Source organism: Nocardia carnea, from assembly GCF_029868325.1.
GTDB classification, from domain to species: Bacteria; Actinomycetota; Actinomycetes; order Mycobacteriales; family Mycobacteriaceae; genus Nocardia; species Nocardia carnea_C.
In genome coordinates this window covers 1-57,010 of the sequence record NZ_JARWNW010000307.1, presented here as the reverse complement: position 1 = coordinate 57,010, position 57,010 = coordinate 1, and the positions used below count along the sequence as shown (strand labels likewise).

The window sequence follows — 57,010 nt, the reverse complement described above, 5'->3', positions numbered from 1 at the left end:
GGAAGCCGGGGCGAAGGTCAAGGTCACCATCATGTTCCGGGGACGCGAACAGTCCCGGCCCGAACTCGGTTTCCGGCTGCTGCAGCGGCTGGCCTCCGATGTGGCGGAATTGGGTTTCGTCGAGACCTCGGCCAAGCAGGACGGCCGCAACATGACGATGGTCCTCGCCCCGCACAAGGGCGCGAAGACGCGGGCCAAGGCCGCGCAGGATTCGGCCCGGCCGCAGCCCGGCGGCGCGGCGCCGAATGCCGGTCGGCCGGTCGCGCAATAACAACGGCGGAGCCGTGAACACTGCGGCGCACCGCCGCACCCGCGGCGTACGCCGCAGCGATATTGCGTCGAGCCCGCAATAACGCTGATCAGCACACCTGGTCCGCCCCTGCGCGGGCACGACACAGATTGAGGTTGCCATGCCGAAGATGAAGAGCCACAGCGGCGCTTCGAAGCGTTTCAAGGTGACCGGTAAGGGCAAGCTGCGCCGTCAGCAGGCCAACCGCCGGCACCTGTTCGAGTACAAGTCCTCCCGCCGGACCCGTCGCCTGGAAGGTACGGAGGCCGTCGCTCCCGCCGACGTCCGCCGGGTGAAGAAGCTGCTGGGTATCTGATTCCCCTCTCCGGGGCAGATACCGTCCGGTACCGCCTACGCGACCGGACGCCGATGAACCGACCCACTCGGGTGCGCCCAACCAGCACCCCCAAGATCGATTAGGACTGACCAGTGGCACGCGTCAAAAGGGCCGTCAACGCTCAGAAGAAGCGCCGTTCGATCCTCGAGGCCTCCAAGGGCTACCGCGGGCAGCGCTCGCGCCTGTACCGCAAGGCCAAGGAACAGCAGCTGCATTCGCTCACCTACGCCTACCGGGACCGCCGGGCGCGTAAGGGCGATTTCCGCAAGCTGTGGATCGCGCGTATCAACGCCGCGGCCCGCGCCAACGACATCACCTACAACCGCTTCGTGCAGGGCCTGAAGGCCGCCGGTGTGGAGGTCGACCGCAAGAACCTCGCCGAGCTGGCCGTCTCCGACGCCGAAGCGTTCGCCGGCCTGGTCGCCGTCGCCAAGGCCGCGCTGCCGGCCGATGTCAACGCCCCGGCCGCCTGAGTGGTGAGTCCGTAGCCGTACCCCGCTCCGGCTCCGCTGTGGTGAAGGCCCCCTTCTCTGTGTGAACGCACGGAGAAGGGGGCCTTCGTCGTTGCCGGGGAAGTCGGGCTGCCTGCGGCCCGGGGCTGTGAACTACTTGCGGTATGCGATGCCATCGGCTAATACTTAGCCATATGGCTAAGTATTCGGAGTCGCTGGACAGTGTGTTCGCCGCGCTGTCGGATCCCTCCCGGCGGGTGGTGGTCCAGCGACTCGGGTCCGGGCCCGTCAGTGTCGGCGAACTGGCCCGGGACCTGCCCATCACCCTGCCGTCGTTCATGAAACACATTCGTGTCCTGGAAGGCAGCGGGCTGATCCGGACGGTCAAGGTCGGGCGGGTGCGACAGTGCACGCTCGATCGCGAACGGTTCGCGCTGATCGACGGCTGGCTGGCCGAACAGCGGCGTATCTGGGAAGACCGCACGGACCGGCTCGAACAATTCCTCCTCGAAACCCCGGAGCCCACCGATGAATCCTGATCTCGACCTCACCCTGCACCGCGTGATCCGCGCACCGCGTACCCGTGTGTGGAACGCCTGGACCGACCCGGACAGCCTGGCCCGCTGGTGGCTGCCCGCCCCGTCCCGATGCCGCGTCGAGCGGCTGGAAGTCCGCCCGGCCGGCGCCTTCGTGACCAGAATGAGCGAGGACGGTATCGAATTCGTCCCGCACCTCGATGCCTGCTTCCTGGTGGCGGATCGGAACGAGCGCCTGGTTTTCACCACCGCGCTCGACAGCGCACTGCGCCCGGCCGCCGGGGATATCCTCATGACCGCTGAGATCACCCTGCGCGACCATCCCGAGGGCACGGATTACCGGGTTCTGGTCCGGCACGGTGATCCGGCGGCCCGGGCCCGGCACCAGGAACTCGGCTTCGAATACGGGTGGGGGACGGTCACCGGTCAGCTCGCGACGCTCGTCGAGAACGAGGTCCGGGTATGAAACTGGTGCTCACCGAGTTCCTCACCCTCGACGGCGTCGCCCAGGGGCCCGGTTCACCCGAGGAGGACACCAGCGACGGCTTCGGTCGCGGCGGCTGGATGGTGCCCTATCTGGACGAGGTCTTCGTCCGGCGGACGTCGGAATGGCTCGCCGCCGCCGACGGACTACTGTTCGGCCGCCGGACCTACACAGCGTTCGCGCGCGACTGGCCGGCAGTGACCGACCCCCGCGATCCGTTCGCCGCACGGATGAACGCGCTCCCGAAATATGTGGTGTCGGGGACCTTGACCGAGGGGCAGTGGGCGCCGGTAACGATGCTGCCGGGCGATCCGGTGGCGGCGGTCGCCGAACTCTTGCGGCGCCCGGGCCGGGAACTGCAGATCCACGGCAGCGCCCGGCTCGCCGACACGCTGCTCGCCGCCGGTCTGGTCGACACTGTCCGCCTCGCCGTAGCGCCCACCGTGCTGCGGGCGGGGCGGCGGCTACTCACCGGGACCGGGCCCGCGACCGGCCTCCGGCTGACCCGCCACGAGGCCACCGATCATGGGCTGCTCCTGCTCGAATACGACGTGCTCGGCGCCGCGCCGCTGGCCGAGTACGACGGTGTCACCCAGTTCGTCTGACCGGTCGGAGCAGGGTGTGTTCGCCGTTACCGGTGTGCCGCCCGTGGTCTCGCGGGAGCTCGCCCCGCTGGATCGAACGCCGGGATATGCCCCGCCCGTGGCCGTGGTCGCGGAAAATTCATTCGCTTCCCGGCCGCGGCAACTGGCAGCCTTGCGGGATGCGTGAACAGTGGCTTTCGGTGCCGAGCGGGCCGCGGGTCTGCTACACGGATTTCGGCGGATCAGGGCTCCCGGTGCTGGCTCTGCACGGAACGTTCGGCCGGGGAAGCATTTTCGCCGGATTGGCGCGTGAGCTCGCCGGCGTGGCACGCATCATCGCACCGGATCAGCGTGGGCACGGCCGCACCGATCGGCGGGAAAGCTACACCTGCGCCGATTTCGTCGCGGATACCGCCGCGGTGCTGGAGCAACTCGAGCTCGCACCGGTTGTGGTTCTCGGCCATTCCCGCGGTGGAATCACCGCCTATCAGCTCGCCGCGCGGTACCCGGAACTCGTGGCGGGGCTGATCATCGAGGATGTCGGTCCGGTCATGCGACAGCCCGAGATCGAGCATCCGGTGCTGCCGGTACGGGGCTGGCCTGCGGCGGCGCCGACCGAGGCGGATCTGGCGGACGCGCTACAGGCGCGGGGAATCCCGGATGTGAGCTATTTTCTGCAGAGCGCTGTCACGACACCGGACGGGCGGAGCCGGTTCCTCTTCGATTGGGAGGACATGATGGCGGTGCAGCTCAGCGGCGTCGGTGACTGGTGGGCGGATTGGCTCGGCTCGGCGTGCCCGGCGCTGGTCGTACGCGGGGAACACAGCAGCATGCTGCCCGCCCGGCTGGCGACGCAGATGGCCGCGCGCCGGCCGGCTACTCGTCTCGTCGATATCGCGGGCGCCGGACACTGGGTCCACGACGATGCCCCGGCCGCCATGGCGGCAGCCATCCGCTATTTCGTGGCCGACCCGGCGACCGGTCTCGGTGCGGGACGGGCTCTACGATCTCCTGGTGGGTGACCGACAAGAACCGATAGATCTCCGGAACTCGCGGGTGGTCGCGGCGGCGAAGCTGCACCGCGGTGCGGCGCGTAGACGGGCGGGGAGGTTCCTCGCCGAAGGCGCCAACTCGGTCGGGGCGGCGCTCGATACGGGGCGGGTCCGGGAACTCTTCTACTCGGCCGACGGCGCCACTCGTGAACATGCGCTGATCGCCGGTGCCGCGGCGGCCGGTGTGCGGACGACGCTCGTCACCGATCGCGCCGCACAGGCACTGGGGGAGACGGTCACGCCGCCCGGTCTGGTGGCCGTCTGCGATCTGGTGGATGTACCTCTCGACCGTGTTCTGCCGGCGGCGCCCGGTGCGGATACGCCCCGGATACTGGCGGTGCCGGTCGGTATCGCGGATCCGGGTAATGCGGGGACGCTCATCCGGGTGGTCGACGCGGTGGGTGCGGACGCGGTGGTGCTGGCCGGGGACAGTGTCGACCCGCACAACGGGAAATGTGTCCGATCGTGCGCGGGCAGCCTGTTCCATGTGCCGGTCGTGCGTGAGCGTGAGACGTATTCGGTGCTGGATCGGATCGAAGCGGCCGGGATCGCCACCGTGGCCACCGCGGCCGACGGCGAGCTCGACCTCGAGGAGGCCGGCGAACTGTTCACCGGTCCGGTGGCCTGGCTGTTCGGCAACGAAGCGCACGGTCTCGATCCGGAGGTGGCGCGCCGGGCACGGCACCGGGTCCGGATCCCGATCCGCGGGCGAGCCGAAAGCCTCAATATCGCCGCGGCCGCCGCGATCTGCCTCTACGCGAATTCCCGGATTCGGCACGGGACGGGCGCGGCGACGTAGTGCACAGGATGATTCCGGCTTCCCGGACCCGTTCACATGCCGTTCTGGTACAGGTCGGTCAGGATATCCTCGGCCCAGTCGGCGGCTATCGCTTCCGGTCCCGCCACCCGTAGCGCCGCCATCACCGTGAGCAGCATGCCGGTCGAGAGGAAGCGCCGGGTATCGGCGATCGAGGCGCCGCTGAGTTCGCGGATCAATCGGAAGATGCGGCCGTACCGTTCCCGGACCACCGGGCCGATTTCGGGGTCGCCCGCTGCCGCGAAAGCGTGCATGAGCACCAGGAGAAGGCTGTGGTCGGCCAGGACCCGGTCGTAGGCCGCCGACAGTGCATCGAAGGGGGCATCCGGACGGCCGCCCGCAGCGGCTTCGGTGAAGACTTCTTCGATGCGGTCGCACACCTGGCCGACCGCGGCAAGGAAAAGCCGTTGTTTAGAGCCGAACAGACGGATGACATACGGCTGGGAGACACCCGCGCGGCGGGCGATCTCGTCGGTGCGCGTGGCCGTATAGCCGGTTTCGGCGAACGCGGCGACCGCGGCTTCCAGTACCTGAGTGGCACGTTCCCCTGCGGTCATCCTGGTCCTGGTCGGTCCCGGCATGGCGCTCCTTGTATCCGTCGGCCTGTCCGCATGTTATCAGTCGATGCGTACTATTGGCCGAGGGCCGTCGATCAGCCTTTCTGGACAGCGACCAGGGTCTCACCGGTATCGGCCGGACGGGACGCGGGCACATGGCGCGACTGTCGCCCGGCGGTCGCGTACAGCACGACCAGCAGCACACTGAACCAGACGTAGCCGTTGCCGATCACCTGTTCCCATACCGACCAATCCAGCTCCCGGCCGTCGTTGCCGGGGAGGTCGCTGTGCTCGGCGAGGACGAACACCACGGCGGTGGTCACTACCGCGGCATACCAGCCCGCGGCCCGCGGCCACGGCAGCGTGGTCGCGAAACCGGCCATCGCCAGCAGGGCCGGCGCCACCCACACCCAGTGGTGCGACCAGGAGATCGGTGAGACGAGCAGCGCGACCACCGCGTTCACGGCGAGTGCGATCATCGGCGGTGTCCCGGCCCGCCGGATGGCGACCACGGCCAGCGCGACCATCGCGGCGGCGGCCAGCAGCCACAGCGCCGTGGCCGGTGTGCCGGTGATCCCGAAACGGGCCAGCACGGCCTGGATGGACTGATTGGTCTGATACTCCGACCCGCTCAGTCCGCCGACATTGCCGAACCCGCCGAACCAGTACCGCACCGATTCGTCGGGCATCACCGCGAAACCGATGATGGTGGCGATCGCACCGCTCGCCGCGGCCGTCGCCGCGGCCTTGTAGTCCTTGCGGATCAGGAAGAACAACACGAATGCGGCCGGAGTGAGTTTGATCGCGGCGGCCAGGCCCAGCAGCATGCCGCGTGGCCAGCGCGGGTTACGGGTCAGGCAATCGGCGGCCACCAGGCCCATCAGGATCAGATTGACCTGGCCGAAGTCCAGCGTCGACCAGATGGGCTCCAGCAGCAGCGCCAGCGGGGTGGCCGTCGCGCACACCAGCAGGGCGAGCTTGCGCTGATCCTGGGCGGGCCACAGCTGCCGGGCCACCAGGTAGAGCGTGATCGCCAGCGCACCCACCGACACCGCGAGATAGGCGATCACCGCGGCCGCCCACGGCAGCAGGGCATAGATGCCGAGTGCCAGCGCGGCGAACGGCGGATAGATGAACGGCAGGCTGATATCGGCGGCCGTCTCCGGTAGCTGCCCGTAGAGATCGCCGCCGGAACGCCACTCCTCGACCCCCAGCCGGTACACCTCGAGATCGATGTACTCGCCGCTGATCCCGCGGAACGGGTCGATCGATCGTGACATCAGTACCCATGTCACGATCATCGCCAGTAGCGGTAGCAGCCAGATCGCCTGCTGGCGGGCACGTCCGGCGAGCGTCTCGGTGCGGGTCGGGGCGTTCGTCATCGTGAGGGACTTTACCGGTTCGAGGTGTCGTCGCATTCCGGCAGTGATCGCCGGGGGATATCGGCGTGAACCGGTCACCGGCCATCGAATACGATTCCACCAGCAGCAATACGGGCGCCGGCGCCTACCGGGGTCCGCTCACAGAAGCCTAGGGGAGAGACGAGTAGACCGTGGCCGACGACACCGACGCAGGCACAGCGACCGGCGGGCAGCAATCCGCGCTCACCGAGGAAGCCCTGGCCGCAGCGGCCGCGGCCGCCGAAAAAGCCTTCGCGGCCGCCGCCGACCTGGACGCCCTCGCCACCGCGAAAACCGAGCATATGGGTGGTAAATCGCCGATCTCGCTGGCGCAGCGCTCACTGGGCAGTTTGCCGAAGTCCGAGAAGGCCGACGCCGGTAAGCGGGTCAACGTCGCGCGCGGCCGGGTCTCGCGGGTGTTCGAGGAACGCCGGGAGGCCCTGGTGGCCGAACGCGATGCGGCGGTGCTGGTGGCCGAGGCGATCGATGTCACCCTGCCGGCGAATCGGGGGCCGGTCGGCGCCCGGCATCCGATCACGGTCATCTCCGAACAGGTCGCCGATGTTTTCGTCGGGATGGGCTGGGAGATCGCCGAAGGCCCCGAGGTGGAAACCGAGCATTTCAACTTCGATGCGCTGAACTTCCTCCCGGACCATCCGGCGCGCACCATGCAGGACACCTTCCATATCGCGCCCGCCGGGTCGCGGCAGGTGCTGCGCACCCATACCTCGCCGGTGCAGGTGCGTTCGATGCTCGAACGCGATCTGCCGATCTACGTGGTGTGCCCGGGCCGGACCTTCCGCACCGACGAACTGGACGCCACTCACACCCCGGTGTTCTCCCAGATCGAAGGCCTGGCCATCGACAAGGGCCTGACCATGGCGCATCTACGCGGCACCCTCGACGCGTTCGCGCGGGCGCTGTTCGGTCCCGACACCACCACCCGGATCCGGCCCAACTACTTCCCGTTCACCGAGCCCTCCGCCGAGGTGGACGTCTGGTTCCCGGACAAGAAGGGCGGCGCGGGCTGGGTCGAATGGGGCGGCTGCGGCATGGTCAACCCCAAGGTGCTGATCGCCAGCGGTATCGACCCCGACGAATACAGCGGTTTCGCCTTCGGGATGGGCCTGGAGCGCACACTGCAGTTCCGCAACGGCATCCCCGATATGCGCGACATCGTCGAGGGTGATGTGCGGTTCACCCTGCCCTTCGGTATCCGGTCCTGATCCCCGAGCGAGAGAGCGAACACCCACAGTGCGAGTAGCGCAGTCCTGGCTGACCGAAACGATCCGCCGCACCGTCCCCGACTGGGAGGTCACGCCGGAGGAACTCGACGCCGGTTTCGTCCGGGTCGGGCTCGAGGTCGAAGAGGTCGACCGGCTCGAACCGGTGGGCGGCGAGATCGAGCATCCGCTGGTGGTCGGCCGGGTGGCCGAGATCACCGAACTCACCGAGTTCAAGAAGCCCATCCGTTTCTGCAAGGTCGATATCGGGGCGCCGGAGCTCCAGGAGATCGTCTGCGGAGCGACCAACTTCGCGGTCGGTGATCTGGTGGTCGTGGTGTTGCCGGGTGGTGTGCTGCCCGGCGGGTTCGCCATCTCCTCGCGCAAAACCTACGGGCATACCTCCAACGGCATGATCTGCTCGGTCGCCGAACTCGGCATCGGTAAGGACCACTCCGGGATCCTCGTCCTGGAACCCGGTACCGCCGAGCCCGGTACCGACGCCAACGAACTGCTCGGCCTCGGAGATACCGTTATCGAGCTGAACATCACCCCCGACCGCGGCTACTGCTTCTCGGTACGCGGCCTGGCCCGGGAACTGGCCTGCGGATTCGATCTCGAATACGCCGATCCCGCCGTCCGCACCCTGCCCGAGGGGCCGGAGGCGTGGCCGGTGCAGGTGGAAACGGAATCGCGCTGCACCCGGTTCGGGGTCCGCCGGGTGACCGGGGTCGACCCGGAGGCGGTGAGCCCGTGGTGGTTGCAGCGGCGGCTGCTGCTGTCCGGTGTGCGGCCGATCTCGCCCGCGGTCGATGTGACCAATTACGTGATGCTCGAACTGGGTCAGCCGCTGCATGCGTTCGATGCGGCGAAACTCAGTGGCGGCCTGGTGGTCCGGCGCGCCCGGACCGGCGAAACCCTGCGCACCCTCGACGACGTCGAACGTGAGCTCGACGCCGAGGACGTGGTGATCGCCGACAGCACCGGAGTGGTATCGCTGGCCGGTGTGATGGGCGGGGCGTCCACCGAGGTGAATGCCGAAACCACCGATGTGGTGCTGGAGGCCGCCACCTGGGATCCGCTGCTCATCTACCGCACCGCGCGCCGGCACAAACTGGTGTCGGAGGCGAGTAAACGCTACGAGCGGGTGGTGGATTCGGAACTCAATCTGGCCGCGCTGGACCGTGCCGCGACCCTGCTCGCCGAAATCGCCGGCGGCACGGTCGAAGCCACGCTCACCGATATCCGCACCCAGCTCGATCCGGTGGCGCCGATCCGGATCGATATCGATCTGCCCGATCGGGTGGCCGGTGTCCATTACCCTCCGGGGACGTCCGCGCGCCGGCTCACCCAGATCGGCTGCCATGTGGAGGTCGCCGTGGACGAGAGCAGCGGCCACGGCCAGCTGGTGGTGACCCCGCCGTCCTGGCGGCCGGATCTGGCCCAGCCCGCCGATCTGGTGGAAGAGGTACTGCGGCTGGAGGGTCTCGAGCAGATTCCGCTGGTGCTGCCGCAGGCGCCTGCCGGCCGCGGCTTGACCCCGGTGCAGCGCCGCCGCCGCGCGGTGAGCCGTGCGCTGGCCTTCGCCGGCTGCGTCGAGGTGCCGCCGCCGGTGTTCCTGCCCGCGGGTGTTTTCGACACCTGGGGTCTGGCGGCCGACGATCCGCGCCGCACGACCACCCGGGTGCTGAACCCGCTCGATGTCGAACGCGCCGAGCTGGCCACCACCCTGTTGCCGGGAATGCTCGAGATCGCCGCCCGCAATATCTCGCGCGGCTCCCGCGATCTCTCGCTCTACGGCATCGCCCAGGTGGTGTTGCCGGGACCGGAGACCAAACCGGTGGATCCGCTGCCGGTGGACCGCCGTCCCTCCGATGCAGAGATCACCGAATTGCTGGATTCGCTGCCCGCGCAGCCGCAGCATGTGGCGCTGGTCCTGACCGGCCGCCGGGAACCGCGCGGCCCGTGGGGTCCGGGCCGGGCGGCCGAGGCCGCCGACGCCTTCGCGCTGGCCGATGTGATCGCCGAGGCGGCCGGTGTCCGGATCGAGCGGCGGCCCGGGAAGTACCTGCCCTGGCATCCGGGTCGCTGCGCCGAACTCGTGGTGGGCGATACGGTCGTCGGGTATGCGGGTGAACTACACCCCGGTGTGCTGGAACGGTCGGGTCTGCCGCCGCGTACCTGCGCCGTGGAACTCGACCTGGATGCTCTGCCGTTGACCGAATCCCGGCCGGCACCGGCGATTTCCCCGTTCCCGGCTGTGCTGCAGGACGTATCGGTGAGTGTGCCGGCGGAGGTTCCGGCGGCAGCGGTCGAAACGGCGTTGCGGTCCGGCGGCGGAGAACTGCTCGAAGATATCGCGCTGTTCGACGTCTACGAGGGCGCGCAGGCCGGTGCAGGACGTAAATCGTTCACCTACGCGCTGCGGTTCCGCGCCGCCGACCGCACCCTCACCGAGGACGAAGCCAGTGCCGCCCGCGACGGCGCGGTGGCTGCCGCCGCGGACGCGGTGGGCGCCGTGATCCGTTCCTGAGTCTCGGCCTTCCGGTCCGTCCGAATGGGCGGGCCGGAAGTCGTAGGCTGGTCGGCATGAGTGAACCGAACGCAGGCGATCCGGGCGCGCTCGCCGCGCGGTTGGCGGCCCTACCCGACGAACAGTTGCTGGCCGTACTGGTCGTCGCCACGGCGGGCCGGGAGGAACTGGCTCCCCTGTACGAGGTCGCGACCCGGCTGCTGTCGGAAACCGGCCGCGCCACACCGGCCGTGATCGCCGGAAACGCCCCGGCCGGGATTCCCACCGGCGGCGAGATGGGGGCGGCAACTCCGATCGGCGGTATCGGAACCGGCGCCGCCGATTACACCGGCGGTGGTATGCCGACCTTCGATTCTGTCCGTGACAAGTTCCAGCGGCGGATCGGCACGGCGTTCGGCCACCGGGAGCTCGATCGGCAGTCCGCGACCGGTCGCGGTGTCGAAGAACAGTGGGAGGCCCGGGAACAGGCGGCGCGTGAACGTCTCGAACAGATCAGGACCTCCCTGCACGAGGGCGACCGCCGGTAGTACAAGTGGGGTGTGATTCTGCGCACCCGAGCGTCGGCGGGCTATCGCCGGACTGATCGGCCTGGCGGTTTCCGCAGGTCAACGCGTGGGGTTCGGGATTCTTCCGGGGAGGCCGGGGCGGCACTCCGCGCGCGACGGAATCCGTCTCAGACAAGCATGCCGGTGGTGCCGGACCCGGTATAGGGTCGTCTCGCTACAGCGCCCCCACGGCCGGTTCCGGCTCGTGGCGGGCCGGTACGACCGTCGAAAAGGGATGATTCGATGACCGAAACCGCCGACCCGACCGCTCGCGCGCTCGCCGACCGGCTCCTCGACGCGCAGGTGCGGTGGCTGCTCGACGAGGTGAGCGGCGACCGGTTCGCCGAGGTCGTCGCCCGCGATGTGGCGGCCGTCCTGGACGTGGCGGCCACCGTGCCCGCCGGTGACGTGGTCGGGGCCGAGCAGCTCGAAACCACGGTCGCCACCGTCGTGGACAAGGTCGGTGGGAGTGCCGTGCTCGCCGATACGGTCGGGGTGTTCGCCGATGCGATCTACGACAGTATCGCCGCGAACGAAGACCACACGCTGGGCGAACTCGTCGAACGCGAACCGGTCGAAGCGCTGCTGCAGAAGATCGTCGATATGCACCAGACCCAGGAGCGGGTACTGGAACGCCTCACCGACAGTCCGCTCGTGGCCACCGTCGCCTCCAAATTCGTGGACAAACTGGTCGGCGATTTCGTGGAGGCCAACCGGCAGCGCGCCGAGAAGATCCCCGGCATGGGCACATTGATGTCGCTCGGCCAATCCGCTGCCGACCGCGCCCGGAAAGCGGCCGAGAGCAACACCATCCTGGGTGATATGGCCGGTAAAGGCGCCATGTACGCGCTCAAACGCACCAACAACGCGATCCGCGAAATGCTGCGCGACGCCCCCGTCCACGACGCCACGATGGAGTTCTGGGACCTGCACGCCGACGAACCGATCAGCGGCCTGCGCGAATACCTCACCAAACAGGATCTGAACGAGCTGGTCCAGCTGTGCTACCGGATCGCGGTCACCACCCGGGAAAAGGAGTACTTCGGCCTGCTCGTCGACGAATGCGTGCAGGTGTTCCACGAGAAATACCGCGACCACACGCTCGCCGCCGTGCTCGGGGAGCTGGGGTTGACGGGCGAGGACATCATCACCGAGATCCTGCGCTACGGCCCGGCAGTGGTGGAGGCCGCGAAACGCGACGGTGTGCTGGCACAGCTCCTCCGGGAACGGCTGGAGCCGTTCTATTACTCGGACGAGGTCCTGAAGATCCTGACTCCCGCGGGGTGAACCCGGCGCGGGGCCACGGTTACTGCACCCGCGCGGACTCCTTCTCCGAGCCGTTGCCACCGGAGCCGTGTTGCGGCACGGTGGCACCGGCGGCCAGCAGATCGCGGATCTCGATCAGCAGTTCGGTATCGGTGGGTACCGGTTTCTCCGTATCGGCGCCCTTACGTGCCAGGTACCGCTTCTGCACGGTTTTCATCGGCAGGATCAACGCGAAGTACAGCACCGCCGCGACCATGACGAAATTGATGGCGGCGCTGATGATCGGCCCGAGCGCGATGAAGGTCGCGGGTTTACCGGCGACCAGGGTGATACCGAAACCGAGCTGGCTGCTGCCGCCCAAAACGGCCAGCAGGGGTTCCAGCACACCTTTGGTCACCGAGGTGACGATGGCGGTGAACGCGGTACCCATCACCACCGCGACGGCGAGGTCGATGACATTGCCGCGCATCAGAAAGTCCTTGAAACCCTTGAGCATCCACCCAACTCCGTATCGAAACGCTGCTGTACACCGCCCGGGCGGGACTCCCGGCGGCAGATCGATCGTGGTGACCGTCCGAGGCCGGGCACCACACGGCAGGTGATAGTGGCAGCCCAGCAGACGGCGCGCAAACCGGCCGCGGGAGCGCGGTGACAGTCCGGCCACGCCCCCCGCGGGTGGCCGGCACCTCGGCGCCGGACCACTTCGCTGCGGAACCGGCGCCCCCGCCTGTCGTCCACGACCGGCGGAGACTCCGGGCAGCCGCTAGGGTCGGAATCATCCGGGCATATCGCTATCTACCAGGAGGATTCCGTGACATCGACACCTATGGGCCGTGCGGTTCGAGGGTTCAACAGCGGAATGGTGGCCCTGCTGCGCGCCCCGATTCTGGGACCGCTGCTCGGCAAGGTGTTCGCCGAGGTCGAATACGTGGGCCGGCGATCGGGCCGGGTTTTCCGTACCCCGGTCAACTTCGTGAAGAAGGGGGACGAATACGTCATCGGCGTCGCCATGCCCGACAAGAAAACGTGGTGGCGCAACTTCCTCGGCGAGGGCAGCCCGATCCTGCTGCATTTCCGGGAGGAGCAGGTGCGCGGGCACGCGACGGCGCGGCGCGACGAGAAAGGCCGGGTCACGGTGCGGGTCCGGCCGGATACCACCGCCTGAGCGGTACCCAACGCCGGAAAAGGTGATGCGCCGCGAGTGGGGTAGTGGGTAATCTGCCGGGCATGTCGAGTCCAGAAGCATCCAGGGCAGGGCTGCCGGTCACCCCCGTCAGCCCCTGATCCCTCGTTTCGCAGCGGTGCCGTCCGTTCGGCGGTACCGCCCACAGTCGACCTCCGGGTAGCTGACCGGGGTGGCGAGACGTGAACTCCTGTCTCTCCCACCTCGGAGCTTTCGATGCCCTTTGCTCTCTATCTGCTCGCCATGGCGGTTTTCGCCATGGGCACCTCGGAATTCATGCTCGCCGGGCTCGTCCCGGATATCGCCACCGACCTCGGCGTCGAACTGGCCAGTACCGGCCTGCTGACCTCGGCGTTCGCCATCGGAATGGCCGTCGGCGCACCGGTCATGGCGGTGCTCGCCCGGAATCGGCCGGCGCGGTCGAGCCTGCTGGTCTTCGTTGCCGTATTCCTGGCGGCGCATATCGCCGGGGCGGTCACCACCGAGTTCATCGTGCTGGTGGCGACCCGCGTGATCGCCGCCCTCGCCAATGCCGGTTTCCTCGCCGTCGCCCTGACCGCCGCCACCGGACTGGTTCCGGCGGATCGGCGCGGTCGGGCGCTGGCGGTCCTGCTCTCGGGAACCACCGTGGCCACCATCGCGGGTGTGCCCGGCGGCGCGCTGCTGGGCGCGGTATTCGGCTGGCGTATCACCTTCTGGGCGGTCGCGCTGCTCTGCGTGCCCGCCGCTATCGGCGTGCTCACCGGTATTCCCGCGCGGCTGCGGGACGCGGAGAACGGTGGGCCGGGTCTGGCTGCCGAACTCGCGGTACTGGCCCGGCCCCGGCTGATGGTGGTCATGCTGCTCGGTGCCCTGGTGAATGCCGCCACCTTCGGTGCGTTCACCTTCCTCGCTCCACTGGTGACGGAACGGTCCGGACTGGGCGACCTGTGGGTGCCGGCGGCGCTGGTGCTCTTCGGGATCGGGTCCTTCGCCGGAGTCACCGTCGCGGGCCGGTTTTCCGACACTCGGCCGGGGGCTGTGGTCGCGGTCGCGGGGCCGCTGCTGTGCGCCGGCTGGTTCACCACCGCCGTCTCCGCGGAGCGGCCCGCGGTATTGCTGGTCCTCGTCCTCGTTCAAGGCGCGCTGTCCTTCGCGCTCGGCAGCACCCTGATCACCCGCGTCCTGTACGAGGCCGCGGCGGCGCCGGCCCTGGGCGGGTCCTATGCGACCGCCGCGCTCAATATCGGGGCTGCCGTCGGGCCAGTTGTGGCGGCGTGTGCCCTGGGAACGCGGCTGGGGTCGCTCGGGCCGGTCGTGAGCGGCGGTGTACTCGTGGCGATCGCGCTGCTGGTGGCCTCGTGCGGTCGCTCCATCCTGCGCGGGCGCCCATCCGAGCCGGCTGTGCGCGTCGTCGCGACGACCTGCGACGGATAACCCGAGGCGCGGCGGCCGCTGCCGTGGTGACCGCGCTCGAAGGCGGCGTCTGCTGCTTGCCGGTGAGTGAACACACTCGACGGCGGACCGTCCCGGCCGGCAGCGGCCCCGAAGTAAGGTGGGCCGCGGTCGGCGATCAGGCGGCCGGAAAGGTAGCTGTGGCCGCTTCGATGCTTTTCGCGGTACTCGCCGCCGGGCAACTGGCGCTGGTCGGCTGGTGCGGTCTGCGCTACCGCCGTACCGGAGACCGGATGCTCATCGTGCCCGCCGTGGTGTGCGCGGCCCTCGGGTACGACAACGCGATCGTGGCTGCGGGCCGCTGGATCGGGGTGGGCGGCACGCTGGAGACGTTATCGGTATTCCGGTTCGTGGCCCATCTCTTGCTGACTCCGCTGCTGATGCCGTGGGCGTGCGCCGCGGCCGGTCTGGCGGGTGTGCTGTGGCTGCGTCTGCTGTGGGTACGGGTGGTCGTCGGCGCCGCAACGTTGTCGGTGATCGCGCTGGGTGTGTTCGGCGAACTGACGCGGCTGACCCTGCGCCCGGCCGAATGGGCCGGAACGCTCCGCTATACGACCGAACACTCGTCCCTGGCGGGGATCCTGCCGCCGGTGGTCACGGTCGTGGTGGTGCTGGTCGCGGCCGTGGCGGTGTGGCGGGTGCGCGGATACCGGCTGTGGACGGTGACGACCGTGACGATGACGGTCGTTTCCGCCGCGATGCCGCCGATGCTGCTGACCAACGCCGCCGAACTCGCCTTCATGGGAGGCGTCGCCGCGACCGCGGTGTGGTTGTCGGGCCCCGGGCGGATGCCGGGGCCGCCGGTGCAGGATCGGCAGTCCGCCGGGCGATGAATTCCGAGTTCTGGCGCGACGCCATCGGTCTCGGAGTGCAGACCGGCATACCGCTGGGCCCGGCGCGCTGGGTGAGGGGCGGACCTGCAGCGCAGGCCGGCTCGGCGCGGCGGCGCGACGAGGATCTCGTGAACCGGACGCGCACCCGCGCGGCTGCGTATCGACTACGGTTTTCGGCGCGGCCGTGTGCGTCGTCACAGACCGGGACGGGTCGGGCGACCATACTGTCCGACCATGGGTGATGCGCAGACCGGTAGTGGAAACGACGCGACCCGGCCGCTCCGCGAGGACATCCGGTTCCTCGGTGGCGTCCTCGGGGACACCATTCGCGATCACGAGGGGCCGGAGGTATTCGACCTGGTCGAGAAGGTCCGGGTGGAGGCCTTCCGGGTGCGCCGGGAGGAGGTGCGGCGCAGTGCGGTCGCCGAAATGCTGGCCGGCGTGGATATCGCGGTGGCGCTCCCGTTGATCCGGGCGTTCAGCTATTTCGTGCTGCTGGCGAATCTGGCCGAGGATATCCAGCGCGACCGCCGCCGCGCCGTGCACGAGGCGGCGGGGGAGCCGCCGCAGGATTCCTCGCTGGCCGCGACCTACCGAAAGCTGGATGCGGCGGGGATTTCCGGGGAGCGGGTGGCCGAATTACTCGCCGATGCCCTGGTGTCGCCGGTGATCACCGCCCATCCCACCGAGACCCGCCGCCGCACCGTATTCGATACCCAGACCCGGATCACCGAGCTCATGCGGCAGCGGTTGCGCGCCGCGGCGGCCGAACAGCCCGCCCTCGACCGGGAGATCCGCCGCCAGGTGCTCACCTTGTGGCGGACGGCGCTGATCCGGTTGTCCCGGTTGCGTATCCAGGACGAAATCGCGGTCGGCCTGCGGTATTACGAGCTGACGCTGCTCGATGTGATCCCCGCGATCAACGCCGATGTGCGGGCGGCGCTGTGGGCGCGCTGGCCCGAGCAGCGGCTGCTTCCGAAACCGATCCTGCGCACGGGATCGTGGATCGGCGGCGACCGGGACGGCAACCCGTTCGTCACCGCCGAGGTGGTGCGGACCGCCGCGGCGCACGCGGCGGGTGTCGCCTTCGGGCGGTACCTGCGGGATCTGGCGCAGCTGGAGAAAACTCTTGCGTTGTCGGCGCGGCTGGTTCCGGTGACCCCCGCGCTGCGGGCGTTGTCGGATGCGGGGTACCCGGACCCGGATATCCATGCCGACGAACCGTATCGCCGGGCGCTCTACGGTATCCGGGCCCGGCTCACGGTGACCGCACGCGACGCGCTGCGGGCCGTGGGAGCCGGCGATACCGATGCCGCGGCGACCCTGCCGGATTCGGTCGCCGCGAGCGACAGCCCGCTGCGGGATTTCACCGGCCGGGGTGCGGTGGTATCCGGTATCCGCGCCTACTCGTCGCCGCAGGAACTGCTGGACGATCTGGATGCCGTCGATACCTCCCTGCGCGCCAGTGGTGACGGTTTGCTCGCCGACGATCAGCTGGCGGACCTGCGGCATACCGTGGAAACCTTCGGGTTCCATCTGCAGGGCCTGGATATGCGGCAGAACTCCGAAACCCACGAACAGGTCGTGGCCGAACTGCTGGCGTGGGCCGGGGTGCATCCGGACTACGCGAGCCTGCCCGAAACCGAGCGGGTGGACCTGCTCACCCGTGAATTGCGCACCCGCCGGCCGTTGCTGAGCCCGCACGCCCGGCTGAGCGAGCTGGCCACCAAAGAACTGGGCATCATCCGGGCCGCGGCCGACGTGGTGGCCGCGCTCGGGCCCGAAGCGGTCCCCAACTACATCATCTCCATGTGCACTTCGGTCAGCGATCTGCTCGAGGCGGCGCTGCTGCTGAAAGAAGGGGGTCTGCTCGATCCCGGCGAGGCCGGTGGCGCCCCGTTCTGCCCGGCCGGGATCGTACCGCTGTTCGAGACCATCGAGGATCTCGCGGCCGGTGCCGCCACTCTCGGTGCGGCACTGCGTGTTCCGGAGTACCGGGATCTGCTGGTCGCGCGCGGTATGCGGCAGGAGGTGATGCTGGGGTATTCCGATTCGAACAAAGACGGCGGATATCTGGCCGCCAATTGGGCGCTGTACCGCGCCGAGCTGGATCTGGTGGAGCTGGCCCGGGAACAGGGGCTGCGGCTGCGGCTCTTCCACGGTCGCGGTGGCACCGTGGGCCGCGGCGGCGGGCGTAGCTACGACGCGATCCTGGCCCAGCCCGCCGGGGCGGTACGCGGCGCGCTGCGACTCACCGAACAGGGCGAGGTCATCGCGGCGAAATACGCCGAACCCGGTTCGGCGTACCGCAACCTGGAATCTCTGATCGCCGGCACGCTCGAATCGACGCTGCTCGATGTCGAGGGTCTGGGCCCCGACGCCGAATCCGCCTACGCCCTCATGGACGATCTCGCCGCCCGCGCCCGCGCCGCCTACGCCCGGCTCGTGCACGACACCCCCGGTTTCGTCGACTACTTCCGGCAATCGACACCTGTCGCCGAGGTGGGCGATCTCAATATCGGCAGCCGGCCCGCCTCCCGCAAACCCACGAAATCCGTCGGCGATCTCCGCGCCATCCCGTGGGTGATGTCCTGGAGCCAGGCCCGCGTGATGCTGCCCGGCTGGTACGGAACCGGGACCGCGCTCGAGGAGTGGGTGGACGGCGATCCGGAGCGGCTCACCCGCCTCTCGGATCTGTACCGGCGGTGGCCGTTCTTCCGCACCGTACTGTCGAACCTCGCCCAGGTCATGGCCAAAAGCGATCTCGCGATCGCCGCCCGCTACGCCGAACTCGTCGAAGACAGCGAACTGCGTGAGCGGATCTTCGGGATGATCGAACGCGAACATGCCCGGACGGTCGCCATACACGCCGCCATCACCGGTAACGACCACCTCCTGGCCGATAACCCGTCACTGTCGGAATCCATCCACAACCGGTTCCCATACCTGGAGCCGTTGAACCAGATGCAGGTCGAGCTGCTGCGCCGGTTGCGCGGCGGGGACGATTCCGAACTGGTCAAGCGGGGGATTCTGCTCACCATGAACGGGCTGGCGACCGCTCTGCGGAATTCGGGCTGACCACCGCGCCGACCGGCGAACACGGAAACAGCGGCGAACAGCGCGGCCGGTTGTACCCCGAATTGTCGTATCGGCGTCGTACCGTCGGCGTTATGACGACTTGGAACGAGTTCACGGCGGAAGCCCCGCATATCAGTGAGATCTTCCGCCGCCGCCATCTCGCGACGGGCAACCTGTGCATGCTTGCCACCCTGCGGTCGGACGGGTATCCCCGTATCAGCCCGGTGGAACCGATGATCTTCGAGGAGAAACTGGTGATCGCCGGTATGCCCGGCACCACCAAATTCCGGGATCTCCTGCGTGATCCACGCTTCTGCCTGCACACCGCCACGGTCGACACCATGGTCTCCGACGGTGACGCGAAACTCTTCGGTGTCGTGGTCGACGATCCGGATACCGCGCTCCACGCCCGTTTCGCCCAGTTCCTGTACGAGGACAGCGGGATGGACCTACGCGACCAGGTGTTCGACCACTTCTTCGTCGCCGATCTCACCTCCGCGTCCTCGGTGGAGGTCGGCGACGACACCCTGAAGATCACGATCTGGAAGCCGGGCGAAGGGGAGCGGTTCGTCGAGAAGCGGTAGCCGCGGCGACCGGTGATCACCCGACGTGTCCCAGTGCATTGATATCCGGTGGCACGGCCTCGTCCGGGAGATCGAACGACGAAAGAGTATTGCTCGCGCCACCGGCGAGTACCCGCCGGGCCAGTGCCGCGGGCAGCCGGGTCAGCAGACGCGTGGCCAGGGCGTTGAAGTGCAGCTGCGCCCGGGAGCGTGGGATGCCGCGGCGCAGGACGCCGGGCGCCACGTCCCGGCAGCGTCGTGCGTAGTCGCCCAGTTGTCGTTGGTAGGCGGTGAATGCCTGCTCGTGCGTGCCGCCGGCCTCGGCGAGGGCCCGAGCCAAGAGGTAGGCGCCGACGACCGCCAAGGTGGTGCCGCCACCTACCGCGGGTCCAGGAGCATATCCGGCGTCGCCCACCAGCGTTACCCGCCCCCGCGACCACGAGTCCAGCCGGATCTGGCTGATCGTGTCGAGGTAGAAGTCGTCTGCGCGGTCCATCTCGTCGAGCAGCCGGGGGATCTCCCAGCCCTCGCTCCGGTACTCCGCACGCAACAGCCGGCGCTGGGCATCGATATCGCGGTGGTCGTAGACCGGCGCGACGGCGCGGCGGAACAGGAATACGGCGCGGGCCTGCCCCGTCTGCGCCACGGGGTACATGGCGGCGATCCGGTCCACCGCGTTGTAGAGGACGGTGTGCGTCGACAGCTCGCGATAGTTCGGCAGAGTCCCCACCGCGAGGTAGCCGCCGAGGTGGTGGCTCACCTCGTCTTCCGGCCCGAATACCAGCCGGCGCACCGTGGAATGCAGGCCGTCGGCGCCGATGACGAGATCGAACCGGCCGGTGCGACCGCTCTCGAAGGTGACGTCGATACCGGCGTCGTCCTCGGCGAGAGCGGCGATGGAATCGCCGAACCGGTAGTCGACCCGGTCGGCGGTGGCCTCTTGCAGGAGCGCGGCCAGTTCGCCGCGCATGATCTCCAGGTGGCGGTCGTCGGCGAAGGCTTCCGAGATATCGCGCAGGTCGACCTCGATCGGGGGTCCGCCGGGCCGTTCGTAGCGCAGCGCGGAGGTCTCGACGGATGCCGCGCGGAGCCGGGGGAGCAGACCCATCCGGTCCATCACCTCGCTCGCCGGCGCGAACAGGTCCACCGCGTGACCGCCCACCCCAAGCCTAGGGCGCGGGGTGCGTTCCACCACCACCGGTGTGAACCCGTAGTGCTGCAGCCAGTACGCGAGAACGGGTCCGGCGACGCCGGCCCCGGAAATAAGGATGTCCACCACGGCTCCTCGATCGTTTACTTAACGGTCGGTAAACGAGTTTACTTACCGGGCGGTCAACGCGCTAGGGTTGGTTGATGCCCCGAGCCCGATCCACCGAGACGCGTGACCGCATCCAGGCCGCCGCGCTGCAACTGTTCGCCGCCCACGGGATCCGGGAGACCAGCCTGCGGCAGATCGCGGAGCGCCTGGGTATTACGAAACCCGCGCTGTACTACCACTTCGCCTCGCGCGAGGACCTCCTTCGCAGCCTCGTGCAGCCGCTGGTGGACGAGGTCGAAGCCGTGATAGCCGCCGACGAGGCGCGATCCGGCGACGAGCCGGTGAACGCACGCGAATTGCTCACCCGCTATTTCGACGTCTCGTATAAGCACCGAGCGGTAACCGCCCTGCTGCTCCGGGATATCGCGCCCCTCGGCGAACTGGGTTTCCTGCAGAATGTGGTGGACTGGCGCCGCCGGCTCACCACCCTGCTGGTCGGTCCGGACGCCGGAGTCGCGGACCGGGCGCGCGCCATCGTCGCACTGGGTGGTCTGGGCGATTGCCTGGTCCTGCTGGCCGATACCCCGGTGGACGAACTACGGACCGCAGCCGTGGATGCGGCGTGCGCGGCGCTGGGGGCGGGGAACGCCGCCGGCCCGGCGTCGACGCCCCGTCTCACGGCCCCGGCGGACGCCGCGGACCGCTAGCGCCGGGCCGGCCTCACAACATTCGACGGATCGACAGTACTGCTGGTCGCGACGTTCGCGGGCCGGATCGACTTCGTCGTGGTCAATGTCGCCGCGCGCCCCGATTCAACGCATCGCTCCCGAATGGGTTCCGGTGGCAGTGATTGATCAGCGCGGGATCAGGCGTTGGTGCCGCTGTCCACCGTAAGGATGGCTCCGTTGATCGACCGGCCCTCCGGGCTCACGAGGAAGGCGACCGTGGCGGCCACGTCCTCCGGGCGGGCGTAGCGGCCCAGTGGGTTGAACTGCAGTTGCTGGTCGGCGTGGTCGCCGTCGGCCGGGTTCATATCGGTATCGGTCGAGCCGGGCTGCACCAGATTCACCGTGACTCCACGCGGACCCAGCTCGCGCGCAAGGGCTTTGGTGAAACCGTTGAGCGCGGACTTGCTCAGGTTGTACAGCGCCAGCCCGCCGAACAGCGCGCGATCGGTCAGGTTCGAGCCGATGCTGACGATCCGGCCGCCCGCACCCAGATGCGCCATCGCGGCCTGCGCGGCGACGAAGGGCGCCCTGGAGTGGATGTGCAGCGCCCGGTCGATTTCGTCGACGGTGAACTCCTCGAACGGCTTCGCCGGGAAGATTCCGGCGTTGTTGACCAGGATGTCGAGCCGCCCCAGCTCCTCAGCGGTGCGGTGCACAGCCGAGGCGGTCTCCCCCGCATCGGCGCTGTCGGCACGTAAGGCCAGCCCGCGACGGCCCAGCGCCTCGATCTCGGCGACCGTCTTGCGCGCGTTCTCCTCGCCGCTGTGGTAGGTCAGCGCCACATCCGCGCCCGCGGCGGCCAGCCGCCGCGCGATCGCCGCGCCGATGCCACGGCTGCCGCCGGTTACCAGGGCAACGGCGCCGGTCAGGTCGTTCATCACTGCACTCCTCTAATTCTGTGTCGTTCGGTACATAAATGACTCAACCAGGCGGCACCTGCTCGCGTCAAGAGGTATATTTAACGATCGACACAGAAAGGGGAGAACGTGGGTGAACGTGGACGACCCCGCGCCTTCGACCGCGCACTCGCCCTGCGGTGCGCCATGGAGGTGTTCTGGGAGCACGGCTATGAGGGTGCTTCGATGAGCGAGCTCACCGCCGCCATGGGCATCAACTCTCCCAGCCTTTATGCGGCGTTCGGCGGTAAGGAGCAGCTGTTCCGCGAGGCGGTGGGGCTGTACGGCTGCACCGAGGGCAGCTACACCGAGCGCGCCCTCCGTGAGCAACCCACCGCCCGCGCGGCCATCGAGGCCATGCTGCGCGACAATGCCGCCGCCTACGTCGACGGCACCACGCCGCGCGGCTGCATGGTCGTGCTGGCCGGATCCACCTACACCACGCGCAACACCGCTATCCGCGACTTTCTGACCGAAAAGCGCCGGCAGACAGTCGAAGACATCCGCACCCGCCTGGACCGCGGCATCGCCGACGGCGACCTCGCCGACGATACCGACGTCGCCGAACTCGCCGACTTCTACGCCACCGTCCTGTTCGGCCTGTCCGTCCAAGCCCGCGACGGCGCCGTGCTGGCGCAACTGAACCGCTCTATAGACCGCGCTCTGGCGGCCTGGCCGACTACGGGTCCCGACCGAAAGCATGCCCGGAAATGAGGGGACTGAGCAGGGTGCTGCCGGGATGTAGAAGATTTCGATGCCGTCGAATATGGCGTTCGCGAGTTCGACGCGGGCCTTGCGATTCTTGCAGTCGAGTGGCAGGGGGTGGGCCGGCCGGTCGGAATCGGTCCCGGTTTTCCGCTCCGTGGGCCACCCACCCCCTGCAATCAATCGGTCAGATCCCGAAGGGTGCGGCGTAGCGGACGGTGCCGCTCGGCAGCTGTTCGGAGTCGAAACCGAGCGCCATCAACGCCTCGTCGGGGACATCGATGCTGAGCCGGATCCCGTACTGCGATGCGCGGGTGAACCCGAACCGTGGGTAGTAGGTCGGGTGCCCGAGGACGATCACGAAGTGCTCGCCCGCCTGCTCGGCCGCTGCGAGGGCGGCGCGGATCGCGGCGGAACCTGCCCCTGTCTTCTGGTATTCGGGCAGGACCGCGCACGGTCCCAGGCACAGCGCCGGGGTGTCGTCGACGTGGCAGCGAGTCAGCAGTGCGTAACCGGTGGGCGTGCCGTCCGGTTGTGCGCTGATGATGGACAGGTCGGCTATCCACGCCGGATCGGTGCGCAGAGCATCGACGAGGTCGGCCTCCTCGGCGGTCTCGAACGCCGCGAGGTTGATCTTTCGGATAGCCGGGATGTCGGCGCCGGTCTCGGCGCGAGTGATCCAGTTGCTTTCAGTACTCAAAACGGTTTTCTCCATTCATGATGGTGCGTTGCCGGGCGAGAACATCGGCCGGCCTGCGGTCAGGGAGGTCTGTGGCAGGTGGGCCCGCACAGCCGGGAGGTCCTCGGATATGTAGGGCGACAGGTGATGTCAGCGCTCAGCGCTGACGGTCGCGGAATCGATAGGTCGCGCGCAGATCCCGCGTGATCTGTTTCTTGGTTTCGCTGCGCTTACTCGACCGGCGCGCGCTGCCTCGGGCCGCGGCCCGCTCGCTTTCACGCAACAGCTTGCGGTACCGATCGAGCCGGCCCACATCCAGCACGCCGGCGATGATGGCTTCCTGGACAGCGCAGCCGGGTTCGCTGCGATGCTCGCAATCACCAAAGGCGCAATCGCGGGCGTAGGCTTCGATTTCGGAGAACACTCGGTCGACACCCTCCGCGGCGTCCTGGATGCCGATACCCCGCAGGCCCGGGGTATCGATGAGCACCCCGCCGCCCGGTAGCGGCAGCAACTCACGGTGCACGGTCGTGTGCCTGCCCTTACCGTCGGCGACGCGAACATCGCTGGTGTCCATATGCTCTCGTCCGAGCAGAGCATTGGCGAGCGTGGACTTTCCCGCGCCCGACGGCCCCAGCAAGACCGTGGTACCGGTTACCACGTCCCGCAGTACGTCCAGGCCGGCACCCGTCGTAGCGCTGGTGGTGACGACCTCGGCGCCGGGAGCCAGCGCGGTCACGACGGTCGCGGTGGCACCGGGATCGTCCACGGTGTCGGCTTTTGTGAGTACGACCACCGGCTTCGCCCCACTGTCCCAGGCCAGCGCGAGCAGACGCTCGACCCGGCCCGCGTTGAGCGGCATCGCCAGCGACACCACGATGACGACAGAGTCGACATTCGCCGCCAAGACCTGCTGATACGAGGTCCGATCCGACGAAGCCCGGGTGATCGCGCTGCGCCGTGGCAGCAGTGCCACCAGTTCCGGCTCCGGCCCCGGGCGCAGCGCGGCCCAATCGCCTGTGCACACCGAATCGGCCGGGTCGGCAGAGGTTACAGCCACGCTGACGGCGCGGACCGGACCCGATGCGGTGAGTGTGTCACAGCGGCCCCGGTCGACCCGCACAACGCGAGCGGGAACCAGGCCGGCGGCCGCATGCTCTGCGAACAGTGCCTCCAACGAGCTGTCCCAGCCGAGTGCGGACAGAGGCATCGATGATGCGGATGGTTGAGATGAGTACATGGTGAGACCCTTTGAAAAGGGGCCCCGTTCGAATACCGAAACCAGCGCGGCGGCAAGCCGATACGGCCCGACGCTATCGGCAGCGGGGATCGATCAGACCGGAGCCCGGGAAGTGAGGATGGTCCGGGCGCTGCACAGGGCAGCGGTCTTCACCGCAAACATCAACTCACCTCCTGATCTCTCGCACCACATCGGACTCGGACAGCCGACTTTAACACCTGGCGGCCGCGCGTACCACCGAGTGCGCCGCGTCGACGAGCCACGTCACACCCTCGCCCACCGCTCGGACGCCCGCCCTGTGCGGCCCCATCAGAGCGACTGATCCCACGCAAAACGACTCGTTGAGCCGGAGCTGTTTGTGTACCATCCCCGCGTGCGTTCCTGACGGTATCGGTCCCCGCGTGCGGCCTGCAGCCTCATGGGTGAAAGCTGTCTTCGATCAGCACGTCCATGTCGGTTCCCTGCTTCTCGACTTTTCACGCGCGGTCATGGTCGCCTCGCCCCCGGTATGCGCTGCCGGTCCCGGCCCGTGGGCCTCCTGTCCGGACCCAGTTCATGCTCGTCGTCCCGAATCCAGCTGCCCGACCACTACCGAGGAGACTCGATGATCGATACTCGCCTGGCCGGCCGGACCGTCCTGGTGACCGGCGGTTCCGGCAATATCGGTGCAGCGATCAGCCGCGCGTTCGCCGCCCAGGGGGCACGCGTAGCGATCCACTACCTCGACCGGGATCCGCCGGCCCCGGCCGGCGTCGAATGGGCGCATATCACCCCAGCCGCGGCGGAAGCGGACAAGCTCGCGAAAGAATTGGGCAACGACTCTTTCGCCGTCGGCGCCGACCTGTCCGAACCGGACGGCGCGACCCGGCTCGTGCGAGCGGTCGCCGACCGCGCCGGCACGATCGATGTCCTGGTCAACAACGCCGCCCACTGCGAAACACCCGACACCGTCGACACTTTGACCCATGCGTCTATGGAGCGCCACTATCGGGTGAACGCCGTCGCGCCCGCGGTTCTCACCGCCGAGGTGGCACGACTACACCACGGAGACGACCCGCTGAGCATCGTCAACATCACTACTGACGCCGCGCGAGCGTTCCCTGGCCAGACCGGCTACGGCACGTCCAAGGCGGCGCTGGAAGCACTCACCCGCTCCACCGCACTGGATCTGGCACCGCGCGGCATACGCGTGAACGCCGTTGCCCCGGGCCCCGTCCAGACCGGGTGGATGGACGAGGGCGTCCTCGCACACGCGAGGGCGATCGTCCCGATGGGCCGGGTGGGGGAGCCGGAAGATATCGCCGACGCGGTGGTGTACCTCGCCTCGCACCAGGCCCGCTGGGTTACCGGGCAGGTTCTGCAGGTCGCCGGCGGACACGCTCTCTGACCGTATCGGCCACCGCCCCGGCGCACCCCGGACCGGGGACGGCGCTTCTCTCAGCCGTGACGGTCAGTCGCCGGCGCGTGGTGGTGCGGCAGGTAGGTGCACGGTGCACCGGAGCCCACCGGAAGGCCGGGGAGCGAGGGTGAGGGTTCCGTTGTGGGCTCGGGTGATGCTCTGCACGATTGCCAGGCCCAGCCCCGCACCTGCATGGTCGATGTGCCGGCGTTCGGTGCCGCGGCGAAACGGTTCCGCAAGCGTGGAAACCACCTGTGGCGAGAGTTCCTCGCCGGTGTTCTCGACAGTCAGCACCACTGTGCCGGCGTGCGCCCTGGTCGTGACCCATACGCTGCCACGGTCGGGCAGGTTGTGCACGATCGCGTTGTGCACCAGATTCGTGGTCAACTGCAGCAGGAGTGCAGGTGAACCGACGGCCGGGGTGATATCGCCGGAGGTTTCGATGGTGATACCGCGTTCTTCGGCGAGGGGGAGAAGTGTTTCGGCGGCTTCTTCCGCCATGAGGGACAGGTCGACGTGCGCTCGGGTGAAGGATTGCCGGTCGGCGCGGCTGAGCAGGAGTAGTGCCTCGGTGAGATCGATCGCTCGGGTGTTGACGGTACGGAGTCGTTCGACGAGTTCACCGGTGCGGCTGTCCGGATCGTTGCTTGCCACGTCGAGAAGTGCCTGGGTGATCGCCAGCGGGGTGCGGAGTTCGTGGGAGGCGTTGGCCGCGAATCTCTTCTGTTCGGCTACATGGGCTTCCAGCCGGCCGAGCATGGTGTCGAAGCTGTCGGCGAGTTCGCGGAACTCGTCGCTGCGGCCGGGCAGCCGGACCCGCTCGGAAAGTGAACCGTTCGCGGCCGCCCGGGTGGCTTCGGTGATTCGATTCAGTGGCGCGAGTATGCGGCCGGCGAGAAGCCACCCGCCTACGAAACCGAACACCAGCAGGAACCCCAGCACCAGGATTGCCGCGGGGACGAAAACAGCCGCGCCGAAACTGCCTGGATCGAAGACGCGGCGGAAATCGGACAGACCGGGGACGAACAGGATGTTCGACCTTCCGCGCAGGAGGAACACCCACACGGCGACCAGCAGCAGCGCACCCGTGAGCATGAGGAACCCGACGTAGCTGAGGGTCAGTTTGAGGCGAACGCTCAAACCCGGCGCCCTGGCCATTTACGTTCCGAGGTCGATGCGGTAGCCGACGCCGGGCACGGTGGCGATGAGCCACGGTTCGCCGAGCCGTTTACGCAGGGCCGAGACGGTGATGCGCACGGCATTGGTGAAGGGGTCCGCATTCTCGTCCCACGCCCGTTCCAGCAGCTCTTCGGCGCTGATGACGCCCCCTTCGGCGGCGACGAGCACGTCGAGCACGGCGAACTGCTTGCGGGTGAGCGCCACATAGCGGCCGTCGCGGTAGACCTCGCGGCGGAACGGATCCACCCGCAATCCCGCGATCTCCCGCACCGGCGGCCGGTTGTGGACGCGCCTGCGGTCGAGCGCCCGGAGCCGGAGCGCGAGTTCACGGAGGGCGAACGGTTTGGTGAGGTAGTCGTCGGCGCCGAGTTCGAAGCCGGAGGCCTTGTCGTCGAGCCGGTCGGCAGCGGTGAGCATCAGGATCGGCATACCGGTACCGGACGCGACGATATGTTCGGCGACCTCGTCCCCCGTGGGCCCGGGGATATCACGGTCGAGGACCGCTATGTCGTAGGTGTTGACGCTCAGCAACTCCATGGCCGTATCGCCGTCACCGGCGATATCGGCCGCGATCGCTTCCAGTCGCAGCCCATCGCGGATGGCCTCTGCCAGGTAGGGCTCGTCCTCTACGACCAGCACACGCATGTTCTCGATAGTACGAGGCGCGACATATCGCCGGCGTATCCGAAAACGCATACGGACCGGCAACACCGCCGCGCCTTGACTGGCCGTATGAGTCGAAGAACCGCATTATCACCGTTGCCCCGCAGGCTGGCGGCGAGTGGCCTGCTCGTCGCCGTCACCGCGATCACCGGCACGCTGGTTTATCAGTCAGCACCGTCGCCGGTCCGGCTGGCCGGTGCCGTCCTCCGCGGTGACCACGGCGGCCGGGCTGTCCCGGACGATGGTGGCCTTCCGGACGGCGTCACGGTGTTCGCCGACGAGTATCCCGGCGTAGCCAACCTCGCGCCCGATCTGATCGCGGCCCTGCGCGCCGCAGCGGCCGAGGCAGGCGACGAGGGCATCGAGTTCCACGTCAACAGTGGCTGGCGTTCGCGGGAATACCAGAACCGGCTGCTTCGCGCAGCGGTAGCGAAGTACGGCTCGGCGGAGCGGGCCGCCCGATGGGTCGCCACCGCGGACACTTCTGCGCACGTGTCCGGCGATGCGGTCGACCTCGGTTCCGATGCTGCGGCGTGGCTGTCCGCACACGGCGCCGCATACGGACTGTGCCAGATCTATCGCAACGAGCCCTGGCACTACGAACTGCGCCCCGCGGCGATCGAGCACGGCTGTCCTGCCATGTATGCCGACCCCGCACACGAGCAGAGGATGCGACGATGACGACCGAAACCTTCGTCACCGAACGACTGGTGGTGGCTCGGCCGGTACGGTGGAATCCACTCACCCGCCTCGCATTCCGGTTCTGTTTCCTGTACTTCGGCCTGTTCTGTCTACTGACTCCGCCGATCGTGTTCGAGCTGACCGGCCCACTCGGAAGGCAGCTGGGCTACGACGCACAGTTCTGGCACATCCGGAAGCTGCAGCCCTTCCTCGACTGGGTGGGCCGGGAAGTGTTCGGTACCGGCGTACAGCTGTATCCGACCGGAGTCGGTGACCAGGCGATCTTCTGGGTGCTGCTGTTCTGCATCCTGGTGGTGGCGGCAGCCGGTACAGCGGTGTGGTCGGTACTGGACCGGCGGCGTACGCACTATCGCACACTCGCCGGCTGGTACCTGCTCGTCATCCGGATACTGCTGGCCGGTCAATTGCTGAGCTTCGGTTTCGCCAAGGCGATTCCGACCCAGATGCCCGAGCCGTCGCTGACGACACTCCTGACCGAGTACGGCGATTTCACGCCGATGGCGGTGCTGTGGTCGCAGGTAGGTGTGTCGAGGCCGTACGAAATGCTGCTCGGCGCGGCGGAGATCACCGCGGCGATCCTGCTGTTGATCCCACGGACCGCGCTGCTCGGCGCATTGCTGGCGCTGATCGATACCCTGCAGATCGTCGTACTGAACATGACCTTCGATGTGCCGGAGAAGATCTCGTCCACCCATCTTCTGCTCATGTCGATGCTGCTGCTGGCACCCGAGGCGCGGCGGCTGATACGAGGGCTGCTGCTCGACCGTGCCACCGGCCCGTCCGTCGCACCGTATCCGTTCCACGCCGTGAGATCTCGCCGGATCGCGGCGGTGATTCAGGTCGCGCTCGGTATATGGATTGCCGTAGCGGCTGTGCACGGCGGCTGGCACGCCTGGCGCACCGGCGGGCCCGACCGCCCCAAGCCTGCCCTGTACGGCATCTGGTCGGTAACGGAGTACACCCGGGACGGATATCCGGTGCCGCCGCTGACCACCGACGAAAACCGCTGGAAGACAGTGATCTTCGATTACCCGGATACCCTCACCTTTCAGCGAATGGACGACACCCTGGTGACTGTCCCCGCCGATGTGGACGCCGCCTCCCGCCGGATCCGGCTGATCGAGGGGCCACCGAAATACAGGCCGATGACCACAAGGGCCGGGACTCGGAATCCATTGGGCACACTCGACTTCCAGCAACCCGACACGGACAAGGCCGTGCTGGCCGGTGAACTGGACGGCCACCAGGTCACCCTCACGCTCGACCGGATCGACCCGGACACTTTCCCGCAGCGAAGTACGTCGTTCCGCTGGGTGCAGAACCGCCCGAATTTCTGACCGGACGCCGGGCGCGTTCAGGTGGAAGTATTCTCCTCGACCACATGGCCGGCGAACACGTCCGCCCCGCCCGTGGGGTTACACCTCGTGCAGTGTGGCGGTCGATCTACGCACGGGGTCGCCCAAGCTGCGCAGCAGCATCAGAGCCTGCTCCGACGGTGACCGCTCCACGGTGGTGACCACGATCAGGCTCTGTTCGGGCGAACGTGCGATCGCCAGGGTCTGCTGCGTAACGGTGAGGGCACCGACCACCGGATGATGCAGATCGTAGGACGCCGCGTCGCACGGGGCGATCCGGTGGTCGGCCCACAGGGAGACGAACTCAGGGCTCTTCATCGTGAGCTCACCGATGAGAGCGGCCAGGTCACGATCGTCGGGGTGGCGCCCCACGGCGATCCGCAGATTGCCCACCACTGCGCGGGCCTTGCGCCACCAATCCCGATAGAGCTCGCGGCTGTGCCCGTCCAGGAAGACCATTCGACTCATATTTGGCCGATTCGCCACGTCGTCCACGGCGGCCGGATCGGCGTGCCCGGCCAGCAGTGCGTGACCCAGGTGATTCCAGGCCAGGACGTCGGTGCGCCGCCCCAAGACCAGCGCCGGAACACCATCGAGGGCGCGCATCAGATCCCGCGTCTCGTCGCTGACTCTCTCCGGCCGCGGCCGCCGCGCCCGCGGCGCGCGCCGGGCGGCACCGGCCAACCGTTCCACGTGCTCACGTTCGTGGACATCGAGCTGGAGTGCACCGGCAATCGCTTCGAGCACCTCGGGCGACGCGCCACGAGAGATTCCCTGCTCGAGCCGCGTGTAGTAGGACACACTGACGCCTGCCAGCTGCGCCACCTCGTCACGGCGTAATCCCTGCACCCGCCGGCGCACACCGAAATCCCGCAGCCCGACGTCCTGGGGACGAATCCGCGCACGTCGCGCCTGCAGATATTCACCGAGAGGTCCGGGTCCGTCCATCACTCCAGTATCCGGGCGCCTACGGAACGCAGCCACACCCTCGCAGGGGTAGGACAACGGAGGTGTGGTTACCGGCCACTTTTCGCCGACACCCTTGATGAGGCACCCACTGATGATCAAGGGAAAACACATGGAGCAGATCGAACTCGGTGACGTCACGGTCACCCGGGTGAAGGAGTACTACGGCTCGGTGGAGCTGAGCCCCGGCGACTTCTTTCCCGACAGCACCGAACACGACTGGGAGACCAACAGAAACTGGCTGGCACCCGATTTCTGGGACCCCGAGGCCAATATCTGCGTCTCGGCGATCCAGACCTGGGTGCTGCGCAGCGAAGGACGCACCATCCTGGTCGACACGGGCGTCGGCAACCACAAAGAGCGGCCGTACGCCACGGTGTGGAGCAGGCACGACACCGGATTCCTGGACAATCTGGCGCGCGCCGGGGTCCGGCCCGAGGACGTCGATCTGGTGATCAACACCCACCTGCACATCGACCATGTCGGCTGGAACACCCGCCTCGAGGGCCGGACCTGGGTGCCGACCTTCCCGAACGCCACCTATCTGATGCCGCAACGCGATTTCGATTTCTGGAACCCGGCCAACGGCCACGAATCCGTTTTCGGCCGTGGCAACCAGAATGTGTTCGAAGACAGCGTGGCTCCCGTCCACGAAGCCGGATTGACTCGGCTGTGGGACGAGACCTATCGGATCGACGCGAACCTACGCTTGGACCTCACACCGGGACACACCCCCGGGTCGTCGGCGCTGACCTTGGCTTCCGGCGCCGACCGTGCTTTGTTTGTCGGCGATCTCATCCACACCCCGCTGCAAATCGTTGCACCACACACCAATACGTGCTTCTGCGAGGATCCCGCGGAAGCTCGGGCCACCAGGCACACACTGCTGGGCCGCGCGAGCGACGACAACGCGCTCCTGTTTCCTGCCCACCTCGGCGGCCACGGCGCTGCCGAAGTGGTCCGTAACGGCTCCACGTTCGCGATCAAGGACTGGGCCGGCTTCTCCCGTATCAATTGATCCGCTGTTCACCCGAATCTGGAGAGAACTCTTGTCTCAGAACGCCGGCCCCATCGTTCGGACGCCCTCCGGTGCAGTGCGCGGAGTACGCGACGTCCACGGTGAGCTCTATCGTGCCATCCCCTACGCCACCACCCCGACCGGTTCCGCCCGCTTCGCCCCGCCGGCGCCGCACCCGGGATGGAGGGGAGTGCGCGACGCAACAAGTCACGGGGCGACGGCACCACAGCCGGTCCGCGACTTCGGCCCACTCGATATGCGCCCCTACTTCGGGCCGGGCTGGGTGCGCGGCGCAGACTACTCGACCGTCGATGTGCGCACGCCGGGTTCGGACAGCGCCGGCAGACCAGTGCTGGTTTTCGTCCACGGTGGCGGGTTCGTCACCGGTTCCTCGCAGGCCGCGCTGTACGACGGCCACGCGTTCGCCCGTGCGGGAATCGTCTACGTCACTGTCAACTACCGCTTGGGTATCTCCGGTTTTCTCGACGTCCACGGCGCACCGCGCAACCGTGGGTTGCTCGATGTGCTGGCCGCCCTGCGCTGGGTTCAGGACACGATCGGTGCGTTCGGTGGCGATCCGACCGATGTGACGGTGGCCGGCCAGTCCGCAGGCGCCACCTTGGTAGGAGCGCTGCTCGCGACACCGGAAGCCACCGGGTTGTTCCACCGCGCCATCATGCAGAGCGGTAGCGGCACAGGAGCTTTCACTCCCGAGCAAGCAGAGCGGGTCACCCGTGCGGCCGCAACAGCGCTGGGCGTCGACACGACCGTGGACGGGTTCGCCGCCATTCCCGACGAACAGTTCGTCGCTGTGTTGCCGAAGCTTGCCGGGCTCGATCTGCGCACCGCCTCTGCCACCGATCCACTGGTCGGGCTCAGTCCGTTCGGTCTCGTCCTGGACGAACAACCCGCCGACACGCTCGCGAACGGACCAGCGGCCGATATCGCTCTTCTGATCGGAACCAACACCGAGGAGGGCAACCTGTACCTCGTGCCCCAGGGCAACTTCGAGAGTTCGCAGCAGGCGGACGTACTGGCCGCCGCCGGGCACGCGCACAGGCACCCCGAGGACGCCGTGGAAGCCCTGCGGGCCCAACATCCGCAGGCCACCCCCGGCGAACTGCGCTCGGCCTTGATCGGCGACGCGCTCTTCGGTGCCGGCTCCGCCCGCATGGCGCAGGCGCACTCGCTGATGTCGAATCGCGGCACCCACGTTTACAGCTTCGGTTTCCGCTCGACCGCACTGCACGGCCGGCTCGGTGCCGCCCACACCGTGGAGCTTCCCTTCGTCTTCGATATCGCCGATTCCGAATGGCTGCACGGGCCGGCGGGTCTACTCGGGCCCGAACCGGCACCTGACGGCCTTGCCCGACAAATGCACAAAGCCTGGCTCGCGATGGTGCGCCACGGGTCCCCGGGATGGGCTGCCTACGACAACACCCCCGCCACCGTGCAGCACTTCGGATAAGCCGGATGGTCGATGTCGTGATTCTCGGAGCGGAATCGTGGCGAGATCCTCGAGCCGGAGCGGACGCCGACTCGGGCGTCGGTGAACTGCGAGTGGTGCGTGGCAAGTGACGTCAGTTTCCGGTGAACCCGGGTGGGCGCCGCTCCAGCATGGCCGCGACCGCCTCGTCGTGATCGGCGGTGTGGTGGGTGATCGCCTGCATGGCGGCGGAGAGTTCGAGCAGGGTTTCCAGGCTCTGGTGCTGTCCCTCACGGAGCAGGCGTTTGGTCATGCGCAGAGCGTGCGGTGGGTTCACCGCGATATCGGCAGCCAGGCGGCGGGCGGCTTCCAGTAGTTGTTCGGGTTCGACGACCTCGTTGACCATGCCCCAATCGAGGGCGGTCGCCGCGTCGATCGGCGCGCCCGTGAACGCCAGCTGGCTGGCGCGAGCCATGCCGACGGCGCGGGGGAGCAGCCAGGCGCCGCCGTCGCCGGGGATGAGGCCGAGGCGGACGAAGCTTTCGGCGAAGGTCGCGGTGGTCGAGGCGATGCGCATATCGCACATCAGGGCCAGATCGCAGCCGGCGCCGATGGCGGGTCCGTTCACCGCGGCGATCGTGGGGATTTCGCAGTGGTACAGCGCTTTCGGGATGCGCTGGATCCCGTGCCGGTAGCCCTGACGCAGTTCGGCGGGGGTGCCGCCGAACATTCCGGCCTTGTCGCGCATGTGCTTTACGTTGCCGCCCGCGCTGAACGCCGTGCCGGCACCGGTGAGGATCGCGACGCGCAGCGAATGATCCCGGTTGGCCTCGCCTACCGCGTCCTCCAGGGCTTCGATGGTCGCCTCGTCGGAGATCGGGTTGCGCTGTTCGGGCTTGTCGATGGTCCAGACGACGATATCGCCGGTGCGCTCCACGCGCAGGGGTGCGGTCACGGTTGCTCCTCGGGCCACGATGCTGCGGTTGTCTCCGGCAACAATGCCCGATCGGTCCCGGCGCTGTCCCGTTGCGGCGGCCGCCGGTCGGGGGGCGGTCGTGTCGTCGGCGGGAAACGGCAGTTCGGTGGCGGTCGGCGGAGGTGCATCCCTGATCTGCCGGTTCTCGTACCGATGGTTGATCCTGACCGTGAATCCGGTCAGGTTGCGGGCGCGTGCCGCGATTCGCATCAGGGCGTCGGCGAGTTCGGCATCGGCCACGTACCCGAGATCGATATCGAGTAGTGCGTCGACGGCATGTTCCAAGGCGCGAACCTGGGACCGGAACGCGCTGTTCGAACACATGTTCTAATCCTAGCGCATACGCTGGGCTGCGAACTCGATCAGCTCTTGTTGTGGATGATGGAGGGTGCGCCCCAACCCGTCGATGAATGAGCTTGCACGATCGTGCATAATCATCACATGGCTGATCACACGGATATGCCCGACCGGACCGCGCCCCTGCGGGTGGCCGTCGCCGGTGCCAGTGGTTACGCGGGCGGAGAAGTGCTGCGTCTGTTGCTGGGGCATCCGGAGTACCGAGCCGGGCGCCTCGAGATCGGGGCGCTGACCGCGGGGAGCAACGCCGGAACCGCGCTGGGCACGCTCCAGCCGCATCTGCTGCCGCTGGCCGATCGTATTCTCGCCCCGACCACGGCGGCCGAGCTGGCCGGGCACGACGTCGTCTTCCTCGGCCTGCCGCACGGCCAGTCGGCCGCACTGGCCACCGCACTGCCCGAGTCGACGGTGATCATCGACTGCGGCGCCGATTTCCGGCTCACCGATCCCGCCGCCTGGGACCGCTATTACGGCGGCCCGCATGCGGGGAGCTGGCCCTACGGCCTTCCGGAATTGCCGGGCGCGCGGGAGCTCTTGCGCGGCGCCACCCGGATCGCCGTGCCGGGCTGCTATCCGACCGTCGCCAGCCTCGCGCTGGCGCCCGCGGTCGCCGCGGGCATCGTCGATCCGGATGTGAACATCGTGGCCGTCACCGGCACCTCGGGGGCCGGCCGGAAACTCGATGTGGGCCTGCTGGGCTCGGAGGTCATGGGCTCGGCCCGCGCCTACGGGATCGCCGGTGCGCACCGGCACACCCCCGAGATCGCGCAGAATCTGAGCGCCGCCGCCGGTAACCCGGTGCGGGTGTCGTTCACTCCGGTCCTCGCGCCCATGCCGCGCGGCATTCTGGCCACCTGCACCGCGCCGGTGCGGGTCGACGCCGCGCAGGCCCGCGCCGTCTACGAAAAGGCCTACGCCGACGAACCTTTCGTGCATGTGCTGCCCGAAGGCGTCCTTCCGCAGACCGGTGCCGTGCTCGGCGCGAACACGGTCACCCTGCAGGTGACCGTGGACCCCGACGCCGGCCGGCTGGTGGTGATCGGCGCCGTCGACAATCTGACCAAGGGCACCGCGGGCGCCGCGGTGCAGTCCATGAACCTCGCGCTCGGCCTCGACGAGACCGCCGGGCTGCCCACCGTAGGAGTGGCTCCGTGACCACCGACGCCAACCTCGTCCACAACCAGGGTGTCACCGCGCCGCTCGGTTTCCGGGCAGCCGGGATCGCCGCCGGGCTCAAGGCCAGCGGCAAACCCGACCTCGCGCTCGTCTTCAACGAGGGCCCCGATTACGCCGCCGCAGGCGTGTTCACCAGCAACCAGGTGAAGGCCGCCCCCGTGCTGTGGTCGCAGCAGGTGCTGAAATCCGGGCGGCTGCGCGCGGTGATCCTGAACTCCGGCGGTGCGAATGCCTGCACCGGCCCGCTGGGTTTCCAGGACACCCATCGCACCGCCGAGGAACTCGCCACCGCACTGAGCAACTGGGGCACCGAGACCGGTGCCGGTGAGGTCGCGGTGTGCTCCACCGGCCTGATCGGCGACCGGTTGCCGATGGACAAACTGATCCCTGCGGTCACCGAGATCGTGCACGAGATGGGCGGCGGTATGTCGGGCGGTACCGATGCCGCGCACGCCATCATGACCACCGACACCGTGCCGAAGGAAGCCTCCCTGCACCACCCGGCCAAATGGAACGTGGGCGGGATGGCCAAGGGTGCGGGCATGCTCGCGCCGTCGCTGGCGACCATGCTGGTGGTTCTCACCACCGACGCCGTCGCCACCCCGGAACAACTCGACAGCGCGCTGCGCAAAGCCACCCGGCGCACCTTCGAACGGCTGGACGTGGACGGTTCGATGTCCACCAACGACACCGTGCTGCTGCTGGCCAACGGTGCCAGCGAGGTCGCGCCGAGCCAGGAGGAACTGGATGCGGCGGTCCTGGCGGTCTGCGACGATCTGGCCGGTCAGTTGATGGCCGATGCGGAGGGCATCACCAAACGCGTGCTGGTCACCGTGCAGCGCGCGCGCAGCGAGGACGATGCGCTCACCGCGGCCCGTATCATCGCCCGGGACAGCCTGGTCAAAACGGCGCTGTTCGGTTCCGACCCGAACTGGGGCCGGGTACTGGCCGCGGTCGGTACCGCACCTTTCGAGCTGAACCCGGATGTGATCTCGGTATCGTTCAACGGCTTCCCCGTCTGCATCGACGGCACCGGCGCGCCGGGGGCCCGTGAGGTCGACCTGTCCGGCGCCGATATCCATGTGGTGGTCGATCTGCGGCTCGGCGACGGATCCGCGACCGTCCGCACCACCGACCTGTCCTATGCCTACGTCGAAGAGAACTCGGCCTACAGCTCATGACCGAAGCGATCCACCAGCTTTCCGCGCTGGACAAAGCGCATATCCTGGCCGGTGCCCTGCCGTGGCTGCAGAAGTTCCGCGATAAGATCGTCGTGGTCAAATACGGCGGTAACGCCATGATCGACGACGACCTCAAACGCGCCTTCGCCGCCGATATGGCCTTCCTGCGCACCGTCGGTGTACACCCGGTGGTCGTGCACGGCGGCGGCCCGCAGATCTCGGCCATGCTGAAAAAGCTCGGCATGGCCGGGGAATTCCGCGGCGGTTTCCGCGTCACCACACCCGAGGTGATGGAGGTGGTGCGGATGGTGCTGTTCGGTCAGGTCGGCCGGGAACTGGTCGGGCTGATCAACGCGCACGGACCGTACGCCGTCGGTATCTCCGGTGAGGATGCCCGGCTGTTCACCGCGACCCGCCGCACCGTCGATATCGACGGCGCGGCCACCGATATCGGCCTGGTCGGTGATGTCACCGATGTCCATCCGGACGCCGTCCTGGATCTCATCGGCGCCGGCCGGATCCCGGTGGTTTCGACCATCGCACCCGACGCCGACGGCGTGGTGCACAACATCAACGCCGATACCGCCGCGGCGGCGCTGGCCGAGGGGATCGGCGCGGAGAAACTGGTCGTCCTCACCGATGTCGAGGGCCTCTACACCGATTGGCCCGACCGTTCCTCGCTGACCAGCGTGATCGACACCGATGCGCTCGCCGACCTACTGCCGTCGCTGGATTCGGGGATGGTCCCCAAAATGGAGGCGTGCCTGCGCGCGGTGCGCGGCGGTGTCCCGGGCGCACATGTCATCGACGGTCGCATACCCCATTCGGTACTTCTGGAACTGTTCACCGGGGAGGGCATAGGCACCATGGTCACACCGGCGGCGGACGAGGAAAACGGAGTCAGAGCATGAACACTGCGCAATTGCGGCAACGGTGGTCGAATGTGATGATGCGCAACTACCCCACGCCGGAGGTCGTGCTGACCAGGGGCACCGGCGCGGTGGTGTACGACGCGGACGGCAACCGCTATGTCGATTTCGTGGGCGGGATCGCGGTCAACAGTCTCGGGCACGCGCATCAGGCGATTCTGAGCGCCGTGATGGAACAGCTCGGGACGCTCGGCCATGTCTCGAACCTGTACGGCAGCGAGCCGGTGATCGAACTCGCCGAAACGCTGCTGGCACATTTCGGTGACGGGGACGGTCGCGCCTTCTTCTGCAATTCCGGCGCCGAAGCCAACGAGGCCGCGTTCAAACTGGCCCGGCTCACCGGCCGCCGCAAGATCATCGCCTGCGACGAGGCGTTCCACGGCCGCACGATGGGCGCACTCGCGCTCACCGGCCAGCCGTCGAAGCGCGCACCGTTCGAACCGATGCCGCCCGGTGTGGTGCATGTGCCCTACGGCGATGCGGCGATGCTGGAGCGTGCGGTGGATTCCGATACCGCCGCGGTATTCCTGGAACCGATGCTGGGGGAGAGCGGTGTGGTGGTCCCGCCGCTGGACTACCTCGTGCGTGCCCGGGAGATCACCGCCCGGCACGGTGCCCTGCTCATCCTGGACGAAGTGCAGACCGGTATCGGCCGGACCGGGAAGATGTACGCGCACCAGGCATTCGGCATCACCCCCGATGTGATGACCCTGGCCAAAGGGCTGGGTGCGGGTCTGCCGATCGGCGCGGTCCTGGCCACCGGGCACGCCGCCGATCTGTTCACGCCCGGAATGCACGGCACCACCTTCGGCGGTAACCCGGTCAGTGCCGCCGCGGCGCTGGCGGTCCTGCGCACCATCGCCGAGGACGGCCTGCTCGACCATGTCGAATCGGTCGGCAAACGGCTCAGCGACGGTATCGCGGTCCTCGAACATCCGCTGATCGCCGATGTGCGTGGCGCCGGCCTGCTCATCGGTATCGGTCTCACCCATCCGGTCGCACCGCAGGTCGAGGCCCGCGCCCGCGCCGCCGGCTATCTCGTGAACCCTGCCAAACCCGATGTCATCCGGCTGGCCCCGCCGCTGGTGCTCACCGAAACCCAGGCCGACAATCTGGTGCTGGATCTGCCGGTGATCCTCGACGAGGTCCTGGCCGAGACGAAAGGAGCCCAGGGGTGACTGCTTCGACCGCCGTCCGGCACTTCCTGCGTGACGACGACCTGACTCCCGCCGAACAGGCCGAGGTTCTGGCCCTGGCGGCCGAACTGAAGAAGAATCCGTTCGCCCGCCGCCCGCTGGAAGGACCGCGCGGGGTCGGGGTGATCTTCGACAAGAACTCCACCCGCACCCGCTTCTCCTTCGAACTCGGTATCGCGCAACTCGGCGGGCATGCGGTGGTGGTCGACGGGCAGACCACCCAGCTCGGCCGCGACGAAACCCTCGCCGATACCGGCCGGGTGCTCTCCCGCTACGTCGACGCCATCGTCTGGCGCACCTTCGGTCAGCAGCGGCTCGAGGAAATGGCCGGTACCGCGACGGTCCCGGTGGTCAACGCGCTGTCCGACCATTTCCACCCGTGCCAGGTGCTGGCGGATCTGCAGACGATCACCGAGCGTAAAGGCGACCCGAAAGGCCAGGTGCTGACCTACCTCGGTGACGGCGCCAACAATATGGCGCATTCGCTGCTGCTCGGCGGGGTGACGGCCGGGATGCATGTGCGGATCGCCGCGCCTGTGGGTTTCCAGCCTGCGGCCGAGGTGCTCGCGGCGGCACAGGCCCGGGCCGCCGAAACCGGTGGCAGCGTCACCGTCACCGACGACCCGTATACCGCGGCAGACGAGGCGGATGTCCTCGTCACCGACACCTGGACCTCGATGGGGCAGGAGAGTGACGGCCTGGACCGGGTCGCGCCGTTCCGCCCCTACCAGATCAACGCCGGGCTGCTCGCCTACGCCGCCAACGACGCCATCGTCCTGCACTGCCTGCCCGCACATCGCGGGGAAGAGGTGACCGACGAGGTTCTCGACGGCGACCAGAGCGCGGTGTGGGACGAGGCGGAGAACCGCCTGCACGCGCAGAAGGCCCTGCTCGTCTGGCTGTTGGAACACGAGGGCGCACAGCGACGATGACCGAGGCCCGCTCGCATTCCACCGGCCCCCTCACGGCCGCCACCCGGGCCGGCCGGCAATCGCGGATCATCGCGCTGCTGGCCGCGCACCCGGTCCGCAGCCAGACCGAACTGGCCAATCTGCTCGCCGCCGAAGGGATCGAAACCACCCAGGCCACGCTGTCGCGCGATCTGGATGAACTGGGCGCGGTCAAACTCCGCGCGGCCGACGGCGGCGCCGGTGTCTATGTGGTCCCCGAGGACGGCAGCCCCGTCCGCGGGGTCACCGGGGGCACCGGCCGGCTGGCGAAACTCCTCGGCGATCTGCTGGTCTCCACCGATTCCAGCGGCAATATCGCGGTCCTGCGGACCCCGCCCGGCGCAGCTCATTTCCTGGCCAGCGCCCTGGACCGAGCGGCCCTGCCCTATATCGTCGGCACCATCGCCGGTGACGACACCATCGCGGTTATCGCCCGTGAACCCCTGACCGGCGCCGAACTCGCCGCGAAAATCGAGAATCTGGCCTGAAACAGCTCAGGTATTCACCAGTTCCTGCAGGAACGGTGTGGCGAGTTCGATGCCCATCACGCCCAGTGCCAGCGCGGCGTTACCCAGCGTGACGACGATGAAGCCGATGGTCTCGTAGTTGTCCTGCGCCCACTGCTGCAATGTCTGCACGGTCTTCTCCTCCCTTCGCGATTGCGCTGATGGGATGTGACCAGCGTCGCACCTCTACGGTGGGGGGCCAAGGGCTGTTATCGAGTTGGGAGGCGACGTGTGGTGTGGTTACCGCAGGTAAGGGCCTGTACCACCCCCAGTTATGAATGAGATTGCACCATCGTGCATAATCATTTGCAACGGCGGCGCGAGCCGGACCGGCAACGGGCCAGCATACTGCTGGACAGCGGTCACCGGATCCCGCGGAGACCGCACACCCGAGAACGAACAGCAGACCAACGCACACATCCTAGGGAGCACCAGAACATGTCCGATCGCGTCGTACTCGCCTACTCCGGTGGGCTGGACACCTCCGTGGCCATCAGCTGGATCGGCAAGGAGACCGGCGCCGAGGTCGTGGCCGTCGCCATCGATCTGGGGCAGGGCGGCGAGGATATGAACGTGGTGCGCCAGCGCGCCCTGGACTGCGGCGCCGTCGAAGCCGTGGTGGTCGATGCCCGCGACGAGTTCGCCGACGAGTACTGCCTGCCCACCATCCAGGCCAACGCCCTGTACCAGGACGAGTACCCGCTGGTCTCGGCGATCAGCCGGCCGCTCATCGTCAAGCATCTGGTCGAGGCCGCGAAATTCCACGGTGCATCCACCGTCGCGCACGGCTGCACCGGTAAGGGCAACGACCAGGTCCGGTTCGAGGTCGGTATCGGCGCGCTGGCTCCCGATTTGAACGTGATCGCCCCGGTCCGCGACTACGCCTGGACCCGCGAGAAGGCCATCGCCTTCGCCGAGGAGAACAAACTCCCGATCAACGTCACCAAGAAGTCGCCGTTCTCCATCGACCAGAACGTCTGGGGCCGGGCCGTCGAAACCGGGTTCCTCGAGGATCTGTGGAACGCGCCCACCAAGGATGTCTACGACTACACCACCGACCCCACCGTCAATTTCGAAGCCCCCGACGAACTGATCGTCACCTTCGACCGCGGTGTCCCGGTGGCCATCGACGGCCGCCAGGTCAGCGTGCTCGAAGCGATCGAGGAACTGAACCGCCGGGCGGGCCGTCAGGGTGTCGGCCGGCTGGACATGGTGGAGGACCGGCTCGTCGGCATCAAGAGCCGGGAGATCTACGAGGCGCCGGGCGCCATCGCGCTGATCACCGCACACCGTGCCCTCGAAAGCGTCACCCTCGAGCGGGAACTGGGCCGGTACAAGCGGCAGGTCGAGCAGCGCTGGGGCGAGCTGGCCTACGACGGTCTGTGGTTCTCCCCGCTCAAGCGGGCCCTCGACGCGTTCGTCGCCGAAACCCAGCAGCACGTCAGCGGCGATATCCGCATGGTCCTGCACGGCGGCAATGTGACCGTCAACGGCCGGCGCAGCGAACAGTCGCTCTACGACTTCAACCTCGCCACCTACGACGAGGGCGATACCTTCGACCAGTCGCTGGCCAAGGGTTTCGTGCAGCTCCACGGCCTGTCCTCGAAGGTCGCGGCCAAACGCGATCTGAACCAGAAGTAGGTACCCGGTCGCCCGCAACGGCGGCCGGGTGGCCTTCGCGATCGGTCGATGTCCGGCCGGGTTTCACGCTGTCGCGCTCCGGGACCGGACGGCGGCTAGGCGCGCTGTGGCAGCGGCCCGCCGTCGGCGTACAACGAACGCACGGCGTCGCGGCGGTGCGCGGCGCAGGGAGACGGTGCGGGCTGCGGTCGGTCCGGCGGCTCGGATCGGGTTCGGCCGGCCGCGGTGGGGCGGAGGGCGGATTGCCATTCGTAGCCGGAACAGCATCCTGGCGATTGTGGGCGCAACAGCGACTTTGCCGATCGTCAACAGACCTCGTAATGCGGCGCAGTCGCTCCGGAGCGGCCGGTCGTGGCGAGCGGCGGCATACAGAACCAATACCGTAGAGGCCGACCCGGCCGGCATATCGAGACGTGGGAGAGACAGTGGGCACCAACGAGGGCGCGTTGTGGGGCGGGCGGTTCGCATCCGGACCGGCCGAGGCGATGGCGGCGCTGAGTAAATCGACCCAGTTCGACTGGGCACTCGCGCCCTACGACATCCGGGCGTCCAAGGCGCATGCCCGGGTACTGAACAAGGCCGGCCTGCTGTCGGAGACCGATCTCACCGCGATGCTCGCCGGCCTCGATCGGCTGGCCGCGGATGTGGAATCGGGTGCCTTTGTGGCGGCCGAATCGGACGAGGATGTCCACGGCGCGCTCGAGCGTGGGCTCATCGAACGTGTCGGTACCGAACTCGGTGGCCGGTTGCGGGCCGGACGATCCCGCAACGACCAGGTCGCGACCCTTTTCCGGATGTGGCTGCGCGACGCCGTGCGCCGGATCGCCGCCGGGCTGGTCGCCGTGGTGGACGCACTGGTCGAGCAGGCCGCCGCCCATCCCGATGCGGTGATGCCCGGGAAAACCCATCTGCAGGCCGCGCAACCCGTGCTGCTGGCGCACCATCTCCTGGCGCACGCCCACCCGCTGCTCCGCGATATCGACCGGTTGCGCGATTTCGACAAACGGGCCGCCGTCTCCCCGTACGGGTCGGGTGCGCTCGCCGGTTCCTCGCTCGGTCTCGACCCGGAGGCGATCGCCGCGGATCTGGATTTCGATGCCGCCGCCGCCAACTCCATCGACGCCACCTCGTCGCGGGATTTCGCCGCCGAGGCGGCGTTCGTGCTCGCGATGATCGGTGTGGACCTCAGCCGGATGGCCGAAGAGGTCATCATCTGGAGCACTCCCGAATTCGGCTATGTCACCCTCGCCGATGCCTGGTCGACCGGGTCGTCGATCATGCCGCAGAAGAAGAATCCCGATGTCTCGGAACTCACCCGCGGTAAAGCCGGTCGTCTGATCGGCAACCTCACCGGCCTGCTCGCCACCCTGAAGGCGCAACCCCTCGCCTACAACCGGGACCTGCAGGAGGACAAAGAACCCCTGTTCGATTCGGTCGCCCAGCTGGAACTGCTGCTGCCCGCCATCGCCGGACTGGTCTCCACGCTGACCTTCCACACCGAGCGAATGGCCGAACTCGCTCCCGCGGGATTCACCCTCGCGACCGATATCGCCGAGTGGATGGTGCGCCGGGGCGTGCCGTTCCGGGTCGCGCACGAAGCGGCCGGCGCCTGTGTCCGCGCCGCCGAGGCGCGGGGGGTCGGGCTCGACGAACTGACCGACGCCGAATTCGCGGCGATCGATGCTGCGCTCACCCCGGAAGTCCGCGCGGTGCTGACCGTCGAGGGCTCCGTGGCGTCGCGGAATGCCCGCGGCGGCACGGCGGGGGAGCGGGTGCGTGAACAACTCGCCGAGGTCCGGCAGGCCGCCGGCGATATCCGCGCCTGGCTGGGCTGAGTAGCGCGTATACCCGCGAACCGGCGGGGCAAGGCGCGCCCGCCCCGGTGCAGAAGAACCTTCCCTCCCGCCGCGCTCGTTGTCGGCCACAGAGGCGGTTACCGGAGTCGAGACGGCCAAGGCACCACGATCGGCGTATGGATGCGGCGCAATTATTTGTCCCTACCTAGATATGCGCATCTGAACATGAGCGTCGCAAGGACCTCTGGAGGCAAGGCAACCCGACGTGCCCCACCAGGCAATACAACAAGGAAATGCCGGAGATTGCCGCGTCGAATCTCAGAGTAGGAACGGCTGCGCGGTAGCTACCTCGAGCACCCCGGCGAACCACGGACTGAACTCGTGCGGTTCCTCCCGCATCTGCCGGCGCAAGTCGTCGGGATTCATCCACCGGTACGCGGCGACCTCGGCCGGGTCGGGTTGCGGGGCGGCGCTGTCGAGCAACCCGATCAACACGTGATCCCATTCGTGCTCGACGTAGCCGGTGCGCGGGTCCTCGGCGCGGTACCGGTAGACCCCGACCTCGGTCAGCTCGACGCGGAATCCCATCTCCTCGTCCAGCCGGATACCCGCGGCCTCGGCGACCGGCTGGCCGGGTGCCGGGTGACCGCAGCAGGTGTTGGACCAGCGCGCGGGAAACCGCGTCTTGCCGAGCGCGCGCTGCTGCAGCAGCAACTGCCCGCGCCTGTCGAAAACGAGCACCGAGAAAGCCCGGTGTGGCGCACCCGGGGCGCGGTGGGCGTCGGAAACCGCGCACGATCCGACCGGGTTACCGGCCGCGTCCACCAGTTCCACGGGCAGCGATTCCCGGTCGGTGGGGGCGGTCGGGAGCTGGGTCGTATCGGTCACGTTCCCACCCTATCGGCGCGGGCGGGTAGGTCCGCCGAGGTGAGGGGTACATGATGTAGATGTCACAACGGACGGCCGGTCCGGAGTGCGATATGGCAGGCTTTGGTGCATACCTTGTGGTTTGTGAGGTAGACCACGCCACGGGCAGGGCTGGGAGTGGAACGTGAAGTTGAGTGTGCGAGGTTTGGTGGGATCGGCGCAGCGGGTGATGGCCACCGCGCAGAACGGTCTCGAAGTCATCCGCTTCGGCGGGCTCGGACGCGATACCGATTCCTCGCCGTTCGAGATCGCCGAGCGCCGGCCCATGTACCGGTTGCGGCACTATTTTCCCGCGGACACCGGTGGCGGTCCGGTGGTGCTGCTCGTACCGCCGCTGATGGTGAGTGCCGATATCTGGGATGTCAACGGTGACGACGGTGCCGTCGGGATTCTGCACCGCGGCGGAATCGACTGCTGGGTGGTCGATTTCGGTTCGCCCTCGACAGAGGAGGGCGGCTGGCAGCGGGATCTGGCCGACCATGTCCTCGCCGTGCACAGCGCCATCGATACCGTCTGCGCGGAAACCGGCCGCACCGTGCACCTCATGGGGTACTCACAGGGCGGGATGTTCGCCTACCAGGCGGCCGCGTTCCGATCCGGAAAAGGGATCGCGAGCATCGTGACCTTCGGCAGCCCGGTCGATATTGTCGCCGGGATGCCGCTCGGACTGCCGCATGCCGCGGTGACCGATCTGGTGGATTTCGCCGCCGACCACGTGGTGCCCCGGCTGCCGATCACCGACCGGATGGTGCGGATCGGATTCCAGCTCCTGGATCCGGTGAAAACCACGAAGGCGCGCATCGATTTCCTGCGTCAGCTGCACGACCGCGAGGCCCTGCTGCCCAAGGAACGCCAGCGGCGGTTCCTGAGCAACGAGGGCTGGGTGGGCTACGCGGGGCCCGCGGCGGCGGATCTGCTGAAGCAGTTCGTCGTGCACAACCGGATGATGCTCGGTGGTTTCGTGATCCGCGATCAGCCGATTTCGCTGGCCGACCTGAAATGCCCGATCCTGGCGTTCGTCGGTGAGGTCGACGAAATCGGTCAGCCCGCAGCCGTGCGCGGCATCGTCCGTGCGGCGCCGCGCGCCGAAGTCTATGAATCAACGGTGGTATCCGGGCATTTCGGCTTGGTCGCCGGTTCCATGGCGACCCGGTGTACCTGGCCGCGAGTGCGGGACTGGGTGGACTGGGTCGAGGGTGGCGATCCGCTGCCGGAGGACATCGTCCCGATGGCCGACCAGCCCGCCGGCAACGCCCCGCGGACCGCGCTGATACGCGCCGTGCATACCGCCACGGCGCTGGCGGAGGCCGGTGCGGGAGTCGGCCGGGCATTGGAACAGGTGGCCGCGAATACGGTCCGCGGCTCCGTCGGGCTGGTCGAGGGCGCGGCGCGGACGCTGCCCCGGCTGACCCGGCTCGGCACGATCCAATCCGGAACCCGCATCTCGATAGGCCGGCTGATGGCCGAACAGGCGCGCCGGACACCCAATGGGGAATGCTTCCTGTTCGACGACCGGGTCCACACCCATGCGGCGGTCGATGCCCGGATCGAGAACGTCGTGCGCGGGTTGATCTCGGTGGGAATCCGCCCGGCGACCCGTGTCGGGGTCGTGATGGAGACCCGGCCCAGTGCGCTGGTGACCCTCGCGGCACTGTCCCGGATCGGCGCGGTCGCGGTGCTGCTGGCGCCCGACAGCGATCTGATCACCGCCCTCGAACAGACCGGAACGGTGATCCTGGTCTCGGATCCGGAGAACGTACGCCACGCGGTGGCGACCGGAGCCCGAGTGCTCGTACTCGGTGGCGGCGATTCGCGGGGCCTGGCGGTTCCGGCCGGCACCGATCTCGTGGACCTGGAACAGATCGATCCGCAGCGCGTGCACATTCCGGGCTGGTACCGCCCCGACCCGGGTCGCGCGCGTGAGCTCGCGTTCATCCTGGTCTCCGGCACCGGCGACCGCCTGGATATCAAGTACATCACCAACCACCGGTGGGCCTTGTCGGCGTTCGGTACGGCCTCGGCCGCCTATCTGGATCACAAGGACACGGTGTACTGTCTGGCGCCGCTGCACCATTCGTCCGGCCTGCTGGTGAGCCTGGGCGGCGCCATCGCCGGCGGTAGCCGGATCGCGCTCGCCAGATCGCTGGACCCGGCGCAGTTCGCCGAGGAAGTGCACCGCTATGGGGTCACGGTCGTCACCTACACCTGGACGATGCTGCGCGATATCCTCGACGCCGAAGTCTTCCCGGCCGGGTATCCGCATCCGATCCGGTTGTTCATCGGTTCCGGTATGCCCGCCGGTTTGTGGCGGCGGACGATGGAACAGTTCGCGCCCGCCCGGGTCCTCGAGTTCTACGCCTCCATCGAGGGCGATGTGGTGCTGGCGAATGTGCCCGGTGTGAAGTTCGGCTGTAAGGGCCGTCCGGTTCCGGGCACGGCACGGGTCGAATTGGTGGCGTTCGACCCGGTGACCGGCCAGATCATGGTGGACGACAACGGGTACGCCCGGCGGTGCGCGGATAACGAGGTCGGGCTGCTGATCGGGTCGGCCGGAGCGAATGTCGATCTCTCCCGCGGCGGTTTGCGCGGAGTTTTCGAACAGGAGGATTCCTGGCTGCCCACCGAGAACCTGTTCCGCCGCGACAGCGACGGCGATTACTGGCTGGCCGACCGGATCGATACGGTGATCCGGACCCGCCGCGGCCCCGTGTTCACCCAGCCGATCGTGGACGTGCTCAACGATATCGCCGCCGTCGATATGGAGGTCGCCTATGCACTGCCGGCCCGGGACAGGGTACTGGCGGTGGCCGCGGTGAGCGTGCGGCCCGGTTTCGACCTCGGTGCCGCCGATGTGACCGAAGCGCTGCGGTCACTGCCACCTGGGCAGCGTCCCGATGTGGTCTACGTCGTCGACGATATTCCGCGGAGCCCGTCCTTCCGGCCTTCGGCCCACGCGGTGCAGGAAACCTACGCGCCCCGGCCCGGCCCCCACACCTGGTGGTACAACCCGGATTCGGAGGCCTACGAGGATCTCACCGATGTGGGCTCGCTGGGACTGCTCACCTGAGTCCGGCGGCTGCCGCGGCGATCAGCAGGGCCGGCTCCCCGGCGTTCAGCAGCGGAACTCGGTGACCGCGGTGAGCACCCGGTCCAGCTGGCTGCGGGTGAGCATGGGCCACAACGGTAGCCGGACGATCGTCGCCGCGAACCGCGCGCTGCGGGTGCAGGGGACCGGTGCACGACCGTATTTGAGTCCCGCGGCACTGGAGTCGAGCGGTACGTAGTGGAACGGGGCAACGATGCCCCGCGCGGCGAGATGCCGGATGAAGGCGTCGCGGGTGTCCTCGCCGGGCATGCGGAGATAGAACAGGTGGGCGGTATGCCGGCGGTCCGGCGGCACGGTCATCGGCGCGACACCCTGACTCGCCGCCCACGACGCCAGCCCGGCCGAGTAGGTATGCCAGACGCGGTGCCGGGCACGCTGGATCGAATAGAATTCGGCCAGCTGCGCATCGAGCACCGCGGCATTCAGTTCGCTGGGCAGATAGCTGGATCCGATGTCCTGCCACGAGTACTTGTCCACCTGCCCGCGCAGGAAACGCGCCCGGTCGGTGCCCTTCTCCCGGATGATCTCCGCACGCCCCATCAGGATGTCGTCCGACAGCAGCAGGGCCCCGCCCTCGCCGCAGTGCACGTTCTTGGTGTCGTGGAAACTCTGGGTGCCGACGGTGCCGAGCGTACCGAGGGCCTTGCCCCGCCAGGTGCCGCCGAGACCGTGCGCATTGTCCTCGATGAGCGCCAGGCCGTGCCCGCGCGCCAGATCGCCCAGCGCGGCCATATCGGCTGCCACCCCGCCGTAATGCATCACCACGATCGCCTTGGTGTGCTCGGTGATCGCTGCCGCGGCGGCCGCGGGGTCGATATTGCCGGTCGTCTCGTCGATATCGACGAAAACGCAGGTCGCACCGTGTACGGCGAACGCGGTGGCAGCGGAGGTGAATGCGAAACTGGGCACGATCACCTCATCGCCGGGACCGAGCTCGAGCAGCAGAGCGCCCAGCTCCAGCGCGTGCGTGCACGAGGTGGTGAGCAGAACGTGCGGGGCACCGGTGATCTCGGCGAGTTTCGCGGTGGCGGCGGCGGTGAACGGGCCGTCTCCGTGGCAGTGATCGGATTCGAGCACCGTGGTCACGTTGGCCAGCTCGCCGGCCGCCCGGTACGGCCGGCTGAAGATGATCCGGTCATCGCTGCATTCTCCGCGGAGGGGAGCAGGCGCGGTGTGGTTACGTCGCGCCATCGTGGCCGGCCCGCTCATCCGGCCGCTACCTCGGCACGCGGCCGGGCGAGCGACTGCGCGGTATCGTCCGGCGGCCGGGGCGTGGGGGATTCGATGGTGAGGTACAGGGGTTTACCCACCAGGATGTGCAGCACCACGCCGAGGTATTCGGCGATGAGCCCGAGTGAGAACAGCAGCGCGCCCGAACACAGCAGCAGCACGACGATGATCGAGGCCCAGCCCTCGGGATTGCCGTCGCCGCCGGTCACCGCGGACCAGATGATCACCGCGGCCAGGATCGTGCCGGCCACCGCCAGCGTGACCCCGAGCAGGCTCACGACGCGCAGCCCGCGAGTGCCGCTGCACAGCACCATCTTCCAGAACAGTGAGAACAGGCGCCGGTAGTTGTACCCCGATTCCGGGCGGCCCTCGCTGCGTAACCGCACCGGAGCTGTCGCGGTCCGGCCGACCACCCAGGTCAGTGCGACATCGAGATAGGCGCCGTTGGCGGCGACCTCGGCGAGCCGGCGCCCGATATCGCCCCGGATCATCCGGAAACTCTCGAACCGGGTCGAGTCCGGGAACGCGAAAAGGGTGGCGAGAACGAGTTTGGCGCCGCGGGAGGTGAGGTTGCGCAGCGGCCCGTGCGGGCGGGTGTTGGTGGGCCGCGAATACACCAGGTCCGCACGCTGCCGGTAGGCGGTGTCGAGGAATTCGGTGATACAGGCCGGGTCGTGCTGGCCGTCCTCGTCCATCGTGACGATCCAGCCGCCGCGCGCCGCCGCCATCCCGGCGATGGTGGCGGCGTCCTGACCGTAGTTGCGGCTCAACCAGATCACCCGCACCAGCGGGTTCTCCCGGGCCAGCCGTTGCAGAACCAGATCCGACCCGTCCGGCCCGCAATCGTGCACGAGCACGATCTCGGTCACCCGGAAACGCAGACCGCCCGGCGTGGCGGTGGTCGTGGCGAATTCGCCGAGTTCTCTGACGAGCCCGGCGACTGTCTGTTCACCACGGTAGACCGGCACCACCACCGAAACCCCGCACACTCCGGGCGAATCGGGATCCGGTCCGTGATATGTCGTGCCCGGCGGGGGCCACGGCGACACCGAAGCCGGATGGGTGGTGGAGCCGGCTGTCGCCGGCCGGTGGATGTCCGGTGCGGAAACGGACTTGGGCGGAAACGGCATTGGCGAGATCGACTTTCGACGGAGGATAACGCGTGCCGGGTCTCGATGACGCTGGTGAGCCCGAGAAATGCGAACTCTAGCAGGTGTACCCGGCGTCGCGCGGGTAGATTCGATATGCGTCGTTACGGTCGGTCCCCGGGCCGCAGCCGGTATGGTCTGGGACCTGTGGCGGATGGTCGAGCCGATGATCGGCGGGATGTGCTGCGGTGGGGTCCGGTGTGCGCGGCGGGGGCGGTGGCCGCCCACTCGGCGGCGCTGCCGGCGAATCCCCGGCATTTCCACCGCGACGACACCGAGGCGCGGTACGCGCCGCTGTGGGTGATAACCGGACGTCCCCTGCGAGAGGGGAACTTCGCGGTTCTGGTGCCCGAGCACCGGCCGGCCGGTGCGCACGCGATCGAAAAAGCCGAACTGCTCGATCCACCGCAGGCCCAACTCGAACGCACCCGGCGCGACCCGGCTCGGAAGATCGGCGGTGCGGCGGGCGCAAGTTCACTCGGGCCGGCACTTCCCCAGATCGCCCAGCTGCGCGGTCCTGGGCGAAGCGGCCTGGCATGCACCGAACGGGAGACCGGCAAACCCGCGCTCGTGGCCGCGAAATCATGACGAGAGAGCACACCGGAACCCAGGCTCACGGCGCCGGCCACGACGGTTTCGCGCGCGAACATCGTCGACCCGGCGATCACGAGGAGCCGGACCGTCTCTCCACGGACTCCCGGCACACCATGGGATCCGCCGCCGATCGGATCCAGCTGTCGAAGGAGCCGGAAACGTCGGTGGGGAGCCCGGTGCCGGTCGCAGCCGAGTCCGGGAATCCACCGGAGGACGCCGTGCGGTGCTCGGGTGTTCCGGCCGCATCGCAGTCCGGTGCCGGCGCGGAAAGGGTCCGTGGCAGCGGACCGGGCGCGCTGCTTCGCCTGGCGAGGCGCCGGGAAGTCGCATTCGCGATGGTCGGCGTCGTGAATACCGCGATGGGTATCGGGCTCACCGTCGCCTGGCTGGCCCTGCTGGGGGATTCGGTGCCGCCGTCCGTGGGGGTCATCGCGGCCTACATCACCGGAATCGGTATCGCGTTCGTCCTGCACCGCCGGCTGGTGTTCCGGGTCCGCGGGCGGGTCCTCCGTGATTTCCTCGGGTTCGCCGCCGTGAACTGCGGGGGTCTGTTCGCCAACGCGGTGCTGCTCGAGCTCGCCGTGAGCCTGTTCGGATTCCCGCGCGCGCTCTCCGCAGTGGTGGTCATGGGGGCGGTCGCCGCCGGAACCTTCTTCGGCCACCAGTACATCTCGTTCCGCCGGCCCGCGGTATGAGCGCGATATCGGAGGGCGCCGGAGCCCGATCCGTGGCCGGGTACGCTTCCATTCCATGTCCGAGCACACCATTCTCGACCCCACGCTGCTGAGCCTGCTGGCCTGCCCGCAGGACAAGGGGCAACTGCACCTGGTCCGCACCGGCGACGGCGCAGACGTGCTGTACAACCCGCGGTTGCGCGTGGCCTATCCGATCGACAACGGAATCCCGGTACTGCTCGCCGACGAGGCCCGCGCGGTCGGCGAGGCCGAGCACGCCGATTTCGCGCGGCAGTTCGGCGAATAACACCGGGTGCTCATTCCGTGCCGCCTGCCGCGGGAACCTCGCCGATATCGCCGGTGAGATAGCGCTGCACCGTGGGGCCGACGGCGGCGACGAGCCGGTCGAGAGGCAGCTCGGTGACCGGATCCAGCTTCACGATCTTGCGCGACATGATCACGCCCATCATCTGGGACGCGGCAAGCGCCACCCGGAGCCGGCCGTCGTCGGTATCCGTGGCGATACGCCGGCGGATCCGCTCGAAGATCACCGAGAGCAGGAAATCCCGCGCCGGTGAGGTGTCGCCACCGGCGACGAGGCTGCGGAACAGGGCCACGGCACCGGTCCCCGCCGGCGAATCCCAGACGGCGATCACCGCGCCCACCAGGGTTTCGCCCAGTTGATCCAGCGGGGTCGTATCCACTCGCGCGAGCACGACCTCCGGGTCGACCGGTAGTTCGACCACAGCCGCGAACAACTGTTGCTTCGTCCCGAAATAGTGGTGGATCAGGGCCGGGTCGACGCCCGCGTCCGCCGCCACCGCGCGAATCGAGGTCTTGTCGAACCCGTTTTTCGCGAAGCGCTGCCGGGCCGCATCCAGGATCGTTGCGCGAGTGCCGGAGGTGCCCGGCCTGCGTCCCGGCCGGGCAGGCCGAGGTTCGGGGGCGGTGCTCATGCCGTGCGCCGGCGTAGGGTTGCCGCGCCCAGGCACAGGGCCACCGCGGCGAATCCGGCAACGATCCCCAGGTCCCGCCACATCAGCCCGGTGGGTTGACTGTGCACCGAGACCTCGTGCAGCGCGTCGACGGCATAGCTCAGCGGCAGCACATTGCTGATCACCTCCAGCCAGTCGGGCAGCTGTTCGCGTGGCACCAGCAACCCGCACAGGAAGATCTGCGGGGCCGCCACGACCGGCATGAATTGCACCGCCTGGAACTCGGTCCGCGCGAAGGCGCTGCACAACAGCCCCAGCGCGACCCCCAGCACCGCATCCACCATCGCGATGAGCACCACCCACCCGGGGTTTCCGGCAGCGTCCAGGCCGAGCAGGCCGAACGACACCAGGCAGGCCACGCCCGCCTGCGCGGCGGCCGCGAGCGAGAACGCGGTCCCGTACCCGCCGAGCAGGTCGAGTTTGCTCAACGGTGTGGTGAGCAGCCGTTCGAGCGTGCCGGAGCTGCGTTCGCGCTGCATGGCGATGGCGGTGATCAGGAACATCACGATGAACGGCAGAATACCGAGCATGCTGATCCCGACCCGGTCGAACAGGCTCACCGGCTGCTGCGGTGTGGCCGGCACATCCTGATAGATGAAGTAGAGCAGGGCCATCAGCAGCGCCGGTACCACGAGGACCATCGCGATCGTGCGGTGATCGTTGCGCAGTTGCCGCAGAATCCGGGTGGCGGTCGCCGTATATGCCGCAAGCGGTCGCGGTCCGGTACCGCGATCCATGACCTGTGCGGCGGGGGCGGGGTGTCCCGGTGCGGCGTTCGCGCTCCGGGCCGCACGGTGGCGTTCCCTCGGGCTCGGTCCGCTCATACCGGTTCTCCCATCGTGATGAGGGCCAGGAAAGCCCGTTCGAGGTTCTGCTCGCCGGTGCGTTCGCGCAGTTCGTCCGGGCTCTGCTGGGCCAGCAGCCGGCCGTCGCGCATGAGCAGCAGCCGGTCGCAGTGTTCGGCCTCGTCCATCACATGGCTCGACACCAGCAGGGTCGTCCCCCCGGCAGCCAGTTCCCGGAACTTCTTCCACAGTTCGACTCGGAGAACCGGGTCCAGCCCGACCGTCGGCTCGTCCAGCACCAGCAGCTCCGGTGCGGCGACCAGCGCGCATGCCAGCGAGGCCCGGGTGCGCTGTCCACCGGAGAGTTCGTCGCCACGCTGGTCGCGATGGTCGGACAGTCCTACAGCGTCGAGTGCCGTATCGACCGCCCCGCGGCCGGCGCCGTAGAGCGCGGCGAAGTAGGCGACATTCTCGTGGACGCTGATATCGGCGTAGATGCTCGGCGCCTGGGTCACGTAGCCGATCTGCCGCCGCAACCGCGCGCTGCCCGCCGGTGACCTGAGCGCGGTGATCTGCCCGGCGGTCACGATCTGGGTGCCCACGATGCTGCGCATGAGAGTGGTCTTCCCGCAGCCCGAGGGGCCCAGCAGCCCGGTGATCGAGCCGCGGGGGATGGTCAGCGAAATATCGTGCAGTACCTCCCGTTTACCGCGTCGCACCGTGAGGTTCCGTACCTCCACCGCGTCCTGCGTACCGGTCACGGACATGAGCCGCCCCTGTTCATCCGGATGGAATTCATCGTGTGTTGAATTCTTCGCCCGAGTGCCGCCGGATGCAAGGCCTGTACGGGAAATCTGTCGATCCGGGTCACCACCCGTGCGACCTCCCGGCCGGAACTGCCTCGCCGACCGGGCGCCGCTCCGGTCCCGCTCCACCGTCGGCATCACCCCGATTCGAGAGCACCGGGTGGCTGACCTGCCGCCCCCGCCGCACCCGGCCCACACCGGTTGCGACAATCCTCGGGTGAGTGCCGAGGAACTGGCTGTTGATCCCTTGACCGCCGCCCGGCGCCTGCTCGGCGCGACCCTGTGGTCGGGCTCGGTGGGCGCCTACCTGGTCGAAGTCGAGGCCTACGGTGGTGACCCCGCCGGGCCCTGGCATGACCCGGCCGCCCACTCCGGTCGCGGCCGTACCCCCCGTAATGCGGCGATGTTCGGCCCGCCGGGCAGGCTCTACGTCTATCGCAGCTACGGCATGCATACCTGCGTGAATATCGTCAGCGGACCGGACGGCGTGGCCTCCGGTGTGCTCCTGCGTTCCGCGGAGATCATCGCCGGCCACGACATCGCCCGCGCCCGCCGCCCGGCCGCCCGCGGCGCCGACGATCTGGCCCGCGGCCCCGGCAACCTGGGAAGTGCCCTCGGAATCCATATGGACGACTACGGCACCGATGTCTTCGACCCGGATTCGGTGATCCGGCTGGAACTGGGCCCGCCCGCGGATCCGTCCCGGATTCTCGCCGGTCCGCGGGTGGGAGTCAGTACCGAGGCCGACCGCCCGTGGCGACTGTGGTTGCACCACTCCCGCGCGGTATCTGTCTACCGTCGCAGCCCGCGCGCGCCACAGATCGAGGAATCGGCCTGAGGCGGGCCGGGCATCCGATCGCACCGCCCGCAATGCGCTTGCGGTGGTACGCGAAGATGAACCCGTGAGCAGCGACATCATCGACGAACTGACCTGGCGCGGTCTCATCGCGCAGTCCACCGACCTCGACGCGCTCCGGGAGGCGCTGGCCGCCGGCCCGCGCAATCTCTATGCCGGTTTCGACCCCACCGCGGCCAGCCTGCACGCCGGGCATCTCGTCCCGCTGCTGGCCCTCAAACGGTTCCAGCGAGCGGGGCACCGGCCGATCGTCCTGGCCGGCGGCGCGACCGGACTGATCGGCGATCCCCGCGACGTCGGCGAGCGCACGATGAACTCGGCCGATACCGTCGCCGCCTGGGCCGACCGGATTCGTTCCCAGCTCGAACGGTTCGTCGACCTGGACGATTCACCGACCGGCGCCCTCATCGTCAACAACATGGACTGGACCGGCGGGCTGAGTGCCGTCGACTTCCTCCGGGATATCGGCAAACACTTCTCGGTGAACGTGATGCTCGCCCGCGACACCGTCAAACGGCGGCTCGAGGGCGAGGGCATCTCCTACACCGAGTTCAGCTACATGCTGCTGCAGGCCAACGACTACCTGCAGCTGCGCCGCACCCACGATTGCGTGCTGCAGGTGGGTGGTTCGGACCAGTGGGGCAACATCATCGCCGGTGTCGAATTGAACCGGCGCGTGGACGGGGCGGCCGTCCACGCACTGACCGTTCCGCTGGTGACCTCGGCCGACGGCAAGAAGTTCGGTAAGTCCACCGGCGGCGGCAGCCTGTGGCTGGACCCGGAGCTCACCAGTCCTTACGCCTGGTTCCAGTACTTCGTGAACACCGCCGACGCCGACGTCGTCCGCTACCTGCGCTGGTTCACCTTCCTGGAACAGGAAGAGCTGGCCGAACTGGAGGTGGCGACCGCCGAACGGCCACACGCCCGTGAGGCCCAGCGCCGGTTGGCAGCCGAGATGACCACGCTCGTCCACGGCGCGGACAACACCCGCGCCGTACAACTCGCCAGCCAGGCGCTCTTCGGCCGCGCCGAACTCCGGGATCTCGACGAGCCGACCTTGGCGGCGGCACTGCGCGAGGCCGCCGGCGAGGGCGAGCCCGCGGAGGTGGTGCCCGGTCAGGACACGATCGTGGACCTCCTGGTGGCCTCGGGCCTGTGCGAGAGCCGCGGAGCGGCCCGCCGCACGGTGAACGAAGGCGGGGCATCGGTCAACAACGAGCGCGTGAAGGACCTGGATTGGACACCGGAAACCGGTGACTATCTGCACGGTAAGTGGCTGGTGCTCCGTCGCGGAAAGCGCAATTTCGCAGGGGTCCGGCGGGGCGCTTGAAATTGATCTTGGTGGGCTGGGTCACAAATTCGCGATCCGGCCCACCGGATCGCCCATCTGCAAGCCTGTGACCTGCGAAAACATAGTCCCGATGTGGCGATTTGACGTAGCGTTATCCGCCGCGTAACTTATTCAACGTCAGAGCGACACGGACACCGACCAGGGGCCCGGAGTGAGGCGGAAACGCCGAGCCGGAGGGACCAGGGAAACGAGGTTGGACGAGGAGCGCCTGGCAGATCGGCCGAAGATGCGGAGTTTGACTCTGAGCCACTGGCCGGTTAAGCTAGAAAACCTGCCCCAAACGAAGTACTGGTTAGCCAGTCACTGAGTTGTGTGCGTGTGTTCTTTGAGAACTCAATAGTGTGTTGATGAATGTCAGTGCCAAATATTTAATTTGGTTTCGGTTCTTCATACCCCCGTGTGGAGGGCCGAACATTTAAGTCAGCTAAATTCCGGCTGGCGATTGTTTTG

At 68.1% G+C, this 57,010-nt stretch carries 56 protein-coding genes (1 of these 56 cut by a window edge); 38 read left to right on the top strand and 18 right to left on the bottom strand.

The window, feature by feature from the left end; all coding sequences use genetic code 11:
* From infC to QH196_RS29900, 8 genes are all read left to right on the top strand, one after another.
* Positions 1-271, top strand: partial view of a translation initiation factor IF-3 gene (gene infC / locus QH196_RS29935; RefSeq protein WP_280419202.1) — the 3' portion only. It extends 359 nt beyond the left edge of the window; only the last 271 of its 630 coding nucleotides appear in the window; the start codon falls outside the window, past its left edge; it ends in the stop codon at positions 269-271.
* Between the two features lie 139 nt (positions 272-410).
* Positions 411-605 (top strand): 50S ribosomal protein L35, encoded by a 195-nt coding sequence (gene rpmI, locus QH196_RS29930; protein ID WP_033245213.1) that lies wholly within the window; start codon positions 411-413, stop codon positions 603-605.
* Positions 606-718: 113 nt separating this feature from the next.
* Positions 719-1,099 (top strand): 50S ribosomal protein L20, encoded by a 381-nt coding sequence (gene rplT / locus QH196_RS29925; protein WP_033245214.1) that lies wholly within the window; start codon positions 719-721, stop codon positions 1,097-1,099.
* Positions 1,100-1,272: 173 nt separating this feature from the next.
* On the top strand, positions 1,273-1,617 hold the full coding sequence (locus tag QH196_RS29920; RefSeq protein WP_280419201.1) for an ArsR/SmtB family transcription factor: 345 nt from the start codon (positions 1,273-1,275) through the stop codon (positions 1,615-1,617).
* Positions 1,607-2,080 carry an SRPBCC domain-containing protein gene (locus tag QH196_RS29915; RefSeq protein ID WP_280419200.1) on the top strand — a complete coding sequence of 158 codons (474 nt, stop codon included), beginning with the start codon at positions 1,607-1,609 and terminating at the stop codon, positions 2,078-2,080. The genes QH196_RS29920 and QH196_RS29915 overlap by 11 nt, the downstream gene beginning before the upstream one ends.
* Positions 2,077-2,703, top strand: a complete 627-nt coding sequence (locus QH196_RS29910) for a dihydrofolate reductase family protein (protein WP_280419199.1) — start codon at positions 2,077-2,079, stop codon at positions 2,701-2,703. Before QH196_RS29915 ends, QH196_RS29910 begins: the two co-directional genes overlap by 4 nt.
* A gap of 158 nt (positions 2,704-2,861) precedes the next feature.
* Positions 2,862-3,704, top strand: coding sequence for an alpha/beta fold hydrolase (locus QH196_RS29905; protein WP_280419198.1), 843 nt, complete (start codon positions 2,862-2,864; stop codon positions 3,702-3,704).
* On the top strand, positions 3,697-4,533 hold the full coding sequence (locus tag QH196_RS29900) for a TrmH family RNA methyltransferase (RefSeq protein WP_280419197.1): 837 nt from the start codon (positions 3,697-3,699) through the stop codon (positions 4,531-4,533). The genes QH196_RS29905 and QH196_RS29900 overlap by 8 nt, the downstream gene beginning before the upstream one ends.
* Before the next feature lie 32 nt (positions 4,534-4,565).
* On the opposite strand, the gene QH196_RS29895 is transcribed toward QH196_RS29900, so the two are convergent.
* Both QH196_RS29895 and QH196_RS29890 read right to left on the bottom strand, forming a co-directional pair.
* Complete coding sequence (locus QH196_RS29895) at positions 4,566-5,108, bottom strand: TetR/AcrR family transcriptional regulator (protein ID WP_280419196.1); 543 nt, start codon at positions 5,106-5,108, stop codon at positions 4,566-4,568.
* A 95-nt stretch (positions 5,109-5,203) separates the two neighbouring features.
* Complete coding sequence (locus tag QH196_RS29890; RefSeq protein ID WP_280419195.1) at positions 5,204-6,490, bottom strand: glycosyltransferase 87 family protein; 1,287 nt, start codon at positions 6,488-6,490, stop codon at positions 5,204-5,206.
* Positions 6,491-6,660: 170 nt separating this feature from the next.
* Here QH196_RS29890 and pheS point away from each other — a divergent pair, with 170 nt between their 5' ends.
* From pheS to QH196_RS29870, 4 genes are all read left to right on the top strand, one after another.
* Complete coding sequence (gene pheS / locus QH196_RS29885) at positions 6,661-7,734, top strand: phenylalanine--tRNA ligase subunit alpha (RefSeq protein ID WP_280419194.1); 1,074 nt, start codon at positions 6,661-6,663, stop codon at positions 7,732-7,734.
* Between the two features lie 28 nt (positions 7,735-7,762).
* Complete coding sequence (pheT, locus tag QH196_RS29880) at positions 7,763-10,264, top strand: phenylalanine--tRNA ligase subunit beta (protein ID WP_280419193.1); 2,502 nt, start codon at positions 7,763-7,765, stop codon at positions 10,262-10,264.
* Between the two features lie 56 nt (positions 10,265-10,320).
* Complete coding sequence (locus QH196_RS29875; RefSeq protein WP_280419192.1) at positions 10,321-10,791, top strand: hypothetical protein; 471 nt, start codon at positions 10,321-10,323, stop codon at positions 10,789-10,791.
* 261 nt (positions 10,792-11,052) lie between these two features.
* Positions 11,053-12,096, top strand: coding sequence for a hypothetical protein (locus tag QH196_RS29870; RefSeq protein WP_280419191.1), 1,044 nt, complete (start codon positions 11,053-11,055; stop codon positions 12,094-12,096).
* Between the two features lie 19 nt (positions 12,097-12,115).
* Here the strand turns inward: QH196_RS29870 and mscL are convergent, their stop codons facing one another.
* Positions 12,116-12,571 (bottom strand): large conductance mechanosensitive channel protein MscL, encoded by a 456-nt coding sequence (gene mscL / locus QH196_RS29865; protein ID WP_280419190.1) that lies wholly within the window; start codon positions 12,569-12,571, stop codon positions 12,116-12,118.
* Between the two features lie 315 nt (positions 12,572-12,886).
* On the opposite strand from mscL, the gene QH196_RS29860 reads away from it, so the two are divergent.
* From QH196_RS29860 to QH196_RS29840, 5 genes are all read left to right on the top strand, one after another.
* Positions 12,887-13,240 (top strand): hypothetical protein, encoded by a 354-nt coding sequence (locus tag QH196_RS29860; RefSeq protein ID WP_280419189.1) that lies wholly within the window; start codon positions 12,887-12,889, stop codon positions 13,238-13,240.
* Positions 13,241-13,474: 234 nt separating this feature from the next.
* The gene (locus QH196_RS29855) at positions 13,475-14,674 is read left to right on the top strand and encodes a Cmx/CmrA family chloramphenicol efflux MFS transporter (protein ID WP_280419188.1); all 1,200 of its coding nucleotides are present in this window, start codon (positions 13,475-13,477) and stop codon (positions 14,672-14,674) included.
* A 62-nt stretch (positions 14,675-14,736) separates the two neighbouring features.
* Positions 14,737-15,525: a hypothetical protein gene (locus QH196_RS29850; protein ID WP_280419187.1), complete on the top strand. Its 789-nt coding sequence runs from the start codon at positions 14,737-14,739 to the stop codon at positions 15,523-15,525.
* Between the two features lie 234 nt (positions 15,526-15,759).
* Positions 15,760-18,603, top strand: a complete 2,844-nt coding sequence (ppc, locus tag QH196_RS29845; protein ID WP_280419186.1) for a phosphoenolpyruvate carboxylase — start codon at positions 15,760-15,762, stop codon at positions 18,601-18,603.
* Positions 18,604-18,695: 92 nt separating this feature from the next.
* On the top strand, positions 18,696-19,187 hold the full coding sequence (locus QH196_RS29840; RefSeq protein WP_280419185.1) for a pyridoxamine 5'-phosphate oxidase family protein: 492 nt from the start codon (positions 18,696-18,698) through the stop codon (positions 19,185-19,187).
* 16 nt (positions 19,188-19,203) lie between these two features.
* Here QH196_RS29840 and QH196_RS29835 read toward each other — a convergent pair whose 3' ends face one another.
* Complete coding sequence (locus QH196_RS29835) at positions 19,204-20,442, bottom strand: FAD-dependent monooxygenase (protein ID WP_280419184.1); 1,239 nt, start codon at positions 20,440-20,442, stop codon at positions 19,204-19,206.
* A 77-nt stretch (positions 20,443-20,519) separates the two neighbouring features.
* On the opposite strand from QH196_RS29835, the gene QH196_RS29830 reads away from it, so the two are divergent.
* Complete coding sequence (locus QH196_RS29830; protein WP_280419183.1) at positions 20,520-21,131, top strand: TetR/AcrR family transcriptional regulator; 612 nt, start codon at positions 20,520-20,522, stop codon at positions 21,129-21,131.
* A gap of 158 nt (positions 21,132-21,289) precedes the next feature.
* On the opposite strand, the gene QH196_RS29825 is transcribed toward QH196_RS29830, so the two are convergent.
* A complete protein-coding gene (locus QH196_RS29825; protein ID WP_280419182.1) occupies positions 21,290-22,030 on the bottom strand; it encodes an SDR family NAD(P)-dependent oxidoreductase in 741 nt (246 codons plus the stop codon).
* 108 nt (positions 22,031-22,138) lie between these two features.
* Between QH196_RS29825 and QH196_RS29820 the strand changes: the two genes are divergently transcribed.
* A complete protein-coding gene (locus tag QH196_RS29820) occupies positions 22,139-22,762 on the top strand; it encodes a TetR/AcrR family transcriptional regulator (protein WP_280419181.1) in 624 nt (207 codons plus the stop codon).
* 178 nt (positions 22,763-22,940) lie between these two features.
* Here QH196_RS29820 and QH196_RS29815 read toward each other — a convergent pair whose 3' ends face one another.
* Both QH196_RS29815 and rsgA read right to left on the bottom strand, forming a co-directional pair.
* Positions 22,941-23,468, bottom strand: coding sequence for a GNAT family N-acetyltransferase (locus tag QH196_RS29815; protein ID WP_280419180.1), 528 nt, complete (start codon positions 23,466-23,468; stop codon positions 22,941-22,943).
* A gap of 121 nt (positions 23,469-23,589) precedes the next feature.
* Complete coding sequence (rsgA, locus tag QH196_RS29810; protein WP_280419179.1) at positions 23,590-24,672, bottom strand: ribosome small subunit-dependent GTPase A; 1,083 nt, start codon at positions 24,670-24,672, stop codon at positions 23,590-23,592.
* Positions 24,673-25,276: 604 nt separating this feature from the next.
* Here rsgA and QH196_RS29805 point away from each other — a divergent pair.
* A complete protein-coding gene (locus QH196_RS29805) occupies positions 25,277-26,059 on the top strand; it encodes an SDR family NAD(P)-dependent oxidoreductase (RefSeq protein ID WP_280419178.1) in 783 nt (260 codons plus the stop codon).
* Between the two features lie 63 nt (positions 26,060-26,122).
* Here QH196_RS29805 and QH196_RS29800 read toward each other — a convergent pair whose 3' ends face one another.
* Together QH196_RS29800 and QH196_RS29795 are read right to left on the bottom strand one after the other, a co-directional pair.
* Complete coding sequence (locus tag QH196_RS29800; protein ID WP_280419177.1) at positions 26,123-27,211, bottom strand: sensor histidine kinase; 1,089 nt, start codon at positions 27,209-27,211, stop codon at positions 26,123-26,125.
* Positions 27,212-27,229: 18 nt separating this feature from the next.
* A complete protein-coding gene (locus QH196_RS29795; protein WP_280419176.1) occupies positions 27,230-27,895 on the bottom strand; it encodes a response regulator transcription factor in 666 nt (221 codons plus the stop codon).
* Between the two features lie 87 nt (positions 27,896-27,982).
* Between QH196_RS29795 and QH196_RS29790 the strand changes: the two genes are divergently transcribed.
* Complete coding sequence (locus QH196_RS29790; protein ID WP_280419175.1) at positions 27,983-28,594, top strand: D-alanyl-D-alanine carboxypeptidase family protein; 612 nt, start codon at positions 27,983-27,985, stop codon at positions 28,592-28,594.
* Complete coding sequence (locus QH196_RS29785) at positions 28,591-29,952, top strand: DoxX family protein (RefSeq protein ID WP_280419174.1); 1,362 nt, start codon at positions 28,591-28,593, stop codon at positions 29,950-29,952. Before QH196_RS29790 ends, QH196_RS29785 begins: the two co-directional genes overlap by 4 nt.
* Positions 29,953-30,030: 78 nt before the next feature.
* On the opposite strand, the gene QH196_RS29780 is transcribed toward QH196_RS29785, so the two are convergent.
* Positions 30,031-30,918: a helix-turn-helix domain-containing protein gene (locus QH196_RS29780; protein WP_280419173.1), complete on the bottom strand. Its 888-nt coding sequence runs from the start codon at positions 30,916-30,918 to the stop codon at positions 30,031-30,033.
* A 130-nt stretch (positions 30,919-31,048) separates the two neighbouring features.
* Here QH196_RS29780 and QH196_RS29775 point away from each other — a divergent pair, with 130 nt between their 5' ends.
* Both QH196_RS29775 and QH196_RS29770 read left to right on the top strand, forming a co-directional pair.
* Positions 31,049-31,954 (top strand): MBL fold metallo-hydrolase, encoded by a 906-nt coding sequence (locus tag QH196_RS29775; protein ID WP_280419172.1) that lies wholly within the window; start codon positions 31,049-31,051, stop codon positions 31,952-31,954.
* A gap of 31 nt (positions 31,955-31,985) precedes the next feature.
* A complete protein-coding gene (locus tag QH196_RS29770) occupies positions 31,986-33,422 on the top strand; it encodes a carboxylesterase/lipase family protein (RefSeq protein ID WP_280419171.1) in 1,437 nt (478 codons plus the stop codon).
* Positions 33,423-33,534: 112 nt separating this feature from the next.
* Here QH196_RS29770 and QH196_RS29765 read toward each other — a convergent pair whose 3' ends face one another.
* Positions 33,535-34,335, bottom strand: coding sequence for a crotonase/enoyl-CoA hydratase family protein (locus QH196_RS29765; RefSeq protein ID WP_280419209.1), 801 nt, complete (start codon positions 34,333-34,335; stop codon positions 33,535-33,537).
* A gap of 462 nt (positions 34,336-34,797) precedes the next feature.
* Here QH196_RS29765 and argC point away from each other — a divergent pair, with 462 nt between their 5' ends.
* The 6 genes from argC to QH196_RS29735 are packed head-to-tail and all read left to right on the top strand — an operon-like array spanning position 34,798 to position 40,633.
* On the top strand, positions 34,798-35,868 hold the full coding sequence (gene argC, locus QH196_RS29760) for an N-acetyl-gamma-glutamyl-phosphate reductase (RefSeq protein WP_280419170.1): 1,071 nt from the start codon (positions 34,798-34,800) through the stop codon (positions 35,866-35,868).
* On the top strand, positions 35,865-37,070 hold the full coding sequence (argJ, locus tag QH196_RS29755; RefSeq protein ID WP_280419169.1) for a bifunctional glutamate N-acetyltransferase/amino-acid acetyltransferase ArgJ: 1,206 nt from the start codon (positions 35,865-35,867) through the stop codon (positions 37,068-37,070). The genes argC and argJ overlap by 4 nt, the downstream gene beginning before the upstream one ends.
* Entirely contained in the window at positions 37,067-37,981 is a 915-nt protein-coding gene (gene argB / locus QH196_RS29750; RefSeq protein ID WP_280419168.1) for an acetylglutamate kinase, read from the top strand. The genes argJ and argB overlap by 4 nt, the downstream gene beginning before the upstream one ends.
* Complete coding sequence (locus QH196_RS29745) at positions 37,978-39,177, top strand: acetylornithine transaminase (RefSeq protein ID WP_280419167.1); 1,200 nt, start codon at positions 37,978-37,980, stop codon at positions 39,175-39,177. Before argB ends, QH196_RS29745 begins: the two co-directional genes overlap by 4 nt.
* Positions 39,174-40,127 (top strand): ornithine carbamoyltransferase, encoded by a 954-nt coding sequence (argF, locus tag QH196_RS29740; protein WP_280419166.1) that lies wholly within the window; start codon positions 39,174-39,176, stop codon positions 40,125-40,127. The genes QH196_RS29745 and argF overlap by 4 nt, the downstream gene beginning before the upstream one ends.
* A complete protein-coding gene (locus QH196_RS29735) occupies positions 40,124-40,633 on the top strand; it encodes an arginine repressor (protein ID WP_280419165.1) in 510 nt (169 codons plus the stop codon). The genes argF and QH196_RS29735 overlap by 4 nt, the downstream gene beginning before the upstream one ends.
* Before the next feature lie 6 nt (positions 40,634-40,639).
* Here QH196_RS29735 and QH196_RS29730 read toward each other — a convergent pair whose 3' ends face one another.
* Positions 40,640-40,783 carry a hypothetical protein gene (locus QH196_RS29730; protein ID WP_280419164.1) on the bottom strand — a complete coding sequence of 48 codons (144 nt, stop codon included), beginning with the start codon at positions 40,781-40,783 and terminating at the stop codon, positions 40,640-40,642.
* Positions 40,784-41,089: 306 nt separating this feature from the next.
* Between QH196_RS29730 and QH196_RS29725 the strand changes: the two genes are divergently transcribed.
* Positions 41,090-42,292, top strand: a complete 1,203-nt coding sequence (locus tag QH196_RS29725; RefSeq protein ID WP_280419163.1) for an argininosuccinate synthase — start codon at positions 41,090-41,092, stop codon at positions 42,290-42,292.
* Positions 42,293-42,717: 425 nt separating this feature from the next.
* Complete coding sequence (gene argH / locus QH196_RS29720; protein ID WP_432279575.1) at positions 42,718-44,127, top strand: argininosuccinate lyase; 1,410 nt, start codon at positions 42,718-42,720, stop codon at positions 44,125-44,127.
* 279 nt (positions 44,128-44,406) lie between these two features.
* On the opposite strand, the gene idi is transcribed toward argH, so the two are convergent.
* The gene (gene idi, locus QH196_RS29715) at positions 44,407-44,976 is read right to left on the bottom strand and encodes an isopentenyl-diphosphate Delta-isomerase (RefSeq protein ID WP_280419161.1); all 570 of its coding nucleotides are present in this window, start codon (positions 44,974-44,976) and stop codon (positions 44,407-44,409) included.
* 163 nt (positions 44,977-45,139) lie between these two features.
* Here idi and QH196_RS29710 point away from each other — a divergent pair, with 163 nt between their 5' ends.
* Positions 45,140-48,082: an AMP-binding protein gene (locus QH196_RS29710; protein WP_280419160.1), complete on the top strand. Its 2,943-nt coding sequence runs from the start codon at positions 45,140-45,142 to the stop codon at positions 48,080-48,082.
* A gap of 45 nt (positions 48,083-48,127) precedes the next feature.
* Here QH196_RS29710 and rffA read toward each other — a convergent pair whose 3' ends face one another.
* Both rffA and QH196_RS29700 read right to left on the bottom strand, forming a co-directional pair.
* On the bottom strand, positions 48,128-49,312 hold the full coding sequence (rffA, locus tag QH196_RS29705) for a dTDP-4-amino-4,6-dideoxygalactose transaminase (protein ID WP_280419208.1): 1,185 nt from the start codon (positions 49,310-49,312) through the stop codon (positions 48,128-48,130).
* 14 nt (positions 49,313-49,326) lie between these two features.
* Complete coding sequence (locus tag QH196_RS29700; protein WP_280419207.1) at positions 49,327-50,340, bottom strand: glycosyltransferase; 1,014 nt, start codon at positions 50,338-50,340, stop codon at positions 49,327-49,329.
* A gap of 306 nt (positions 50,341-50,646) precedes the next feature.
* On the opposite strand from QH196_RS29700, the gene QH196_RS29695 reads away from it, so the two are divergent.
* The 3 genes from QH196_RS29695 to QH196_RS29685 are packed head-to-tail and all read left to right on the top strand — an operon-like array spanning position 50,647 to position 52,074.
* Positions 50,647-51,087 (top strand): hypothetical protein, encoded by a 441-nt coding sequence (locus tag QH196_RS29695; RefSeq protein WP_280419159.1) that lies wholly within the window; start codon positions 50,647-50,649, stop codon positions 51,085-51,087.
* Complete coding sequence (locus tag QH196_RS29690; RefSeq protein WP_280419158.1) at positions 51,084-51,788, top strand: GtrA family protein; 705 nt, start codon at positions 51,084-51,086, stop codon at positions 51,786-51,788. Before QH196_RS29695 ends, QH196_RS29690 begins: the two co-directional genes overlap by 4 nt.
* A 55-nt stretch (positions 51,789-51,843) precedes the next feature.
* On the top strand, positions 51,844-52,074 hold the full coding sequence (locus QH196_RS29685) for a Trm112 family protein (protein ID WP_280419157.1): 231 nt from the start codon (positions 51,844-51,846) through the stop codon (positions 52,072-52,074).
* A 10-nt stretch (positions 52,075-52,084) separates the two neighbouring features.
* Here the strand turns inward: QH196_RS29685 and QH196_RS29680 are convergent, their stop codons facing one another.
* From QH196_RS29680 to QH196_RS29670, 3 genes are all read right to left on the bottom strand, one after another.
* On the bottom strand, positions 52,085-52,723 hold the full coding sequence (locus QH196_RS29680) for a TetR family transcriptional regulator (protein ID WP_280419156.1): 639 nt from the start codon (positions 52,721-52,723) through the stop codon (positions 52,085-52,087).
* On the bottom strand, positions 52,720-53,499 hold the full coding sequence (locus QH196_RS29675) for an ABC transporter permease (protein WP_280419206.1): 780 nt from the start codon (positions 53,497-53,499) through the stop codon (positions 52,720-52,722). The genes QH196_RS29680 and QH196_RS29675 overlap by 4 nt, the downstream gene beginning before the upstream one ends.
* Positions 53,500-53,582: 83 nt before the next feature.
* The gene (locus QH196_RS29670; RefSeq protein ID WP_280419155.1) at positions 53,583-54,314 is read right to left on the bottom strand and encodes an ABC transporter ATP-binding protein; all 732 of its coding nucleotides are present in this window, start codon (positions 54,312-54,314) and stop codon (positions 53,583-53,585) included.
* A 256-nt stretch (positions 54,315-54,570) separates the two neighbouring features.
* Here QH196_RS29670 and QH196_RS29665 point away from each other — a divergent pair, with 256 nt between their 5' ends.
* Positions 54,571-55,191 carry a DNA-3-methyladenine glycosylase gene (locus QH196_RS29665; RefSeq protein ID WP_280419154.1) on the top strand — a complete coding sequence of 207 codons (621 nt, stop codon included), beginning with the start codon at positions 54,571-54,573 and terminating at the stop codon, positions 55,189-55,191.
* 64 nt (positions 55,192-55,255) lie between these two features.
* Positions 55,256-56,539 (top strand): tyrosine--tRNA ligase, encoded by a 1,284-nt coding sequence (gene tyrS / locus QH196_RS29660; RefSeq protein WP_280419153.1) that lies wholly within the window; start codon positions 55,256-55,258, stop codon positions 56,537-56,539.
* Positions 56,540-57,010: the final 471 nt, after the last annotated feature.

Excerpts from the sequence above, each read along its gene's own strand:
- rpmI (WP_033245213.1), top strand. The coding sequence starts at position 411 with ATGCCGAAGATGAAGAGCCACAGCGGCGCTTCGAAGCGTTTCAAGGTG.
- QH196_RS29920 (WP_280419201.1), top strand. The coding sequence starts at position 1,273 with ATGGCTAAGTATTCGGAGTCGCTGGACAGTGTGTTCGCCGCGCTGTCG.
- QH196_RS29915 (WP_280419200.1), top strand. The coding sequence starts at position 1,607 with ATGAATCCTGATCTCGACCTCACCCTGCACCGCGTGATCCGCGCACCG.
- QH196_RS29910 (WP_280419199.1), top strand. The coding sequence starts at position 2,077 with ATGAAACTGGTGCTCACCGAGTTCCTCACCCTCGACGGCGTCGCCCAG.
- QH196_RS29905 (WP_280419198.1), top strand. The coding sequence starts at position 2,862 with ATGCGTGAACAGTGGCTTTCGGTGCCGAGCGGGCCGCGGGTCTGCTAC.
- QH196_RS29895 (WP_280419196.1), bottom strand. The coding sequence starts at position 5,108 with ATGACCGCAGGGGAACGTGCCACTCAGGTACTGGAAGCCGCGGTCGCC.
- QH196_RS29890 (WP_280419195.1), bottom strand. The coding sequence starts at position 6,490 with ATGACGAACGCCCCGACCCGCACCGAGACGCTCGCCGGACGTGCCCGC.
- QH196_RS29875 (WP_280419192.1), top strand. The coding sequence starts at position 10,321 with ATGAGTGAACCGAACGCAGGCGATCCGGGCGCGCTCGCCGCGCGGTTG.
- QH196_RS29870 (WP_280419191.1), top strand. The coding sequence starts at position 11,053 with ATGACCGAAACCGCCGACCCGACCGCTCGCGCGCTCGCCGACCGGCTC.
- mscL (WP_280419190.1), bottom strand. The coding sequence starts at position 12,571 with ATGCTCAAGGGTTTCAAGGACTTTCTGATGCGCGGCAATGTCATCGAC.
- QH196_RS29855 (WP_280419188.1), top strand. The coding sequence starts at position 13,475 with ATGCCCTTTGCTCTCTATCTGCTCGCCATGGCGGTTTTCGCCATGGGC.
- ppc (WP_280419186.1), top strand. The coding sequence starts at position 15,760 with ATGGGTGATGCGCAGACCGGTAGTGGAAACGACGCGACCCGGCCGCTC.
- QH196_RS29840 (WP_280419185.1), top strand. The coding sequence starts at position 18,696 with ATGACGACTTGGAACGAGTTCACGGCGGAAGCCCCGCATATCAGTGAG.
- QH196_RS29830 (WP_280419183.1), top strand. The coding sequence starts at position 20,520 with ATGCCCCGAGCCCGATCCACCGAGACGCGTGACCGCATCCAGGCCGCC.
- QH196_RS29825 (WP_280419182.1), bottom strand. The coding sequence starts at position 22,030 with ATGAACGACCTGACCGGCGCCGTTGCCCTGGTAACCGGCGGCAGCCGT.
- QH196_RS29815 (WP_280419180.1), bottom strand. The coding sequence starts at position 23,468 with ATGGAGAAAACCGTTTTGAGTACTGAAAGCAACTGGATCACTCGCGCC.
- rsgA (WP_280419179.1), bottom strand. The coding sequence starts at position 24,672 with ATGTACTCATCTCAACCATCCGCATCATCGATGCCTCTGTCCGCACTC.
- QH196_RS29805 (WP_280419178.1), top strand. The coding sequence starts at position 25,277 with ATGATCGATACTCGCCTGGCCGGCCGGACCGTCCTGGTGACCGGCGGT.
- QH196_RS29795 (WP_280419176.1), bottom strand. The coding sequence starts at position 27,895 with ATGCGTGTGCTGGTCGTAGAGGACGAGCCCTACCTGGCAGAGGCCATC.
- QH196_RS29790 (WP_280419175.1), top strand. The coding sequence starts at position 27,983 with ATGAGTCGAAGAACCGCATTATCACCGTTGCCCCGCAGGCTGGCGGCG.
- QH196_RS29785 (WP_280419174.1), top strand. The coding sequence starts at position 28,591 with ATGACGACCGAAACCTTCGTCACCGAACGACTGGTGGTGGCTCGGCCG.
- QH196_RS29780 (WP_280419173.1), bottom strand. The coding sequence starts at position 30,918 with ATGGACGGACCCGGACCTCTCGGTGAATATCTGCAGGCGCGACGTGCG.
- QH196_RS29775 (WP_280419172.1), top strand. The coding sequence starts at position 31,049 with ATGGAGCAGATCGAACTCGGTGACGTCACGGTCACCCGGGTGAAGGAG.
- argC (WP_280419170.1), top strand. The coding sequence starts at position 34,798 with ATGGCTGATCACACGGATATGCCCGACCGGACCGCGCCCCTGCGGGTG.
- argB (WP_280419168.1), top strand. The coding sequence starts at position 37,067 with ATGACCGAAGCGATCCACCAGCTTTCCGCGCTGGACAAAGCGCATATC.
- QH196_RS29745 (WP_280419167.1), top strand. The coding sequence starts at position 37,978 with ATGAACACTGCGCAATTGCGGCAACGGTGGTCGAATGTGATGATGCGC.
- QH196_RS29735 (WP_280419165.1), top strand. The coding sequence starts at position 40,124 with ATGACCGAGGCCCGCTCGCATTCCACCGGCCCCCTCACGGCCGCCACC.
- QH196_RS29725 (WP_280419163.1), top strand. The coding sequence starts at position 41,090 with ATGTCCGATCGCGTCGTACTCGCCTACTCCGGTGGGCTGGACACCTCC.
- rffA (WP_280419208.1), bottom strand. The coding sequence starts at position 49,312 with ATGGCGCGACGTAACCACACCGCGCCTGCTCCCCTCCGCGGAGAATGC.
- QH196_RS29690 (WP_280419158.1), top strand. The coding sequence starts at position 51,084 with ATGACGAGAGAGCACACCGGAACCCAGGCTCACGGCGCCGGCCACGAC.
- QH196_RS29685 (WP_280419157.1), top strand. The coding sequence starts at position 51,844 with ATGTCCGAGCACACCATTCTCGACCCCACGCTGCTGAGCCTGCTGGCC.
- QH196_RS29680 (WP_280419156.1), bottom strand. The coding sequence starts at position 52,723 with ATGAGCACCGCCCCCGAACCTCGGCCTGCCCGGCCGGGACGCAGGCCG.
- QH196_RS29675 (WP_280419206.1), bottom strand. The coding sequence starts at position 53,499 with ATGGATCGCGGTACCGGACCGCGACCGCTTGCGGCATATACGGCGACC.
- QH196_RS29670 (WP_280419155.1), bottom strand. The coding sequence starts at position 54,314 with ATGTCCGTGACCGGTACGCAGGACGCGGTGGAGGTACGGAACCTCACG.